At 53.0% G+C, this 56,579-nt stretch carries 56 protein-coding genes and 3 tRNA genes (1 of these 59 running past the window's edge); 32 read left to right on the forward strand and 27 right to left on the reverse strand.

What is annotated here, in order from left to right; translation table 11 throughout:
- The 7 genes from FIU95_RS03320 to rsxA all read right to left on the reverse strand — a co-directional run.
- Positions 1-405 carry the 5' portion of a TetR/AcrR family transcriptional regulator gene (locus FIU95_RS03320; protein WP_152451468.1) on the reverse strand. The gene continues 306 nt to the left of window position 1, outside the view, so only the first 405 of its 711 coding nucleotides appear in the window; its start codon is at positions 403-405; its stop codon lies beyond the left edge, outside the window.
- A gap of 353 nt (positions 406-758) precedes the next feature.
- Positions 759-1,472, reverse strand: a complete 714-nt coding sequence (locus FIU95_RS03325) for an electron transport complex subunit E (protein ID WP_152451470.1) — start codon at positions 1,470-1,472, stop codon at positions 759-761.
- Entirely contained in the window at positions 1,472-2,176 is a 705-nt protein-coding gene (rsxG, locus tag FIU95_RS03330; RefSeq protein ID WP_152451472.1) for an electron transport complex subunit RsxG, read from the reverse strand. The genes FIU95_RS03325 and rsxG overlap by 1 nt, the downstream gene beginning before the upstream one ends.
- Entirely contained in the window at positions 2,176-3,228 is a 1,053-nt protein-coding gene (rsxD, locus tag FIU95_RS03335; RefSeq protein WP_152451474.1) for an electron transport complex subunit RsxD, read from the reverse strand. The genes rsxG and rsxD overlap by 1 nt, the downstream gene beginning before the upstream one ends.
- Entirely contained in the window at positions 3,228-5,375 is a 2,148-nt protein-coding gene (gene rsxC / locus FIU95_RS03340; protein WP_152451476.1) for an electron transport complex subunit RsxC, read from the reverse strand. Before rsxC ends, rsxD begins: the two co-directional genes overlap by 1 nt.
- Entirely contained in the window at positions 5,372-5,986 is a 615-nt protein-coding gene (rsxB, locus tag FIU95_RS03345; RefSeq protein WP_152456087.1) for an electron transport complex subunit RsxB, read from the reverse strand. The genes rsxC and rsxB overlap by 4 nt, the downstream gene beginning before the upstream one ends.
- Before the next feature lie 9 nt (positions 5,987-5,995).
- Positions 5,996-6,571: an electron transport complex subunit RsxA gene (gene rsxA / locus FIU95_RS03350; protein WP_020411915.1), complete on the reverse strand. Its 576-nt coding sequence runs from the start codon at positions 6,569-6,571 to the stop codon at positions 5,996-5,998.
- 352 nt (positions 6,572-6,923) lie between these two features.
- Here rsxA and yghU point away from each other — a divergent pair, with 352 nt between their 5' ends.
- Entirely contained in the window at positions 6,924-7,799 is an 876-nt protein-coding gene (gene yghU / locus FIU95_RS03355; protein ID WP_152451478.1) for a glutathione-dependent disulfide-bond oxidoreductase, read from the forward strand.
- A gap of 117 nt (positions 7,800-7,916) precedes the next feature.
- Here yghU and FIU95_RS03360 read toward each other — a convergent pair whose 3' ends face one another.
- From FIU95_RS03360 to FIU95_RS03375, 4 genes are all read right to left on the reverse strand, one after another.
- Positions 7,917-8,159, reverse strand: a complete 243-nt coding sequence (locus tag FIU95_RS03360) for a hypothetical protein (RefSeq protein WP_152451480.1) — start codon at positions 8,157-8,159, stop codon at positions 7,917-7,919.
- Positions 8,137-8,622, reverse strand: a complete 486-nt coding sequence (locus FIU95_RS03365) for a hypothetical protein (protein ID WP_152451482.1) — start codon at positions 8,620-8,622, stop codon at positions 8,137-8,139. The genes FIU95_RS03360 and FIU95_RS03365 overlap by 23 nt, the downstream gene beginning before the upstream one ends.
- A 35-nt stretch (positions 8,623-8,657) precedes the next feature.
- Complete coding sequence (locus FIU95_RS03370; RefSeq protein WP_152451484.1) at positions 8,658-8,906, reverse strand: hypothetical protein; 249 nt, start codon at positions 8,904-8,906, stop codon at positions 8,658-8,660.
- Positions 8,907-9,077: 171 nt separating this feature from the next.
- The gene (locus tag FIU95_RS03375; RefSeq protein ID WP_152451486.1) at positions 9,078-10,019 is read right to left on the reverse strand and encodes a D-2-hydroxyacid dehydrogenase; all 942 of its coding nucleotides are present in this window, start codon (positions 10,017-10,019) and stop codon (positions 9,078-9,080) included.
- Positions 10,020-10,166: 147 nt separating this feature from the next.
- On the opposite strand from FIU95_RS03375, the gene FIU95_RS03380 reads away from it, so the two are divergent.
- Positions 10,167-11,069, forward strand: a complete 903-nt coding sequence (locus FIU95_RS03380; RefSeq protein WP_152451488.1) for an EamA family transporter — start codon at positions 10,167-10,169, stop codon at positions 11,067-11,069.
- Positions 11,070-11,093: 24 nt separating this feature from the next.
- Here the strand turns inward: FIU95_RS03380 and metG are convergent, their stop codons facing one another.
- On the reverse strand, positions 11,094-13,121 hold the full coding sequence (gene metG, locus FIU95_RS03385; protein ID WP_152451490.1) for a methionine--tRNA ligase: 2,028 nt from the start codon (positions 13,119-13,121) through the stop codon (positions 11,094-11,096).
- 212 nt (positions 13,122-13,333) lie between these two features.
- On the opposite strand from metG, the gene apbC reads away from it, so the two are divergent.
- On the forward strand, positions 13,334-14,485 hold the full coding sequence (gene apbC, locus FIU95_RS03390; protein WP_152451492.1) for an iron-sulfur cluster carrier protein ApbC: 1,152 nt from the start codon (positions 13,334-13,336) through the stop codon (positions 14,483-14,485).
- A gap of 739 nt (positions 14,486-15,224) precedes the next feature.
- Entirely contained in the window at positions 15,225-15,617 is a 393-nt protein-coding gene (locus tag FIU95_RS03395) for a hypothetical protein (RefSeq protein WP_152451494.1), read from the forward strand.
- A 9-nt stretch (positions 15,618-15,626) separates the two neighbouring features.
- Here FIU95_RS03395 and FIU95_RS03400 read toward each other — a convergent pair whose 3' ends face one another.
- The gene (locus FIU95_RS03400; RefSeq protein ID WP_152451496.1) at positions 15,627-16,622 is read right to left on the reverse strand and encodes a rhodanese-related sulfurtransferase; all 996 of its coding nucleotides are present in this window, start codon (positions 16,620-16,622) and stop codon (positions 15,627-15,629) included.
- A gap of 199 nt (positions 16,623-16,821) precedes the next feature.
- On the opposite strand from FIU95_RS03400, the gene FIU95_RS03405 reads away from it, so the two are divergent.
- Entirely contained in the window at positions 16,822-17,082 is a 261-nt protein-coding gene (locus FIU95_RS03405) for a hypothetical protein (protein WP_152451498.1), read from the forward strand.
- A gap of 268 nt (positions 17,083-17,350) precedes the next feature.
- A complete protein-coding gene (locus FIU95_RS03410) occupies positions 17,351-17,890 on the forward strand; it encodes a hypothetical protein (protein WP_152451500.1) in 540 nt (179 codons plus the stop codon).
- A gap of 332 nt (positions 17,891-18,222) precedes the next feature.
- Here FIU95_RS03410 and FIU95_RS03415 read toward each other — a convergent pair whose 3' ends face one another.
- From FIU95_RS03415 to FIU95_RS03425, 3 genes are all read right to left on the reverse strand, one after another.
- The gene (locus FIU95_RS03415; protein WP_152451502.1) at positions 18,223-18,624 is read right to left on the reverse strand and encodes a 3D domain-containing protein; all 402 of its coding nucleotides are present in this window, start codon (positions 18,622-18,624) and stop codon (positions 18,223-18,225) included.
- Between the two features lie 517 nt (positions 18,625-19,141).
- Positions 19,142-19,894 (reverse strand): tetratricopeptide repeat protein, encoded by a 753-nt coding sequence (locus FIU95_RS03420; protein WP_152451504.1) that lies wholly within the window; start codon positions 19,892-19,894, stop codon positions 19,142-19,144.
- Between the two features lie 69 nt (positions 19,895-19,963).
- The gene (locus FIU95_RS03425) at positions 19,964-23,002 is read right to left on the reverse strand and encodes an FAD-binding and (Fe-S)-binding domain-containing protein (protein ID WP_152451506.1); all 3,039 of its coding nucleotides are present in this window, start codon (positions 23,000-23,002) and stop codon (positions 19,964-19,966) included.
- Between the two features lie 242 nt (positions 23,003-23,244).
- Here FIU95_RS03425 and FIU95_RS03430 point away from each other — a divergent pair, with 242 nt between their 5' ends.
- Genes FIU95_RS03430 through FIU95_RS03440 form a run of 3 tightly spaced genes read left to right on the forward strand, consistent with a single transcriptional unit; the run spans position 23,245 to position 26,626 of the window.
- A complete protein-coding gene (locus FIU95_RS03430; protein WP_152451508.1) occupies positions 23,245-24,207 on the forward strand; it encodes a DUF523 and DUF1722 domain-containing protein in 963 nt (320 codons plus the stop codon).
- Positions 24,208-24,215: 8 nt separating this feature from the next.
- Positions 24,216-25,151 carry a MerR family transcriptional regulator gene (locus tag FIU95_RS03435; RefSeq protein WP_152451510.1) on the forward strand — a complete coding sequence of 312 codons (936 nt, stop codon included), beginning with the start codon at positions 24,216-24,218 and terminating at the stop codon, positions 25,149-25,151.
- Positions 25,148-26,626 (forward strand): deoxyribodipyrimidine photo-lyase, encoded by a 1,479-nt coding sequence (locus FIU95_RS03440; RefSeq protein WP_152451512.1) that lies wholly within the window; start codon positions 25,148-25,150, stop codon positions 26,624-26,626. Before FIU95_RS03435 ends, FIU95_RS03440 begins: the two co-directional genes overlap by 4 nt.
- A gap of 137 nt (positions 26,627-26,763) precedes the next feature.
- Here the strand turns inward: FIU95_RS03440 and FIU95_RS21600 are convergent, their stop codons facing one another.
- The 3 genes from FIU95_RS21600 to FIU95_RS03455 all read right to left on the reverse strand — a co-directional run bounded on the left by FIU95_RS21600 (position 26,764) and on the right by FIU95_RS03455 (position 29,805).
- Positions 26,764-26,961, reverse strand: coding sequence for a CPXCG motif-containing cysteine-rich protein (locus FIU95_RS21600; RefSeq protein WP_152451514.1), 198 nt, complete (start codon positions 26,959-26,961; stop codon positions 26,764-26,766).
- Positions 26,962-27,024: 63 nt separating this feature from the next.
- Positions 27,025-27,978, reverse strand: a complete 954-nt coding sequence (locus FIU95_RS03450; protein WP_152451516.1) for a mechanosensitive ion channel family protein — start codon at positions 27,976-27,978, stop codon at positions 27,025-27,027.
- A gap of 207 nt (positions 27,979-28,185) precedes the next feature.
- Positions 28,186-29,805, reverse strand: coding sequence for a mechanosensitive ion channel family protein (locus FIU95_RS03455; RefSeq protein WP_152451518.1), 1,620 nt, complete (start codon positions 29,803-29,805; stop codon positions 28,186-28,188).
- A gap of 466 nt (positions 29,806-30,271) precedes the next feature.
- Between FIU95_RS03455 and FIU95_RS03460 the strand changes: the two genes are divergently transcribed.
- Positions 30,272-30,712, forward strand: coding sequence for a YqaA family protein (locus FIU95_RS03460; RefSeq protein WP_152451521.1), 441 nt, complete (start codon positions 30,272-30,274; stop codon positions 30,710-30,712).
- 191 nt (positions 30,713-30,903) lie between these two features.
- On the opposite strand, the gene FIU95_RS03465 is transcribed toward FIU95_RS03460, so the two are convergent.
- The 3 genes from FIU95_RS03465 to FIU95_RS03475 form a co-directional block, all read right to left on the reverse strand.
- On the reverse strand, positions 30,904-31,836 hold the full coding sequence (locus tag FIU95_RS03465) for a DUF4124 domain-containing protein (RefSeq protein ID WP_152451523.1): 933 nt from the start codon (positions 31,834-31,836) through the stop codon (positions 30,904-30,906).
- A 59-nt stretch (positions 31,837-31,895) separates the two neighbouring features.
- Positions 31,896-32,606, reverse strand: coding sequence for an aspartate/glutamate racemase family protein (locus FIU95_RS03470; RefSeq protein ID WP_216646299.1), 711 nt, complete (start codon positions 32,604-32,606; stop codon positions 31,896-31,898).
- A gap of 73 nt (positions 32,607-32,679) precedes the next feature.
- Positions 32,680-33,687, reverse strand: a complete 1,008-nt coding sequence (locus FIU95_RS03475) for a S41 family peptidase (protein WP_152451525.1) — start codon at positions 33,685-33,687, stop codon at positions 32,680-32,682.
- A 621-nt stretch (positions 33,688-34,308) separates the two neighbouring features.
- Between FIU95_RS03475 and FIU95_RS03480 the strand changes: the two genes are divergently transcribed.
- From FIU95_RS03480 to FIU95_RS03495, 4 genes are all read left to right on the forward strand, one after another.
- Positions 34,309-35,508 carry a pyridoxal phosphate-dependent aminotransferase gene (locus FIU95_RS03480; protein WP_152451527.1) on the forward strand — a complete coding sequence of 400 codons (1,200 nt, stop codon included), beginning with the start codon at positions 34,309-34,311 and terminating at the stop codon, positions 35,506-35,508.
- Between the two features lie 134 nt (positions 35,509-35,642).
- Complete coding sequence (locus FIU95_RS03485; RefSeq protein WP_152451529.1) at positions 35,643-36,119, forward strand: Lrp/AsnC family transcriptional regulator; 477 nt, start codon at positions 35,643-35,645, stop codon at positions 36,117-36,119.
- A 579-nt stretch (positions 36,120-36,698) separates the two neighbouring features.
- Positions 36,699-37,163: a DUF4345 family protein gene (locus tag FIU95_RS03490; RefSeq protein ID WP_152451531.1), complete on the forward strand. Its 465-nt coding sequence runs from the start codon at positions 36,699-36,701 to the stop codon at positions 37,161-37,163.
- A 162-nt stretch (positions 37,164-37,325) separates the two neighbouring features.
- Positions 37,326-38,279 (forward strand): AEC family transporter, encoded by a 954-nt coding sequence (locus tag FIU95_RS03495; RefSeq protein WP_152451533.1) that lies wholly within the window; start codon positions 37,326-37,328, stop codon positions 38,277-38,279.
- Positions 38,280-38,297: 18 nt separating this feature from the next.
- On the opposite strand, the gene FIU95_RS03500 is transcribed toward FIU95_RS03495, so the two are convergent.
- From FIU95_RS03500 to FIU95_RS03520, 5 genes are all read right to left on the reverse strand, one after another.
- Positions 38,298-39,140, reverse strand: coding sequence for a sterol desaturase family protein (locus tag FIU95_RS03500; protein ID WP_172975309.1), 843 nt, complete (start codon positions 39,138-39,140; stop codon positions 38,298-38,300).
- Positions 39,141-39,323: 183 nt separating this feature from the next.
- On the reverse strand, positions 39,324-40,391 hold the full coding sequence (locus FIU95_RS03505; RefSeq protein ID WP_152451537.1) for a helix-turn-helix transcriptional regulator: 1,068 nt from the start codon (positions 40,389-40,391) through the stop codon (positions 39,324-39,326).
- 3 nt (positions 40,392-40,394) lie between these two features.
- A complete protein-coding gene (locus FIU95_RS03510) occupies positions 40,395-40,961 on the reverse strand; it encodes a lytic transglycosylase domain-containing protein (RefSeq protein ID WP_152451539.1) in 567 nt (188 codons plus the stop codon).
- Positions 40,962-41,148: 187 nt separating this feature from the next.
- Positions 41,149-42,879, reverse strand: a complete 1,731-nt coding sequence (locus FIU95_RS03515) for a proline--tRNA ligase (protein ID WP_152451541.1) — start codon at positions 42,877-42,879, stop codon at positions 41,149-41,151.
- A gap of 256 nt (positions 42,880-43,135) precedes the next feature.
- Positions 43,136-43,543 carry an HU family DNA-binding protein gene (locus tag FIU95_RS03520; RefSeq protein ID WP_152451543.1) on the reverse strand — a complete coding sequence of 136 codons (408 nt, stop codon included), beginning with the start codon at positions 43,541-43,543 and terminating at the stop codon, positions 43,136-43,138.
- Positions 43,544-43,831: 288 nt separating this feature from the next.
- Here FIU95_RS03520 and FIU95_RS03525 point away from each other — a divergent pair, with 288 nt between their 5' ends.
- The 18 genes from FIU95_RS03525 (at position 43,832) to FIU95_RS03610 (ending at position 56,460) form a co-directional block, all read left to right on the forward strand.
- A complete protein-coding gene (locus FIU95_RS03525) occupies positions 43,832-44,098 on the forward strand; it encodes an FmdB family zinc ribbon protein (RefSeq protein ID WP_152451545.1) in 267 nt (88 codons plus the stop codon).
- Between the two features lie 77 nt (positions 44,099-44,175).
- Positions 44,176-45,954, forward strand: coding sequence for an aspartate--tRNA ligase (aspS, locus tag FIU95_RS03530; protein ID WP_152451547.1), 1,779 nt, complete (start codon positions 44,176-44,178; stop codon positions 45,952-45,954).
- Between the two features lie 104 nt (positions 45,955-46,058).
- Positions 46,059-46,802, forward strand: a complete 744-nt coding sequence (locus FIU95_RS03535; protein WP_152451549.1) for a YebC/PmpR family DNA-binding transcriptional regulator — start codon at positions 46,059-46,061, stop codon at positions 46,800-46,802.
- 178 nt (positions 46,803-46,980) lie between these two features.
- Positions 46,981-47,508 (forward strand): crossover junction endodeoxyribonuclease RuvC, encoded by a 528-nt coding sequence (ruvC, locus tag FIU95_RS03540; protein ID WP_152451551.1) that lies wholly within the window; start codon positions 46,981-46,983, stop codon positions 47,506-47,508.
- Between the two features lie 69 nt (positions 47,509-47,577).
- A complete protein-coding gene (gene ruvA, locus FIU95_RS03545; RefSeq protein ID WP_152451553.1) occupies positions 47,578-48,189 on the forward strand; it encodes a Holliday junction branch migration protein RuvA in 612 nt (203 codons plus the stop codon).
- 24 nt (positions 48,190-48,213) lie between these two features.
- A complete protein-coding gene (gene ruvB, locus FIU95_RS03550) occupies positions 48,214-49,236 on the forward strand; it encodes a Holliday junction branch migration DNA helicase RuvB (RefSeq protein ID WP_152451555.1) in 1,023 nt (340 codons plus the stop codon).
- Positions 49,237-49,291: 55 nt separating this feature from the next.
- Complete coding sequence (ybgC, locus tag FIU95_RS03555) at positions 49,292-49,696, forward strand: tol-pal system-associated acyl-CoA thioesterase (protein WP_152451557.1); 405 nt, start codon at positions 49,292-49,294, stop codon at positions 49,694-49,696.
- Between the two features lie 4 nt (positions 49,697-49,700).
- A complete protein-coding gene (gene tolQ, locus FIU95_RS03560) occupies positions 49,701-50,390 on the forward strand; it encodes a protein TolQ (RefSeq protein WP_152451559.1) in 690 nt (229 codons plus the stop codon).
- Positions 50,391-50,410: 20 nt separating this feature from the next.
- The gene (gene tolR / locus FIU95_RS03565; protein ID WP_152451561.1) at positions 50,411-50,842 is read left to right on the forward strand and encodes a protein TolR; all 432 of its coding nucleotides are present in this window, start codon (positions 50,411-50,413) and stop codon (positions 50,840-50,842) included.
- Between the two features lie 7 nt (positions 50,843-50,849).
- Entirely contained in the window at positions 50,850-51,644 is a 795-nt protein-coding gene (gene tolA, locus FIU95_RS03570; RefSeq protein WP_152451563.1) for a cell envelope integrity protein TolA, read from the forward strand.
- The gene (gene tolB / locus FIU95_RS03575) at positions 51,641-52,936 is read left to right on the forward strand and encodes a Tol-Pal system beta propeller repeat protein TolB (protein WP_152451565.1); all 1,296 of its coding nucleotides are present in this window, start codon (positions 51,641-51,643) and stop codon (positions 52,934-52,936) included. Before tolA ends, tolB begins: the two co-directional genes overlap by 4 nt.
- A 96-nt stretch (positions 52,937-53,032) precedes the next feature.
- Positions 53,033-53,518, forward strand: a complete 486-nt coding sequence (locus FIU95_RS03580) for an OmpA family protein (protein WP_152451567.1) — start codon at positions 53,033-53,035, stop codon at positions 53,516-53,518.
- 18 nt (positions 53,519-53,536) lie between these two features.
- Positions 53,537-54,391, forward strand: coding sequence for a YbgF trimerization domain-containing protein (locus tag FIU95_RS03585; protein ID WP_152451569.1), 855 nt, complete (start codon positions 53,537-53,539; stop codon positions 54,389-54,391).
- Between the two features lie 129 nt (positions 54,392-54,520).
- Positions 54,521-55,180, forward strand: coding sequence for a 7-carboxy-7-deazaguanine synthase QueE (gene queE / locus FIU95_RS03590; RefSeq protein ID WP_152451571.1), 660 nt, complete (start codon positions 54,521-54,523; stop codon positions 55,178-55,180).
- 38 nt (positions 55,181-55,218) lie between these two features.
- Positions 55,219-55,896, forward strand: coding sequence for a 7-cyano-7-deazaguanine synthase QueC (gene queC, locus FIU95_RS03595; protein ID WP_152456091.1), 678 nt, complete (start codon positions 55,219-55,221; stop codon positions 55,894-55,896).
- Positions 55,897-56,027: 131 nt separating this feature from the next.
- Positions 56,028-56,103, forward strand: a tRNA-Lys gene (locus FIU95_RS03600).
- A 103-nt stretch (positions 56,104-56,206) separates the two neighbouring features.
- Positions 56,207-56,282 (forward strand) — tRNA-Lys (locus FIU95_RS03605).
- Between the two features lie 102 nt (positions 56,283-56,384).
- Positions 56,385-56,460: transfer RNA gene (locus tag FIU95_RS03610), tRNA-Lys, on the forward strand.
- The last annotated feature ends 119 nt before the right edge of the window (positions 56,461-56,579 follow it).

The raw sequence follows: 56,579 nt of genomic DNA on the forward strand, positions 1-56,579 counted from the left end.
GTCGCGATCTTCTGCTTGGTTGCGAACATGGGTGAGAATAAAGCGGGTTAGCTGTTGGACTAACAGTTTGTGACTACTACTCGAAGCGCGCTCTTGTGAGGAGAGGTTGCGGGCCGCGCTGAAACTCTCTTCTTGAAGTTGGCGTGTGCTCTCCAGCCCCTGCTCAACGAAGTAAGTGAATGAATCACTGATCAGGTCGTTGAGGTCTTTAAAGTAGTAGGTAGTCGCTGCCAGCGGCACATTGGCTTCGCGGGCTACGGCGCGGTGACGAATACCGCGAATCCCTTCTTTAACGATCAGTCGCAGGGTGGCCTCCAGGATGGCCTTGCGGCGCAGGCGGCTGTCGGCGCGCTGTGCGCGGCGGCCGTGATAGACCAGATCAGACTTTCCGTTGTCTACAGTCATAGCAGTATCCCTGTTCTTTTTGTGTTGGCTCCGATGGCTCTAGCAAGCTGTTCGGTCGTGCCATTCTAGCCAAACGAATTCAAAAAGAGGCAATAAAGCTATTACATTTGATTACACGAAGATTGCACCAGTCAGAGGCTTTATGCGTAGTTCCTCTGCGTGAATATCCTCATATTGGTGCAATAATTTACCGAGGCTATTTTGTGCATAAGATAATAAAGATTTATATGCCAATTACAGGCCTTTAGATCACCGGAAAATGGGAATTGCCTGGTATATGGACCGGCGACAATCGAATAGCTTTCGCTACACTTATTGATTGTCGCGGAGAATGAAGCCTGAGCCGGGTGGCTTTAAGAGATTTTTCCAGTAACACGCACTCGTTTGGAGCCAGGCACAATTTTGATTTGCTGGCTACGACGGCGCTCAATCCCTGCATCGATGGCATTTTTGGCTGCGATCAGCAGACCGGCCACCAAAAATGCACCGGGCGGCAACACAGCCACCAGTACGCCGGGATAATCATTTCCCAGCAGCTGTAGACTCCAGTCTTTGGCCATGGGGCCCAGCAGTAGGTCCATATCCGAAAATAAGGTACCCTGGCCGAGTATTTCCCGCACGGCGCCGATGGCAATCAAAACCGCCGTAAAACCAACACCCATCATAAAACCATCCACCAGTGACGGCAGCACCGGGTTTTTACTGGCGAAGGCATCGGCGCGTCCGAGAATGGCGCAGTTGGTAACAATCAATGGAATAAATATCCCCAGCACCAGGTAGAGCTCATAGGTGAAAGCTTTCATCAAGAGTTCGACACAGGTGACGAAGGTGGCAATGATCATTACCGAGGCTGGCAGCCGCACTGTGTCGGGCATCTGTCGCCGCACCATGGAGACCGCCAGGTTGGAACAGGTGAGCACGCCGGTGGTGGCGAGCCCCAGGCCAATAGCGTTGACTACGGAGCCGGTAACCGCCAACAAGGGGCAGAGTCCCAACAGTTGCACCAGGGCGGCGTTATTTTTCCAGAGCCCATTGTGGGTAATTTCTGCGTAACCGGGAGTCGCCATCAATTCTGCTCCGTTTTGGGCTGAGCCTCGTCAGTATTTTCCGCTTCGGGGTTCTCCACCTCCACGGCTCGCTTGGACACCGGCGCGTTAAAAATCTGTTGGTGGTTTTTGGCGACAAATTCCAGTACCTGGTGCACTTCTGCAACCACGGCGCGTGGAGTAATGGTGGCGCCGGTAAACTGGTCGAAGACGCCGCCATCTTTTTGCACCTTCCATTCATTAGAGGGTGGGTTTTTCAGTGAGAGGCCATCGAACTGAAGTATCCAATTGCTTTTCTTCAGCTCTACTTTATCGCCGAGGCCCGGAGTTTCACTGTGACTGGTCACCCGTACACCGGCGATGGTGCCGTCGCGGTTGACACCCACTAGCATCTTGATGGGGCCTGAGTAACCATCCGGGGCAACAGCCGGCACAATGACCGCTGAAATTTTACCGTCTTGCCCACGCGCCAAGTTGATGTCGCCACCCTGGGTAAGTCCCATCTGTTTCCAGTAGGTCTTGGGAATCGGATAAGTATCCACAAGCAGGTCATTGCTGTGACGGTCCAGGGGGATAATTTCTAACAGGGCCTTGGCCGAGGCCGCGCGTATCGCCCGCTCAATGGGCTCCCGGGTAGTGATCTGGGTGACTGCCAGAGTACCAGCGGTGACCAGGGCGAACAGGGTCAGCACGACGGCATTGGAGGCCATAGACTGCTTAAGCATCAGTGCTCCTCCAGGTCAGTGGCGCGACGTGCCCGCTTGTGACCATAGGTGCGCGGCAGAGTGTAATTATCGATGGTGGGCGCGGCAAAGTTCATCAACAGTACCGCGAAGGCCACCGCATCCGGGTAGCTGCCCCAAGCGCGGATAATATAAGTGAAGAGCCCAACACCGGCGCCAAAGATCAGGCGCCCTTTATTGCTGGTACAGCCACTGACTGGGTCGGTGATAATGAAAAAGGCCCCGAACATAGTGGCGCCGGAGAACAGGTGCAGCAGTGGTGAGCCTTCGGAAAGGGAGCTGCCGCTGTCGTAGAAAAACAGGGATAGCAGTGTGAGGGTAGCGAGCATGGCTACCGGCGCGTGCCAGGTGATAATGCCGCGAAACAATAGAAACAGCCCGCCCAGCAGGAATCCGACACTGATGGTTTCCCAGCCGGCCCCGGCAAAAGTGCCCTGACTAAAAACCGGTTCCATCTCGTAGAGTTGTGACAGCAGCACCGACTCGTTGAGGCGCACGATTTCCAACGGCGTGGCGCGGGTGAAACCATCCACATTGTAACTGCCGAAGACCAGGGAGATCGCCTCGCCGATATCCGGTGCGCCACCGATCACATCCGCTGCGCCAACCCAGCGAGTCATATCCACCGGGAAACTGATCAGCAAAACCACATAGCCCACCATGGCCGGGTTGAAAGGGTTGTACCCCATGCCGCCATACAGCTGTTTGGCCAGTACTATGGCCACGGCACTGCCGACGACTGGCAGCCACCAGGCGCAGTATGGGGGTAGGGCGATACCCAGTAACAGTGCCGTGACCAGGGCGCTGTAGTCTCGCAGGTAAAAGGCGACGGGCCTGTCCCGCAGCTTCATGATTGCGGCTTCGCACAGCAGTGCGGTAATTACGGATAGGGTGATATTGATCAGCACGCCGATGCCGAAATAAATCACCATGGCCAGAACACCGGGTGCGGTGGCGGCCGCTACCTGTAACATGACTTTGGCGGTGTTATCGCCTGAGCGGGCGTGGGGGGAGGTGGCTCGCATCAGGGACATTACTGGTGACCATCCTGTGCGGCTTGTTGCTCTCGCATCTTGTCTTCCAACTTTTTCTGCAGCTTTTCCAAGGCGGTTTCAAAGGCCGCCAGGTTGGCATCATTTTCACTTTTGGCTTTTTGCAGCCTTGCCTCGGCTTTGCCGAGACGCTTCTGCAGTGCCTCGATATCTGCGGCGAGTCTCTCGGCATCGCTCATTTGAGAGCGGGCTTCTGCGGAGGCGCGGGCTTTGGTGATGGCGCGCACCGCAGCGCTGGTCTCTTCCTGACTGGGTTCCCTGGCGGGATCGCGATCGGCACGGCGCTTGGCCAGGGTGAGTTTGTGCTCGGCTTCTTGAAGCTTTAACTCTGCGGCCTTGAGTTGGGCCGCCAGCTGATCGCGCTGGCCATCTTCTGCGGCCTCCAGTTTACTGCGCAGGCGTTCGACACGGCTTTCGGCGCTGGAGAAGGTGCGCTGGGCACGGGCGAGCAGCTGCTGGGGGTCCTCCTGGCGGGATTTAACTCGAGCCAGGGCCGCGGCGACGATATCTGCCTGTTGTTTACTCTCTTTGGCTTCCTCGGACTCGGGGCTCTGCTCGCGCTGTTGCCGCGCCAGTTCGGCGGCTTTGCGGCGTGCCTCGCGCTTGGCCTCTTTTTCTTTCTCGGCCTTTTCCAGACGAAGCTTGCGGAACTCAAAGCGATCACGGGCGCGATCGGATTTTTCTTTCTCCTCTTCCGCCAGGCGTATTGCCCCTTTGGCGGCGCGGTAATACTGTACCAGCGGAATGGTACTGGGACAGACATAGGAGCAGGCGCCGCATTCGATACAGTCGAACAGGTTATAAGCTTGCAACTTTTCGCGCTCATCGGCGCGTGCATACCAGTACAGCTGCTGCGGTAGCAGTGAAGCGGGGCAGGCCTCGGCGCAGTAACCACAGCGAATACAGGCCTTGGCTACCGGTGCTGGTGGCAGTTCCTTGTTGGTGGGCACCAAAAGGCAGTTGGTGGTTTTGACAACAGGGGCGCGCTCATCGTCGATGGTGTAACCCATCATGGGGCCGCCAATAATCACCTTTTGCATCTTGCCGCGGTGGATACCGTGGTGCTTGAGAATATGGTCAATAGGAGTGCCGATGGGCACTTCGATATTGCGCTGGTGCTCCAGGGCTTGCCCAACAACCGTGGTTACCCGGCTGATTAGAGGTTCACCAAAGTGAACGGCGCGATAAATGGCTCTGGCGGTACCCACATTCTGGCAGACGATGCCGACATTGGCCGGCAGGCCCTGGTTGGGCACCTCGCGGCCGGTGAGAATCTGGATGAGTTGCTTTTCACCACCAGAGGGGTACTTGGTGGGAAATACCACGATATCAAAACGGCTACCCTTGGCGGCCTCGCGCATGGCGGCAATAGCCTGCGGCTTATTGTCTTCAATCCCGATCAATACGCGCTCGGGCTCATCGAGGATATAAGAGATGATGCCAACCCCGGCGATAATCTCTTCGGCGCGCTCGCGCATCAGCATATCGTCGGCGGTAATGTAGGGTTCGCACTCGGTGCCGTTAATGATCAGTGTGTCTATTTCCGCCCCGCCGTGGGGGTCGAGCTTCACCGCGGTGGGGAAACCCGCACCGCCCATACCGGCGATGCCACAGTCGCGAATTTTCTCCAGCAGTTCAACCGGAGAAAGCTGGGTGTAATCCTCACAGGGTTGCAGTTCACACCAGCGATCCTCGCCATCGGTGCGGATCACGATACTGTCCTCGGCGAGCCCCGAGGGGTGGGGGACGGCACAGGGCTCAATGGCGACGACCTTGCCGGAACTGGGGGCGTGCACAGGGCAGCTGATCAGGCCATCTGCCTCGGCAATTTTTTGGCCCTTCAATACGTCATCACCGAGCTTGACCAGGGGCAGTGCAGTGGCGCCACCGTGTTGCAACAGAGGCACGATGAGGTCCTCGGCCAGGGGAACACTGCCAATGGGTTCGCCGGTACTCTGCTTCTTGTTTTCTGGTGGATGCACGCCGCCGTGGAAATCGTTGGGTCGCAACTCCCGCGCCTTTTCACTGGCAATCAGTTGCGCCTCGCGAGCGGCTCGACGCTCTTCTACCGCTTCGCGCCGTTGGTCTTTTTCCTGCAGCGCTACCTGGTTTTCATTTTCGGGGTTCAAACTGCACCTCCCCGTTGATCTGTTGGCTGGGTGCGACGGTCGGTGGCAATCAGCTGGATACCGTCCTCGGGCTTTTGTGGGTGCCAGTCTTGCAGCGGCGTTTCCAGAGGTACCATATCGATACAGTCCACCGGGCAGGGCTCCACGCAAAGATCACAGCCGGTGCACTCGTCGGAAATTACGGTGTGCATATATTTGGCTGCGCCGGCGATGGCATCCACCGGGCAGGCCTGGATGCACTTGGTGCAGCCAATGCATTCGGCCTCGCGAATAAAGGCCACTCTTTTTACGTCTTCGACTCCATGCTCCGCATCCAGGGGCATGGGCTCCATATCCAGCAGGTTGGCCAGCTCGTTGATGGTGGCCTGGCCACCTGGAGGGCACTTGTTGATGGCGTCGCCGTGCACAATCGCTTCGGCATAGGGGCGGCAGCCGGGATAGCCACACTGTCCGCACTGGGTTTGCGGCAACAGGGCATCCACCTGTTCCACCAGGGGGTCCCCCTCCACCTTAAAACGAATGGCGGCAAAACCCAGCAGGGCGCCAAACACCAGTGCCATACCGCCGAGTACCAGCAGGGGGTAGGAAATTTCAGAAATCCAGTCCAGCATCATGCAACCCTATACCAGACCGCTAAAGCCCATAAATGCCAGGGACATCAGCCCCGCGGTAACCATGCCAATAGCGGCGCCGCGAAATGGCAGCGGCACATCTGCAGCAAACAGCCGCTCGCGCATGGAGGAAAAAAGAATTAATACCAGGGAGAAGCCCACGGCGGCGCCAAAGCCATACAGGGTGGACTGCATAAATGTATGGGCCTTCATGGTGTTTTGCAGCGCAACGCCCAGTACCGCACAGTTAGTGGTAATCAGCGGCAGAAAAACACCCAGAACCTTGTACATCAGCGGGCTAGTTTTTTCGATAAACATCCGGGCGAACTGCACCACTACCGCGATCACCAGAATAAAGGAGATGGTGCGGAGGTACTCGATGCCAAAGGGTTCGAGCAAATAGGTATTCACCAGGTAGGAGCAGATCGAGGCCAGCGTGAGCACAAAAGTCGTGGCGCCGGCCATGCCCACGGCGGTCTCCAGTTTATTGGAGACGCCCATAAAGGGGCACAGCCCGAGAAACTGCACCAACACGTAGTTGTTGACCAGGATGGTGCTGAGCAGGATGACTGCAAATTCGGTCATAACAGGTCCGGTTGAAGCCCAGGGACAAAGTAGTGCGAGTGCCTTAGCGGAGTCGAGGCGCCCCGGTGAGTGGCTCCAGCCTTGGGCTCCGTCGAATGTCGCGCAGGGCCGGTATTATGGGTGAGACGCGGGGGGCCTTCAACTCGATGGCGGATCTTCTGGCAGCGGAGACGCCCGTCGCCCGATCGCTCAGGCTATGGCTTTGAGAATAGTTGGCGCTTGCGGGTTGGGATTAGATGCTTTCGTGAAGCCGTTGGAGGTTTCTGTTGATTTATTGGCGGCCCCCTTTACTCCGAAGGAATATGGCCTTATCTCTGTTGGATAAACCCATAACACCAGATGGAGCTTTGTAATGCCGGATCAACCCTATACGCCGCCCAAGGTTTGGAAGTGGGATGCGGAAAGTGGCGGGCAGTTTGCCAAGATCAACCGCCCCATAGCGGGGGCTACCCACGATAAAGAACTGCCCCAGGGTAAACACCCGATGCAGTTGTATTCCCTGGCAACACCCAATGGCGCCAAGGCCACGATCATGCTGGAAGAGTTGCTGGCACTGGGGTTTGAAGGGGCGGAATACGATGCCCATCTGATTCGTATCACCGAGGGCGAGCAGTTTGGCAGCGGTTTTGTGGATATCAATCCGAACTCAAAAATCCCGGCGTTGGTAGATCACAGCACGACCCCACCAATACGGGTTTTTGAGAGCGGCTCCATTCTTCTGTATTTGGGAGAGAAGTTTGGTGCTTTCCTGCCACACACCCCGGAACAGCGTACCGAGACCCTCAACTGGCTATTTTGGCAGATGGGCGCTGCGCCCTATCTCGGCGGAGGTTTTGGTCACTTCTATGCCTATGCGCCAGAGAAGCTCGAATACCCCATCAATCGCTTCGCCATGGAAGTAAAACGGCAGATGGATGTACTGGACCGGCAACTGGCTAAGCACCAGTTTATCGCTGGGCGCGAATACACCATTGCAGATATAGCCATCTGGCCCTGGTACGGTGCACTGATCCGTAATGAGGCCTACGATGCCAGCGAATTTCTGCAGGCCGAGAGTTACAAACACCTTGTGCGCTGGTCTGATGAAATTGCACAGCGACCGGCGGTACAGCGTGGCCGTATGGTGAACCGCACCTGGGGCGACCCGAGTGAGCAATTGCATGAGCGCCACGATGCCAGTGATTTTAACGAGAAGACCCAGGACAAAATCACGCAAGAGGATAATTAATAAGAAGGTAGCAGTGTTCTCTTTGCTGCCTAGTTCAGTTGGCTAGCTAGGTGGCTGGCCAAATCGCCCATAAATCAATTAGTGCATTCATTTAGTGCATTCGTTTAGTGTATTCGTTTAAAAGGCGCGCAAAGAAAGTGCCAGGTGAATCATTTGCGATGTGCGCGGCAGTTGCCAGAGTTTCTCGGCTATAAACCCGGCGGCAAAAGCGAGGCCCATAATTGCCGGTAAAGGGATTTTTCCCAGCTGCTGATTAACCTCCCGTTGCTGTTGATCGAATAGCCGCAACGCACTGCGACGCTGTTTTTCAGCGTCCACGCAGCAGAGTGAAATTTGTCTATTTAATTGTCTCAGCGACATCGTGAAGGGCCTCCCTTACCTGCCGTTTGGTTTCTTCAAACCCCAGCAGTGGGCGCAGCTTTTTCTGGTAAAGCAGTACACCGAGGAAAAGGCTGATTTGTATCAGCACAAACACAGTAAATCCAATATATATCGACTGGCTAAAATAGTAGGCAATTAAACCTAAGCCACCACAGAGGCTGACGAGTAGTGCCGTTCCCAAGGGTACCAGCATCAGCTGCAGGAAAATGAGCCGCTTTCCCACGGTCAGGGTTCTTTCCAGCTCTAGCTGAAACAATCGCTGAATGTTACCCAGCCAAGCGGTCAATAAGGTCAAGGTGGCTTCGGCACGGGCTAGAGCCTCCTCTAGACCTCCGCCTGAGTCACTGTCCTCATCGGTTTCAGCGCAACCGTCCCGTCCGCGCTGTTGCGCGGCCGGGTCGGGATTCTGATCGGCTCCCTGGCGCTTCTTTCCATTGCCCATCGGCGGTTTCCTTACCAGTTAAAACGGGAAACGCTTTATTTGAAAAGCTTGGCGATCGCCCAGCCGACCACAAAAGCACAGCCGACCGCAAGGATCGGTCTTTCCCGCAGGGAAGACTCTGCTTTTTCCATAACTTCAGTAGCGCGTTTTCTCTGTTCCTGAACAGAAGATCTCGCTCTCTGTCTCAAGTTTTCAGCAGCATCGGAGGCGGCCTCTCCTGCGAGATTATAGGCCTTTTGCAGCTTGTCCCTGCTGGAGTTATGTGGAGATCTTGCAGTTGCCATCGGGTTGCTCCTTTTCAGGGGATGATTGCCGCAGAATTCTATAGTCGCAGCGATCAATTCACAGGAACATCGCCCCCTTTTTTAGGGCAATTAAAAATAACCTTTGGGCGCTCTTACTGGCTTTAGTTATATCACTGTTGATAGGGGCTTCATGGTAATGAATCTTTGCATTTATAGGCTGAGTTCCCGCTTCCAGGTCTCGATATTTTTTACAACGCCATCTAACAGGCGCTGGCGGCTCTCGCGACTGATCCAGGCATTGTGTGGGGTGATAATCAGGTTGGGAATATCATTGGCCAGTAATGGATGACTCGCCGGTGGGGGCTCCTCGCTCAGTACATCCAGTGCGACACCGCCGAGTTTTTCGCTGCGCAGGGCATCGGCCACGGCTTCCTCATCCACGAGGCCACCCCGCGCGGTGTTTACCAAAAGAGCGCCGGCCTTCATAGTGGCGATAAAAGCGCGATCGATTAACTTTTCGGTTTGTGCCGTGAGAGGGCAGTGCAGGCTGATAACATCGGATTCCTTTTTCAATTGTGTCAATGGCACCCGGCCTGGATGTTTTTCCCCGCTGAAAGACTCCGCGATTAAAACGCGCATATCCAGGGCTTCCCCCAGTTTGGCAACTCTTTGCCCCAACTCACCGTAACCAATAATTCCCAGGGTTTTACCGGCCAATTCCACCACTGGATGATCCAGTAGACAGAAAATTTCCGACTGACTCCAACGGCCAGCCATTACGTCCTGGTGATAGTGATGCCAACGGGAGGCGAGAGCGAGAATTAATGCCAGGGTGTGCTGTGGTACAGAGGCGCCGGCGTATCCCTGCACATTGCGCACAGAAATATTTAAATCCCGTGCAGCTTCCAGGTCAATGTTATTGGTGCCGGTGGCGCAGACACAGATCAGTTTGAGTGAGTTGGCCTGCTCCAAGAGCGCGCGGTCCAAAATCACTTTATTGGTAATGACGACTTCCGCATCGGCGATGCGTTCGGCGGTCTGTTTTGCACAGGTGGTTTCGTAGAAATCCCAGTGGTCTAGACTGTTTATTAAGGTCTGTGTGTCCAATTCTCCAAGTTTCATGGTCATTGCGTCCAGAAATACGCCGCGCATGGAGTTTCCTCGCTTTCCTGTGTGAGATAGCGGCATGCTACGATAGCGGTCGCCGAATGCAATGGCTTTCAGGCGTTGGCGGCAGACCTCGCATAGTTGGCTACGGTTAGTTTTCGGGCCTTTCTGTCGCAAACGAAGAGGGCCTATATGGGAATATCGTTAACTGCAGCATCTCTGGTTTTAATCTCGGCATTTCTTCACGCGGGCTGGAATTTACTGGGAAAATCCCGCACACCTTCCCCGGCTTTTTTTTGTATCGCCACACTCAGCGTGGGCCTACTGCTCCTCCCCCTCTGCTTTTGGGTGCTCTCACAGGCGGATGCGTTGCCGCGCGCTTTTTGGCTGCTCTTACTGGTCAGCGGTTTTTTTCAGATGATTTATATGGGCGGTCTGGCGTTAGCTTATCAGCGCGCCGATATCGGCCTGGTTTATCCTATCGCGCGCGCCCTGCCGGTACTCCTTGTGGCGCTGGCAACAGCGCTGTTGGGACAGGCACTGCCCTGGCTCGCTTGGCTGGGCATGTTATTGGTGACGATCGGCTGCCTATTAGTGCCACTGGTTTATTTCCGTCAGTGGCATTGGAGTGTGTACTGGAGAGCGGACTGTGCCTGGGCTTTGGTGGCGGCACTTGGCACGGTGGGATATTCGCTGGCGGATAAGGGCGCGCTGCTTTTTTTAGAGGAAGCCTTAGATGGGGCGGTAACACCTCCGATGATGGCTTATGGCTACTTGGGCCTGCAGTTTTTTGTCTCTGGGTTGTGGCTACTGTGTGGATGTTTAAGTCGAGCGGGGCGCGGGCAATTGTTAACGTCTCTTGGAGATTTGAAGTTGGGGGTTTTGACCGGTCTGATGATGGGCGCGACTTATGGACTGGTGCTGTTGGCGATGGCGATGACGGAAAACGTGAGTTACGTGGTGGCTCTGCGCCAGCTCAGTATTCCACTGGGAGTAGGGTTTGCTATCTGGCTGCTGGGAGAGCCGGCACACAGGCCCCAGCTGTTAGGGGTGGGATTGGTGTGCGCCGGCTTGATTGCGGTGTCGTTTCGCTAGGGTGGGCTGCGCCCACCATTATTCTCACATCACACGCATACCGGGTTTGGCGCCCTGGTGGGGCTCCAGAATCCACAGGTCTTTACCGCCGGGGCCGGCGGCCAGCACCATGCCTTCACTCACGCCAAAACGCATTTTGCGCGGTGCCAGGTTAGCGACCATCACGGTGTGCTTACCCACCAGGTCTTCCGGGGCATAAGCGCTCTTGATACCGGCAAATACCTGGCGGGTCTCGCCACCCAGGTCCAAAGTCAAACGCAGCAGTTTGCCGGCGCCTTCGACGTGTTCCGCCTCGGCGATTAGCGCGATGCGCAGATCTACTTTGGCGAAATCGTCGAACTGGATCTGCTCGGCGATAGGGTCTTCTGCCAGTGGGCCACTGGCCGCTTTGGTCTCGGCCTGCAGCTGTGCCAGAGACTCCTGTGCGGCTTCCATCACGGCATCTACCTGGGTTTTTTCCACCCGTTGCAGCAGTGGCTTGAACTTGTTGATCTCGTGGCCAGCCAAGGGAGTGATGGCCTGGGTCCAATCCAATTCGACGTTGAGGAATTCCGCTGCTTTTTGCGCGGTGTTGGGCAGTACCGGCGCCAGCCAAGTGATCAGCGCGCGGAACATATTCACACCTTGGGAGCAGATCGCCAGAACCTCGGCTTCTGTGCCCTCCTGCTTGGCCAGAGACCAGGGCGCCTTATCGGCGATCCAGGCGTTGGCGGCATCGGCCAGGGCCATAATGTCGCGCATCGCACGCGCGTATTCGCGTTGCTCGTAGTAATCGGCAATACGCGGTGCGGCCTCGATAAACTGGTTCCACAGCTGTTCATCGGCCAGTTCGGTGGCGAGCTTGCCGCCGGCCTTACTGACAAACTTGGCGGTGCGCGAAGCGATATTGACGACCTTGCCCACCAGGTCGGAATTTACCTTGGCGATAAAGTCATCGAGATTGAGATCGAGGTCATCCACGCCGGCGGTCAGTTTGGCGGCGAAGTAATAGCGCAGATACTCCGGGCTCAGGTGATCCAGGTAGTTGCGGGCATTGATAAAGGTGCCACGGGATTTGGACATTTTCTTACCGTTAACGGTGAGGAAGCCGTGTACGCACACCTTGTTGGGGGTGCGGAAATCGGCGGAGTCCAGCATGGCAGGCCAGAACAGGGCGTGGAAATTGACAATGTCCTTGCCGATAAAGTGGTACACCTCAGCGTCGCTGTCTTTTTTCCAGTAATCCAGCCAGTCGCTGCCATTTTTGTCACAGTAGTTTTTCAGACTGGCCATATAGCCGATGGGTGCATCTAGCCATACGTAGAAGTATTTGCCCGGCGCGTCTGGGATTTCAAAACCGAAATAGGGGGCATCGCGGGAAATATCCCACTCCTGCAGACCCTCTTCGAGCCATTCGGCCAGCTTGTTGGCCACCTCATCCTGCAGGGTGCCGGAGCGGGTCCAGTTGCGCAGGAACTCGGTAAAGGCCGGCAGAGTGAAGAAGAAGTGCTCGGACTCTTTTTCCACCGGGGTGGCACCGGAGATGGCGGATACCGGATCGATCAGCTCCGTGGGGCTGTAAGTTGCGCCACAGGCTTCGCAGTTGTCACCGTACTGATCGGGAGTGCTGCAGCGCGGGCAGGTGCCTTTGATATAGCGGTCCGCCAGGAACAGTTGCTTCTCCGGGTCGAAGGCCTGGGTGATGGTGCGCGAAGCGATATGGCCGTTGTCGCTGAGACGGCGGTAGATCATCGAGGACAACTCGCGGTTCTCCTCCGAATGGGTGGAGTGGTAGTTGTCCACGCCAATCAGGAAATCGGCGAAATCCCGCTCGTGCTCCGCCTGCATATTGGCGATATGTTGCTCCGGTGTCAGGCCCAGCTGTTCGGCCTTGAGCATGATTGCGGTGCCGTGCGCATCATCGGCGCAGATGTACAGGCAGTCGTTACCGCGGGAGCGCTGAAAACGCGCCCAGATATCGGTCTGGATATATTCGAGTATGTGGCCCAGGTGCAGGGAACCATTGGCGTAGGGGAGTGCGCTGGTGACTAGGATTTTGCGCGTATCGGGCATCGGTTTTTCCATCGCTGTGGGTTGCGGCCGGAGGCTCCGCTGGAGTGGCCGGAGATCGTCAAAAGACGGCGAAATATAGCAGATTTGTGCTATGCCGGGGAGGCATGGGATACGCCGAGCGCGAAAGTGGCTGGATTGATCCAGTCGCTGGCGCTGGGCCGCTTCATCCGACACAATGCGTTTCTGACAAGAAGCACCAAAAGGGAGATACCGTGAGCGATCATCACCACGATCATGAAGAGTTATCAGAGGAAGTGCAGGCCGAGCTTGAACGCCTGGCGGAGTGCCTTGGTCAGTTGCAGGACCCGGCCAGCGGACTGCCTCTGGATGAGCTGGATGCGGATATTGAAGTGGGCTACGAGAGCGATACCGTGTTGATCGGTATTACCCTCGGTTACCCCTGTGCGAGTCAGGAAGCGCTGTGGCGCAAGTGGGTCACAGACGCTTGCGAACCTCTGATGAAGAGCGGTCCCCTGGCAGGTAGTACGCTGCAATTTGAGCTGTTTAGCGATATCCCCGCGACCTCTTCGGCCAATGCCCCGGAGTCGTTGCGTGGCGTGAAAAATATTGTTGCCGTGGCCTCCGGTAAGGGCGGCGTAGGCAAGTCCACTACCGCGGTGAACCTGGCTCTGGCACTGGCGGCAGAGGGCGCGCGAGTCGGGCTGCTCGATGCAGATATCTACGGTCCCAGCCTGCCTACCATGCTTGGCACCGAAGGAGTTCGCCCCCATGTAAAGGAACAGAAATTCTTCGTGCCCGTGGATGCGCTGGGTATCGAGACGATGTCGCTGGGATATCTGATGACAGAAGATACCCCGGCTGTTTGGCGCGGCCCTATGGCCAGTGGTGCACTCAATCAGATCCTTACACAAACGCTCTGGTGTGATGCCAAGGAAGAACTGGATTATCTGATTGTGGATATGCCCCCCGGCACCGGAGATATCCAGCTGACCCTGGCACAAAAAACCACTCTGGCCGGGGCGGTGATTGTCACTACGCCTCAGGATCTGGCCTTGAAGGATGCGATCAAGGGAGTGGAAATGTTCCGCAAGGTATCGGTACCTGTACTGGGTATCGTTGAGAACATGGCGCTTCACACCTGCTCCAAGTGCGGCCACAGCGAACCAATTTTTGGTTCTGGCGGCGGCGAGCGTATCGCAGAGGAATATGATACCCACCTGCTGGGAGAGTTACCCCTGGCACAAAAAATCCGCGCGGATATCGATAGTGGCCACCCCAGTGTGACCGCAGACCCAGGTGGCGAAATTGCCGGTTTCTACCGTGAAATTGCTCGTAAAGCTGCGGCTCAGGTTTGGTTGAATGCCAGCAGTGACGAGGAATTGCCGGAAATCGAAATTAGTTGAGCCCAACCGCGATATCCATCACAAAGCACTAAATTTTTATTTCTTTGTGGTTTTTTGTTGGGTTAGAAATCCTTATATTGAACCCCTGCGAGCGCCCCTGTGAAATTTCTTATTTTATTGGGCGCTCAATATTGATAAGCCGGAGCCAAACACTGGCTTATCTCTTCTTTATCAAGACTCATAACAAGACTTATTAATAATGTTTTTTAATAAAGGCTAGAAATACTGTCTTGCAGTAAAGAGTCTCGACTTACTTTATTTATTGCAATTTTGTGCTTGCAGGGGCTTTGTTCTGGGCTGCTAGCCCGTACAGGAATTTTGGATGAGTTAATCGTTAGGGTATTAGTATTTATTTAACCGACCCTGTATATGCTGAAGATATCAGTGACGGTTTTTCTTGTAACTGCTTAAACTCAGCCATTGCCACAAAAAAAAGAAAGTATTTATGCTGTATTTTCCTAGGTGATCGTCAAGGTAATTATGTGGTTTTCATTTTTGGGCAGAGGAACCCCATCGGCCTGAATGCCAATGGTAATTTATGGGGTTTAGTGTGGCGGGCCACCCGTGGTCAACGCTCGGCAACTTGGTACAAACCGCCAGTGTCGAGAATAAATCTTTTCGGGAGTGTGCAACCTGTGATGGCAGCCTTGTATCTGGCCGCAGGCAGGGCATCTATCGGGCATTGCAGTAGCTGTAGTCGATAAAAATAACAAAGACAAAAGCGCGAGTGCTTTCATCCATGAATTTTAATATTAGCTATCGACCGATAGGGGGCATAGCACGGGTATTATTTTATGGCCCCGTAGGATTTGCAGAAAAAATGGAGGCCGCTGCCCGGCTGGTAGAAAAATACCGCCACCGCGTACCACTGCGGGTGCTGTTGGATATGCGCTATGCCCGCGCCAGTGTCACGCTGGAGGAGCAGCGGCAGTTCACCAGTTTTATTGCAGAGCATCCGGTATTGCGGCGTGCATATATTGCGGTTTTACACCCTCGCAATCGCTGTACTTCACCTCTGGCGTCTGATGGAACCTGCTTGTGTCGGCACAGTTCGCGGGAATTTGTTGCCGAGGCCGAAGCAGAGGCCTGGCTCACCCAAACCAAGGGTTCCCCCAGACCTCTGCTGCGCTGAGTATTAAACCTACTGGGCTTTAGCCTGTTCGGCCTCTGCCTGGCGGCGGCGCTCTTCTTTCTTCTGAAGACGCTTGGCGACAGTCGTCTCGCGGGCATCCTGGCCCATATGTTTTTCTCCGCGCTTTTTGGCTAGCTGGATCTGCTTTTCCCGTTCGCGGAAACGGTGGCGGTCCGCGTCGCTTACTTTGTCGTAACAGTGAGGACAGCTGACCCCCTGTTCGAACTGCTCGGACTGCTGGTCTACCACGGTGATTGGCATGCGACAGGCGTTGCATTGGTCGTACTGGCCGCGCTCCAGGTCGTGGTTGACGGTGACACGCTCGTCGAAAACGAAGCACTCGCCCTCCCACAGAGATTCCTCTTTGGGGACTTCTTCCAGGTACTTGAGAATACCGCCGTGCAGGTGGTAAACCTCTTCGAAGCCCTGCTCCTTCATATAAGCGGTGGACTTCTCGCAACGGATTCCACCAGTGCAGAACATGGCAACTTTTTTATGTTTAGCCGGATCCAGGTTCTCTTTAACGTACTGGGGGAACTCGCGGAAGGTTTCGGTATTTGGGTTGATGGAGTCTTTAAAGGTACCGACCTGGAATTCGTAGTCGTTGCGGGTGTCCACAACAGTGACTTCAGGGTCGCTGATCAGGGCGTTCCAGTCCTTGGGCTTGACGTAGGTGCCAACCACACGGCGGGGGTCAATACCTTCCACACCCATGGTGACAATTTCCCGCTTCAGCTTGACCTTGCTGCGCAAGAAAGGCATCTCACCGGTGTAGGATTCTTTGTAATCCAGTTCGGCGAGTCGTTCATCTGATTTCAGGTAGGCGAGCAGGGTATCGATGCCTTCCCGGGAGCCCGCAACGGTACCGTTAATGCCTTCTTTGGCCAGGAGCAGGGTGCCGCGTACCTGGTTTTTCAGCATGACTTCAAGCAGGGGGGCGCGCAGAGACTCGAAGTCCTCCAAAGTGACGAACTTGTAGAGTGCGCAGACAACATATTGATTCATGGAACTTCCTTAAATGCAGTCCGGAGCGTAAATCCGGGGCAGAAAAAATCGCCGCGCATTTTATCGCAAAAAAAACAGCTTGTCGTACATTTAGCAAGCACTCCAGCCGTTGCCCCGGCACAACGATATTTGTTGACCGGGAAGCCGCAACTTGTCAAAGTTCTGGCCGAAATTTAAGGGTCATAGCGAGGTGAACCCCATGGGCGAAGAATTTGCACCGAAAGAGTCGGAGTTGAGCCAGATCTACCGCGAGGGCGATGTATCTGTGCAGATCGATATATACGAAGATGGCGAGGGTGGCTGGCTACTCGAAATTGTCGACGAGAACAATAATTCCACCGTGTGGGAGGATGCCTTCGAGACGGAGCAGGAAGCCTTAGAGGAAGCCCTGGACGCCCTGCGGGAAGAGGGGATTTCCACCTTTGTAGGCCCTGTGCAGGAAGTGGATGGCAGCTGGTAAGATAGCGGGCCCCAGAAGAGCGCCTACTATGTGCGGGCGATTGGGGCTCTACCTTCTCTACCTTTCTGTGCCCAATCTCTCCATGTCCTAAGGCGCTAGTGGCTATTGCTGGTTATTGATTGCTGCTTCCAATCTGCCAGTAACTGCTATGGTTATGGTGAAGGGAATCGCGACTGTGTGACAGCACACCCCAATCACAGCGCCGTCGCGAGGCAACTGTGGAGCTTTTGTCTCCGGCGGTGCTACCCAAGCAGCGGTTGCCTCACCCATGATAGTACGCGGCTTTTTAACCGTGATCTGCCTGCAGATCCTGCCTTTTTCCCTCTGCGCCGATCCCCTGGTGATATCCAGCCAGCAGCAAATTCAAACGGATCTCAAGGAAGTCCGCTTAATCGCAAAACTACACGGTTACGCCATTATGGCGGGGCGTCACTGTATTGATTGCGATGAAAATCTCGCAATTTATATACGGCGTATAGCCAGGCACGGTGAAGTAGAGGGTACTGACCAGACAGGTGCTGAGGACGACCGTTATACCTATCCGGGTAAGTACCTGGACTATATGACGAAAAAATTGGTGGAAAAAACCCGCATGTTCTATGGCCACTGCTATGAAGGGCAGCCCTCCCTTTTATGGCTCACCGAGTATCGCTCGGGAGATACTTGGGTCCAATCTGAATATCTGATTCTGCTCGGCGATGAGGGACTGGAGCATCGTTACGTAGAGGGGCAGCAGCCCAGTGTTTTCCAACTGGAGAGTGCGGACTGCAAGGAATTGCCAGGGACTTTAATGGAAATGGAGCCTTAGCGGTAAATAATTTCCAGTAATGGTTGGAGGTACTAACCTGCCTAAGACTGAATATTTGGATTCAGAGCCCTAAAAGAAAGAAATACGAGAAGGTAAAAATAAGAAGGCAGAAATACCGGTTGCGAGTCTATAAAAGGTTGTATGCGCAAAGTGATGTGGATTTTATTGTATTCTTGATTTCTCTCCGAGAGTAGCTGTTGACTCAAAGCAAAAGGGTGGTCAACTGTCTTGAGATTTTTAAAATGATTCAAAGAATAAAATAAAAAAACCCCGCTGGAGGGCGGGGCCAAAAGGGTCGTTGAAATCAAAGGGTTGTTAAAAACAGTTCTGCTTTACTTTACCGGTTCGAAAACGATTTTCAGCTTTTTCTTACCCCAGGCGCGGGCCTTACGGATATCTTTTTCCATCCACACATCAATACGGTTAGTGAAACGTTTGTTCATGCGGTCACGCACAGTGTAAGTACCGGGCAGACCTTCAATCTTTACTTTGGCACCGTTGGTTAGACCGTGCTTTTCCAAGTCACGTGAAACGGCGATGATTTTGTCTCCGGGACGCAGACGGTTGTTCCAGGCTGCTACCCAGGGGTCGCTATCTGTCTGGCCGGGTACCGAGTTATAAGCGGTCGCGTCTACGACCATGGTTTTCTTAAGAGCTGCCGATGCATTGACACTCACACCAATAGCAAGCAGGGCGGCGATGAAAAAAGCAGTGTTACGCAGAGTCTGTTTCATGATGTCCCATTACCTCCAGGAATCAAATGGTCACAAGCCAAAAGGTGCTTGCGAAATTTCCAAGTGTTTTTGGAAATAGCTGATCAATATTTAATCAACGCTGGCTATATTACTGGCGATTTAGGCGGAGGCAACTTTTTCTTATTTCGCGACAAATGGCCCTGAAAAACAGCAGGTTATTGCTTGAGGAGAAAACTGATAAACCCAGAATGATTCAAAAGTAAGGTTTTTATTTTTTATTAATTCTTATTTAAAGGTTAAAAATTTATTTTAATTTCTATAGCTGGAAAGTCATTTTTAGAGGGGAAATTGTACTGACAGCGATGTCATCCTACGGCTACCAGATATACACTCGGACCGGTTTTCTAATCAGTACTCAAAAAGTAAAAAATTTCCCTGAAACTTTTTGTGACCATTCCGCCAAAATGGTCTGATTCGCTGAAAATGAGGGTGTTCAGGCGATAAAACTGCATCGTCATTTATCTTTAGGTGAAAAAAATAGAGAAAAACTGAGCCCTTAAAGGGTGGTTTCCCGGTTTTGCTGCACCGGTTCTACCTGATGGCGGAGTGCGGCCAAATAGTCACTATCCTCCTCCAAATCGGGTAACTTGTACTGCAAATCCAGTTGCACCGCTTTCTCCAGCCAGTGAATGGCCTCTTCAAGGTTGCCCTGCCACTCGCAAACCTGCCCGAGGTTGAAATAAGTAATAGAGAGGTTGTGCCACTCCTCCTGATTGAGGAGGCCTTCCAGGGCACTTTTATACAGAAGGTATGCGGTACTAAGCAGGTATTCGCGCTGTGTGGTCAACTCTTCGCTGGCTGCCTGACGGTGATAGGTGTGTGCCAGTGCCGAGCGCACCCTGGCGCTGGAGTGGGGCAATTGCGCTCCGGAATCCAGGTAGCGCAAAACTGATTGAAACTGTGCTCGCGCCAGTGGATAGAGGTCTGGCCTCGATTTAGCCCCCAGTGCATTTAGCACTATGCCGTAGCGATAGCGCAGAGTGTGCTGTTGGGAAGGGTAGTCACCAAGGGCGGAAATCGCTTTTTCATAGAGAGGCAGTGCGTCGCCAAAATTACCTTGGCGAGCTAGCGATTCGGCCTCATTGACCCAGCCAATCGCGCCCAGAGTGTCTCCACCGTGAGATTTGGTGCTGTGGGGTTGGGCGTTGTTGGGGAGTACGTCTGAAATGATAGATATAGCCGCGAGAAGTGCGGTCAGGCAGAAGAGTGCGTAAAACAGGATGTATAAATGGGGCAGTGGTTTATGCATAGGGATTTTCGCGCTTGGCCCGGTGACGGTTGGGGGCCACAGTTGTGGTCCCCATACGTCAGTAAATCCCTAGATGTCGAGTTGTGCCAGCAACCCTTGAAGAGGATGGCGCAAAGTAACACCTGCAAAGCGGCTGGCCTGGCAACGACAGGAGTAACCGGTGGCGAGCTGGTTGTGTTTTCCGCCATTGAGCTTGGGTGCCCAGGATTGCTGGAAAATCACCCGTGAGGTCTCCTTGTGCGCAGCCTCGTGGCCATAGGTCCCGGCCATACCACAGCAGCCAAGGTTCTCACCCTCTAGTTCCAGGCCCAGAGCCGAGAACACGGTTTGCCAGTCTTTCAGCGAAGCGGTGGCATTGGTTTGCTCGGTGCAGTGCGGCAACAGCTGGAAGCTTCCGGGCTTTATCCGCGCACGTTGCTGTTGTAGGTGCTCCTTCTGCTGGGCCAGCCATTCCTGTAACAACTGCACTTTTGGGGCGCGCTCCCCTAGGAGTTTTTTGTACTCGGAACGGTAAGTGAGGGTCATAGAGGGATCGATTCCCACGAGGGGGATACCACTCTCCGCCAGGTTGTTGAGCATCTCGCTATTGCCTTCGGCAACCCGCTCGAACTGACGCAGGAATCCATGGACATGCAGGGGTTTGCCGTTGGCTCGATAGGGAGCGAGAATCGGCACAAAGTCCAATTGCTTGAGCAGGCGCAGGATGTCCGCCACCACCTCGGCATCAAAATAGCTGGTGAAGGCATCCTGCACGATGATGACCGCACGGCTGCGCTGAGAAGGCCCCAGAGTCTCCAGGCAGGCTTTCGTGGCGGTGGGGACTCCCAGTTCTTTCATACTGGCCTGCAGGCTTCTCTGCGAGAGCTGTGGGCTGTCCACCATGCCGAAAACACGCTTCATCAAAAAAGACACAGGTTTTAGCCTTAGCGGCCAGTTGTACAGCTGCGGCATTTTTGCCAGGTGCGGCATCATGAATTCCAGCCCGCCCACGGCGTAATCCTTAAGCGGACGCAAATAGCGGCTGTAATAAAGCTCCAGAAACTTGCTGCGAAATTCCGGCACATCCACGCGAATGGGGCACTGCCCTACACAGGATTTACAGGCGAGGCAGCCCTGCATGGCTTCGTTAACTTCGTGATTGAAATCGTACTCCCCGCGGGTTTTTGCCAGGGTGTTTATAAAGCGCTTGGGCAGGCCGACAAAAAAGGAGCGCTCGCGGTATTTACGAGCGCTGGTCACCGCGTCTACATCGTGTTTGCTCAAAAGGCGCAGCCACTCCCGCATCAGCGAAGCGCGCCCCTTGGGGGAATGAATCCGGTTACGCGTGGCTTTATAGGAGGGGCACATGGCATCGTCTGGATTCCAGTTAAAACAGGCACCGTTGCCGTTGCAGTGCACGCCCTCGTCGTATCCCTCCCATACTTGCGCGGGAATCTGCCGGTCGTGCTCACCGCGTGTGCGCACGGCATCAATTTTCAGCAGGCTGGCACTGTCGTTGGGTGTGGCAATTTTGCCGGGGTTTAGTTGGTTGCGCGGATCGAAAGCGGATTTAATGTTTTGCAGTTCGGGGTACAGCTCGCCAAAAAATTCCGGGGCATATTCTGAGCGAACGCCTTTGCCGTGTTCTCCCCACAGCAGTCCTTTATATTTTTGCGTCAGTGCCACTACGCGATCGGTGATGGGGCGAATTTGTGCGGCCTGCTGGGGATCTTTCATATCGATTGCTGGGCGCACATGTAATACACCGGCATCCACATGTCCGAACATACCGTAGTCGAGGCCGGCTTCATCCAGCACTGCGCGGAATTCGGCAATAAAGTCCGCCAGGTTTTCTGGAGGCACAGCGGTATCTTCGACAAAGGGTATCGGGCGCTTTTCCCCCTGGGCGTTACCCAATAAACCCACCGCGCGTTTACGCATGGCCCAGATGCGATTCACCTCGGCATGGCCGCGAGCGATGGAATAGCCGAAGCTCTTGCCTGGCTGGCCGATGGCAGCCTCGACATGTGCAATAAATTGCTTCAGAGCTTTTTCCAGTTCCTCCTCGGTATCTGCAGCGTACTCCACCAGGTTGATACCCTTGACCGGGCGATCCTCAGCGGGGAAAAACTCGCTGACGCTGTGCCAGACGATATCTTCCATAGCCAGCTGCAGCACCTTGCTGTCCACCGTTTCGATCGACATGGGGCCTGCGCCCATCAGATCCTTGGCATCGCGCAGCGCTTCCTGGAAGTGGTCGTATTTTAAATTGACCAATGCCACGCACTTGGGGATGGGAAGCAGGTTGAGCTTGGCTTCAGCAATAAATCCGAGAGTGCCTTCGGAACCGCACAGTACACTGTTGAGATTAAAGCGATCACCTTCACGGATATGGGCCAGGTCGTAGCCAGTGAGACAGCGATTGAGCTTGGGAAATTTCTGTTCGATGAGTTCGGCTTTTTCCCGGGCAATCTTGTCACAGGTTTTATGCACTTTTGCGGCGCGGCTATCTTTTCCACAGATTTCCTGTAGCTGGATTTCCCCTATGGCGGAGGAGTGCCAAAGCTCCCCACCCATCAGCACCGTGTGCAGTTCCAAGACATGATCGCGGGTCTTGCCGTATACGCAGGAGCCCTGACCGGAGGCATCCGTATTGATCATGCCACCGATGGTGGCGCGGTTGCTGGTAGAGAGTTCCGGCGCAAAAAATAGGCCGTGGGGTTTCAGTGCGGCATTAAGCTGGTCTTTGACAACGCCGGCCTGTACGCGCACCCAGCGCTCTTCCACATTGATCTCGAGGATCTGGTTCATATGGCGGGAGATGTCCACCACCAGGCCATCGGTAAGTGATTGCCCGTTGGTGCCGGTACCGCCACCTCTCGGTGAGAGCACCACAGAGTGAAACTCCTCCCGTTCAGCCAGTTCCGCCAATAGTTGTAGATCGCGGGTATTGCGCGGATACACCACTGCCTGGGGCAAAACCTGGTAAATAGAGTTGTCGGTCGCCAAAACGGTGCGGCTGGCGTAACTGGGTGTGGTGTCGCCGCGGAAACCCGCGTCAGTCAGCTCTTGCAAAAACTGCAAATAGAGCGCCTGAACCTCGTCGACTTCGCGCAATGCTGGAATCATGAGCTAATCCGTACTTTCGGGGAGGAAAAGGCCGCAAATTGCCGGGGTAGCTGGTGAGATAAAGAATCGCAGCCCTGCCGCGCGGTAAAAATGCGGCCCTGCATTGTAGCCGTGGTGTGTATGTGCGCAAGCAGCCAATGGGACTTGATTGTAATCCAAAAGTTGTACAAGCAGCCCTCTTGTATAACTAATCGGGAGAGGCTATAAAAAAGGAATACAAACTGACACTGTGCAGCGCAACTATGCATATCCAGCTTTTACCTCAGAAAATCCCAGTTGGTATCAGCCGCTGTGCTGTGGGCGATCCCGTGCGTTACAACGGCAGCCACAAGCACAGTAAAGTCTGCACACAACTGCTGGGCAATTGTTTCGAGTTACAGGCTTACTGCCCGGAGGTTGCCATTGGCATGGGAGTGCCGAGACCGCCTATTCACCTGATTGTGAGTGATCGCCTGCGTGCGGTTGGCCGGGAAGACCCCAGCCTGGATGTTACTCAGGCCCTGGAAGACTATGCGGACCAGCTTGTGCCCGAGGTGGAAAATCTGCGTGGCTTTATTCTGATGCAGAAATCCCCCAGCTGCGGTGTTCGCACGACACCGCATTACAAGGAGGATGGCACTGGGGTGTTGGCTCATGAGTCCGGCTTATTCGCTGCGCGCCTGCGTCGGCATTTTCCACATTTGCCTATGGAAGAGGTGGGGCGACTGAATGCCAGTGATTTACGCGAGAATTTTCTTACCCGTGTTTTTGCCTACGATGCCTGGTATCGCTATGTAGCCACCGACCTGCGGCCAGCCAGGGTGATTGAGTTTTACACCGCGTATAAGTATTTGCTGTTGGCCCACAGCCAGCCACTGACTCGAGCCTTGGGTCAGTTTGTCTCTAATTCGCGGGCGATGCCGGTGGAAGCATTTGCTTATGAAGTGCGGGGCAAGATTATGGAAATTCTCGGCCATCTGGCCAGCCGTAAAGACCGCACCAATGCCCTGATGCACAGCCAGGGTCACTTGAAAGGTTACTTGAACAAGGAAGAGCGTAATGAGTTGGCTCTTCTGATCGACGATTATCGCCGGGGCAACAAGCCGTTATCGGCGGTACTCACGATGTTGCGCCATTATTTGCCGCGCAGTCCCCACCAGTTTATCCACAGTCAGGTACTGCTCGCTGCCGAGCCTGCGGAGTTGGGGTTGTGTGATTTTCGCTGAGCCTAGCCATGGTTGAAATTGAATCCCCCACTAAAGCCCACCTGCCGATTCGCGAGGTGGCGCGTCGCACCGGCGTTCATCCCGTCACCCTGCGGGCTTGGGAGCGTCGTTACGGCCTGTTAACGCCAGCCAGAACCGGTAAGGGACACCGACTCTACAGTGAAGAGGAAATAAGGCGTATCGAAGAGGTGCTCGCCTGCCTAGCCCGCGGTGTGGCTATCGGACGGGTACGGGAGCTGTTGGAGCGTGGACCGGCTTCTCTTGTGGCCACAGAGCAAGCAGAAAATACGGCTGGCAGCTGGCGCGAAATAATTGATGAGGCTTATGATTTGTCGCAGGACTTTGCCGACTTAAAGCTGCGCCAGCGCCTGGATCAGTGGATTGCTGCCTTCCCACCAGCGCTGCTACTCGATCACTGGCTAAAGCCCCTGCATGCCAAACTGGCCAGGCAGCGACAATCAGAGCCTGCTCAACATTTTTTCTGGCAGCTTTTCTATGAGCAGCTGTTATTAGCTAATGGTATAGCGCGTAAAAATCTTGGCAAAGACCGGGTAACTTGTGAGAAGCGAGTATTGTTGCTGGATTTTCCCGGCAATGATCAGCGGGCCTTTATACAATTATTTTGCGCGACACTTTTGGCTGCTGGTTGTGATGTGGTAGTTCTGGATTATCGCGCTGCCCTGCTGGAGTTGGAGAGTACTGTGAAAAAGCTCAATGTGGATGCAGTGCTCTGCTATAGCCATCGGGCACTTTCGAAAGCTTTTCTTCACAAAGAATTACCTAGTTCAATACAAATTCTTCAAACACCTCTTTGGTTGCTGGGGGATTTTGTCGAAATGCAGTCTGCTGAGTTGGGTAGGCTAAAGAAGCTTCCGATTATCTCGATGTTATCTGGTGATACAGACGGTGTGATGCGGCAATTGCGGGAGCAGCTGAAACGATGAGTGGAAAAAAGTCTCTGCAGCGAGGCCTGGTTTGGTTGCGCAACGATTTGCGCATTCATGATAATTCGGCGTTGTACCACGCTAGTACCCGATGTGACCAATTGGCCGCGGTTTTTATTGCCTGTCCGGATACCTGGAAAAGCCATGATGAAGGGGATGCACTGGTCTCATTTCGGATGGCTTGCCTACAAGAATTACAAGAACAGTTGCGACTTCGCAATATCCCTTTGTACTACCTCGAAGTCTCTAAATTTTCCCAGGTACCTCATGCGCTACAGCAAATTACCGAGCGCCTGAAAGCGGAGGCTCTGTTTGCCAATGCTGAGTATCCATTGAATGAACAACGCCGGGACAAAGCAGTACGGGGAAAACTGCAGGAAAGCGGCGTTCAAGTGGAATACTACAGTGATCGAACGCTGTTGCCACCGGGGGCGGTTAGAACAGCCAGTGGTGACCCCTACAAAGTGTTTACGCCCTTTAAGCGTGCGCTGATCCAGCTGTGTGCCGAGAGCGAAGTTAAACCCCTACCTATGCCCAAGAAAATGCCTTCTACGGATAAGGGAGAACACTGGCCTAAATGGTTGGGGTTGGAAGTGGAGGGAAACGGCAAGCTTACGCAGAAAATCCCCTCCCAATTACCGCAGTATTCGTTGGATATTGATGGATCGGGTAGAGTGAAGGGTTGGGAGAGTGGGGAGAAGGCAGCGCAGAAACATTTGAAAGCTTTTGCTGAAATTATCGATAAATACCAGGCAGAGAGAGACTTCCCTGCGAAGGATAGTACTTCTCACCTTTCTCCCTATTTAAACTGCGGGGCTATTTCCATTCGCCAATGTGTTCATATGGCCCTCAACCTAAATAAAGGGCTTTGGCAGGGAGGGAATGAAGGAATTGCCTGCTGGATTAGTGAACTCGTCTGGCGGGAGTTTTATACGCATTTGCTTGCGGATTTTCCTCGCCTAAGTATGGGCAAACCATTCAAAGAGGAAACAGAACAGGTTCCATGGTGCTACGACAAGGATTTGTTTTCCCGCTGGACTCGTGGTGAAACCGGGGTACCTATCGTCGATGCTGCTATGCGCCAGCTAAATGAAACCGCATGGATGCATAACCGGTTACGTATGATTGTCGCCTCGTTTTTGAGCAAAAATATGCTGATTGATTGGCGTTGGGGTGAGCGCTATTTTATGCAAAATTTAATTGATGGTGACTTTGCCTCTAACAATGGCGGTTGGCAGTGGACTGCCTCCACCGGCACTGATGCGGCGCCCTATTTCCGTGTATTCAACCCCTATAGTCAATCGCAAAAATTCGATCCTAATGGAGATTTCATTCGTCGATATGTGCCGGAGCTTGCCTCATTGAGTAATAAGGAAATTCATGAGCCACCCAAGGTTGAGGGATATCCCCAGGTGATTTGTGATGTGGGGGCCGGGCGTAAGCGGGCGATAGAGGTTTTCGCCAATCTCAAGTAGATCCGCGTTTATCCGAGTCTATAAAATTAGGGGTGTCTGCTTTCGGAATAAAGTGAGTCCTATTTAAGGAGTGCTTAGTAGTAGAGATACTCACTTATCGACCCTTAAAAGAAGAATGCGGCTGAAGTCCGGCGGCTTCAAAAAGTCTCATCCTCTCTGTAAACATTGACAGAGATGTTGGCGTTTAAGTCAGAATTAACCTGAAAAATGATGGGCCTACAGCACACCTGACAATCTTCGGTGTACTCCTGGGGAAGCATAGTGGTATCGACCAGTGTACTGAAATATTCACCGCAATAGGGACACTGTATGGTTTCTTCAATGATTGGGTTCACTCTGACCTTAACTGCTCTATTTATTTAATATTGTAAGCTCTGGGAAAAATTTCGCTTTAAAGGCTATTCGAGCTTTAGAGGTTCCTTAAATGTAAGCGTTCGATAGGGAAAGGGAATTTCAATCCCGGCTTTATCGAGGGCCATTTTCACCGCCGTAACTACCTCTGCACGGGACTGACGAATTTGTAGAGGGGTTGAACCTGTCCACCAGCAGACTTCAATATCAATACTGCTTTCTCCAAAGGCTTTTGGAAATATCTCAATTGGGTCTTCACTGCGCACTGTTTGGCAGGAGGCCACCGCTGACTCAATAACGGCAACAGCATTTGGTATTTTTTCCTGGTAGGCCACGCCCACCATAATCGTTGCTCTGCGTTTCACCCGGTTAGTGATGACTTCACAGGGATTTTTAAACAAAAAGAGGTTGGGCACTACTACCAACTCACCGGTAACTTTGCGGATATTGGTATTGCGTACCTCAACCACCTCTACTCGCCCGCATATATCTTGACATTCAATAAAATCTCCTTCTTCAATGGGGAAGCGCCAGAGTATTAATATCCCTGCGAAGAAGTTTTCGAAAATATCTTTAAATGCCAATCCAATGGCGACAGAGAGTAGACCCACCGCCCCCAGTGCTTTTGTAGGGGTAAGACCAGGGAAAAGCACCATAGCGGCAAGAAGCAGACCCACCAGCCAGGTAGCGCTGGTAAGCAGGCGGACAAATAGGTTTTTTAAGGATATTCTAGAGGTAGTATGGCGAAATAGCCGCCCGCCGAAGTGTCGAACAATACGTGCTACGCCCCAAGTGAGCAGCAGCATGATTATGCTGGCGATAATGTAGGGAGTATGCCCTATAAAATTTCCGCCGATACGATCAATAGAGGAAATCACAGTCTCTGTGGCCACAGAGAAAGACTCTGGAATAACCCTATCAATAAATGATTCCTGTGTCTCTTGTTGCTGCGTACTGAGTGACTTAAGGAGCAAAGCTAGATGGCTGAAAAGAGCGTTCATTCTTATCCGGTGTTAATTTCCCTCAACCACACACTTGCGGGCTGTAGATAGATTGGAAAATACTTTTGTTCCATTGTAGAAGGATAATTTGTCTTTATCCTAGGTACTAAGTTCTAAGTAAATTCCATTGCCTGAACAGTATGGATAAGCACTCTTAGCGGAGAGGTCTATAAGTCACTTTTAATCTATTTATGAACAAGATTATTTTTAATTACATGACACCTCCTTTTTAGACTGTTTGTCTTCTGTTTTTTCCTCATGGTTATCCTCATGTACCTCAATGCGTGCTGCTGGCGCCTTACCCTTTTTATCTTCACCAAAGTACAGTGTCTGATGTGGGAAAGGTATTTCAACGCCTTTTTTATCAAATAATAATTTGATACGTCGGTTGAACTCCCTACCTACATACCATTTTTCATGGGCCTTGGTTTTTGTTCTTGCCTTAATTACAACGGAACTGTCCGCAAAAGCATCAACCCCTAAAACCTCCAGTGGTTCCAGAATTAGAGGCCCATATTCATCGCTTTCGCGCATTTCTTTGTCTACCTCATGAAGGTATTGAATGACATCGTCGGTATTCTCCCGGTAGGCAACCCCAATTTCCAGCATGTAATAGCTGAAGTGCTTGGTTAGGTTATCTACTACTGATATATCACTGAATGGTACTGTATATACGGTGCCATTTAATGCGCGGAGTTCTACCTTGCGTAAGGTGATATTGGTTACCTCACCGGTTCGCCCGCCAACTTTTACAATATCGCCAATTTGTAGCAGGTCTTCCAACAACACGGTGAAGCCAGTTAGGAAATCTTTCACCAGGGCTTGGGCGCCAAACCCTACGGCAATACCAAAAACGCCAGCCCCGGCTAAGAGAGGGACTACATTGATATCTAACTCAGAGAGCAGTACGAGTACCCCCATGATTGAAAGTAGAAACAGTAAGATATTTTTTGCAAGGGGTATCAGTGTGCGCATACGGGCATTGCCGGAAGTGCGATGAGTATTAAAGTAGTGTTCCGTCGCAGCGTTGATCATTTCCCAGATGCATACAAAAATGGCCAATACCGAAAATAAAGCTAAAGCAATTTCGGCAAATTCGATGAGTGTATCTTTTGAAACGAATATGCCCACAGTAGCAGGGAATAATTCTGAAGCCGTATAAATCACCAGAAGGGCAGCAAGAAAATATCCAAGCCATCGCTGTAGTCTAAACAGTGGGGCAAAACGATTACTATTCAAACTTAGTTTTCTCCTGATAGGAGATAGTTTCTTGTGCATGAAATTAGCGAGTAGATTGTTAGATAAAACAACGGCTAGCAGTAGTACAATTGAAATCCCCAGAAGTAAAAAAGTGCCCGCTTGATTTGCTGTTAATCCAAACACACTCAGAAATTTTGTGTAGTCTTTGACAACCTCGGTAGCTATCTCATCTACTACCAGAACATCACTTATCTTCAGGAGATCAGGGTTTTCTTTGTCCGTTGTCGTATCCCGTAATTCTTTCAGGTTGTCGATAAGCGCTGCTCTACGTTCGGGATGCTGCAAAAGTTGGATGAGCTGATCTATCTCCTGAACCTGGGCATCTTCTCCATTTTGTGCGCTATTGCTCCGAGTAGGTGCGGTTTGAGACTCACCTGATGGTTGAACAGTCGTATTTTTCTCTTTATGTGACTCTGTTATCTTTAAATTGATAGCTTCCTGAGGCGCTTGGGCATTGGATAGTGCTGATGACAAGCCAATCAGGATAGAAAAAAGGGTAGCTGAGATAAGCCTGAGGAGATCATTTATGCTCCAGTGATTGTATTGATATTTGCCTTTGCCCATCATTTTAAGTACCCAATTTTCGATATCCTAAAGATTGCTCGCAATAAATATGCCAATAACAATAGGGGTTAATAGGCGCACAGTTTTCCAAAAGCTTCATATTTGTGACAAAACTGACATAACGTTTTAAGATAGAATGTAATTTTTTCTAAAGCTAAGTAAAAATTTCATTCAATTCGGTGAATTCTGCAGTTATGCAATGCTTTTTATTCTGATAGGACTTTGATATTGAATCTTCTTACGGGAATGTAAGGTGCTTGGCTCAATCGTCTATATAGTGTTCACCTTATGGAAGTGGGTGCCAACTTTGTGGTGGCACTTCCGCATTAACTGCCTGAGACCTGAGGGTCAGAGCTGGCTGTTCTGAGAAGGTGAAGAGCCAGCGATCTCCATAATCTAATAGTAAAAATTTGTATCAATTTCGAAAGAGAAAATATATAAGCCTTATTTGAGATAGATTTGGTGTTAAATGGGAAAGTTGATTGAACTAGGGGTTGTCGGTCTTTTTATTTCTGCATTTCTGGCCGCAACAATACTTCCGGTAAGCTCAGAGATTATATTAACGACGTTGCTGCTCAATGGCCTATCACCCGTTACGTTAGTACTTGTGGCAACTGTTGGTAATGTCGCGGGATCATTGGTTAATTACGCTCTAGGCTATTGGGCAAGCTTGGGTGTGATAAAGAAATGGCTGAGGATGTCTGAAAGCGAGTTTGTAAGGGCTGAACAGCGGTTTACTAAATATGGAATGATCTCCTTATGCTTTGCATGGGTGCCAATTATTGGAGATCCATTAACCGTTATGGCGGGAGTATTGAGAATCTCCTTGTTGTGGTTTTTGATCTTGGTGACAGCCGGGAAATTATTGCGCTACATCGTTGTAAGCTATATGGTGTTGAATATTTCTTAAATAAGGAGAGTTTTAGTCTGTTTCCCTACGAGAACCCTTACCCTTGGCTATGGCGAAATCACACCTAAAAATATACCAATAAAAGTGGTGATTATCGACAAAATTGCGAACACCTGCCGGCGATTTTAATTAGTTTATTGTTTTCTCTGCAAAACTAGATTCTAGTATGCAGGCCTCATAGGATGTCGATCCTAAAAGGTGATATGTTTATCAATTTTCCCTCTTAACCAGTTTCTCCAATCGATTTCTAGTCCTTTTATCCCACCAATGTAGTCTTTATCGACCAGGTAATAGGAGTGTGTACGATTTCCGCGCTCAAGCTTATGCATGAGTCTGATTACAAAGCTCTTACCCGTTGGTTTTGATAATAGAAAGTAAATAAATTGCCCCGCCTGTGCCTGTAATGGGGCTGACCCATTTCTTTGTTCATGACGCCACTTTGTATTGGGTAGCCTAATAAATGTACCTATCTCCATTAGTTTCTCATGGCGCAAAGGTGGGTTTACCCATTTATAGTTTTCCCAGTGGCTGGTAATTCGTAGCTGCCCCTCGACTTTTGACAGGGTTTCCATTTGCTCGGCCAAACCTTCATTCAGCCAGGATTGGGCGTAGGGTGTGACGGTATCTGTTATTGCGTGGCTGACTTCGTGTTTAATGGTACGAAAAGTTCTGGCCCTATCTTTCTGAATATAAACGACTATCTGGTTTCCTTTGTATAAGTATTTCCCATACGAACGACTAGGTTCTCTACCAGTTTGTTTTCTTAGATAATCGTAATAGGCTTTTTCATCCTTAAGTATCAATATCTTTACGGGGACTGTTTTATAAAAATCGAAAAATAGAACCCTATCGTAAAACTCATAAACAAGATTTACGTCTGCAACAATCTTATTTAATTCCTGTTTGCTCAGATTGGTATCAATGGTTTTAACAGAAATATCATATCGGGACCAACTTGAGGTGTGGTTTCTAGGCTTGATAACCTCTTGTTCAACACTCTCTATTTTCTTATCACTAAAGTGAACTTGGCCATTTTCGTCTGTCCATTTATAGATTTTAGCTGTTACGCTTATGGGAGCTAGAGACAAAAGAGTGGTTAATAAGGCTGGAAGGTAAGAGGTCACTGCTTCAAACTTATATCTAATTAAATCTGGTACTATAGTTCTTGTGGCTGCTGGCAGAATTAAGAGGCGGCTATGGCTTTATGGATAGCCGCTTGAGCCAGCAATCGGTTGGAGTTTAGCGTTGGGAGTACTGAATTGCCATCGTTGATAATTAGCGGTATTTCAGTACAGCCCAGAATCACTGCGTCACATCCAGCCTGTTTGAGATAACTGATACTATCTTGAAAGTATTTGACCGTTTCATCTCGAACTATTCCATTGACCAGCTCGCTCATTATCAGATATCCAATTCGTTCGATGACCTCCTGGGGTGGCCGCAACCAATCTATGCCTGTGCCCTCTAGCCTGGATGGATAAACATCACTCTCAACCAACCACTGGGTACCGAGTATGCCCAGCTTCCTATAGCCCCCGATTTGTGCCGCGGCAATAACACTGTCGGCAATATGCAACCAGGGTAGAGGAGAACCTTCCTCTACATAGTCAAAGGCTTGGTGAATGGTGTTATCTGGGCAAATAAGAAAGTCGGCTCCCTGGGATTTGAGCTTATCTGCGGATGAGAGCATTAAGTCGCTAATGCCTTGAAGATCATTGGAATCCAAATATTCCACATAGCGTGCGAGTGAATGAGTGTGCATAGATACCTCGGGATGGGCATGTTCACCGAGATACTTGCCGCTTTCTATACAAATTGTTTTGTAGCAAAGGGCTGCTCCCTCAGCGGAGCAGCCAATGATACCGATATGTTTTATATTTTTGCAGTCCTTCACTTATTCACTCCATTATTTATGTGAAAAAATAATATTCTATTTTTTATTAAATTAACTTTTATCGTTATGAAACTTAGTGAGTTTCTACCAGTTTTAATTGCTCTTTAACTTCCTTGAGCTGTTCGGGATGGATTGTAGACGATTGTATGTGTTGAAGTGATAGACGGTAACCAATATTAAACGCGTCCTCCTTGAGACTTTTTATATCGGGTTCTACTCCTGTGCCTTCCCAGTTACTTTTGGTTATTGGATTTACTGCCTTGGCAATTGGAATTACCACTCCGAATCCGTCGTCTAGTTGGAAAAATTGCCAGGGATTCGCGCCTCCTTTGGTTGTTTCGCCAATAATGGTGGCTCGCTTGAGGTGCTTTAGGTAATAGGCAAAAGATTCTGCGGCGGAGAAGGTATCTTTACTGGTCAAAATAAATACTGGAGTATCGATCATTCTTTTGCCCTTGATGATTTCGAAAGTCCAGAATTCAGTAGTGCTATCCGTAGCTTTCCAGTAAATACTGTTTAAATGGGTCGGCTCGTCAAAGAGGTAGCTACTAATCAGACGACCCATATTGCCATCACCGCCTCCATTATTTCTCAGATCGAATATGATGGCATCAGTGTTTTCAACTAAAGTCATAGCGGCTTCAACACGCTTTCGTGATGCGTCATTGACTTGATCGAAACCCCAAAAATCAATATAGCCAACATTACCTTCAAGGACCTCTATGCGGTTAAATCCGGAATTTTTTCGGGCCAGTTTGGTGAACCAGTTTTCGTGTTTTGGTTGGCTTTGGGAGGTATTTTGATCATACCACCGCACACCAAAATGCTTATCATGTTTCTCCAGTACTTTTGAAAGTACTTCGGCAACCCGTTTGGGGGTTCCCGCCTGTTTCATTGCCTCGGATTCTGAGGCTTTTTGTAGGCTTTCACGTATTGCGGGAATATTTTCCTGGAGTACATACTGTCTTGAAATCTCATGCGCAACCTTATTAATTAGAGTATTTTTTTCCTCTGTTGAAAAAGTTGTAGAGAAGCCGAGGCTTGGTAAAAGTAGTGGCAAAATGGCTGAGTATTTTTTCATTTTTATTAACTCGTTTTTATTAGTCCTTTTATGCCCGGGCTCAAGCCGTAGGTGGTTGTGTAGGTGGTTGTTATGAGTTGTCTGGGCTGTAACACTGGCGCTGTTCCGACAGTTTTATATGAACTGTTACCTTATAGAAAATTTTATCGGGAAATTTTTTTGTACTTTGGTATCAGTTATTCTGGGAAAACAGCTTGCCAGCATTGTTAAGCTTTGGCTGGTAATGCTAGCTAAGTGGCAGCTTAAACTTAGGCTAGGTTATCCAGAGGAGGCGCTACCCTAGCGAAAATCTTAATGGCCCCTTGGATGATAGGGGGGGCTCAGAAATGACTGACCAATTAGTCATATTTGTTGGCCAGAGGAACTGTAAGCCATTCATTTCCCCCGAAATCCCCTCGAAACCTCTATGAGGTTCTTCCAAGCATCTTATTTGGCCTTCTATAGGCAGGTTCACTGAAGGCAAATAGGGAGGTTCACTGAAGGCAAATGTCCACAGAATTTTCTGCGGTTATGGCTATGGAAACTCCTGAGTAATGCGAAATACATACCGATATATCGCCATAGATTACTTTGATGGTTGCTACCTTAGCGGGCATAAATGGCAGATAAATAGTGAAACACGTGACAGATTTTACCCCCCAATTCAGCTTGCAAAGTGAAGCTCTGAACTGTGAGGATTCCAACGTCTGGGCCGTTAGCGACCGGGCCCATGAGCTTGCCGATAAGGGGGAGGACGTTATTTTCCTCTGTGTGGGGGACCCCAATTTCGATACACCGGAGCCAATTCTGGATTTTGCTCGTGCTCGCTTAGGTGTAGGGCGCACGCATTACTCCCCCGCGGCCGGTGAGCCGGTGTTGCGCCGAGCCATTGCGGATATCGAGAGTAAGGTATCACCCCACCCCTGTAATCCCGATGATGTTGTGGTATTTCCCGGCGGTACCAATGCTATCTACGCGGTACTTTCCTGCCTGTTGAATCCAGGTGAGGAGATTGTGATCCCGGAACCGATGTATATCGGATATGTCCCCATCTGCGACAGTCTCAGGTTGTCAGTGAAGCGTGTGACCTGCCCGGCAGAGCAGAATTTTGCTTTTGATGTAGAAGCTATTAAGGCGGCGGTCAGTGAAGAGACCCGCGTGGTGATGATCAACACTCCGGTCAATCCTACCGGTGCTATGGCAACCCCAGAGCAGCTGCGCGAACTTGCTGCTTTTTGCCGCGAGCGCGATATCTGGTTAGTGTGTGATGAAATGTACTCCATGATCACTTTCGCGCGCCGTCACACCTCCCTGCGTACCGCTGCCGAGTCTCTGGACAATATTGTGGTGATTGATGGCCTGTCCAAGTCTCATGCTATGAGTGGCTGGCGCCTGGGATGGGCGGTAGCCCGTGGACCTCTAGTAGATCGCCTGGCGGCATTCGCTGGGGCCACTATCTTCGGCTGCCCTCAGTTTATCCAGGAGGCAGCGGCATTCGCTTTGGAGTTCGATTCCTATTTCGTGAAACAGATGCGTGATGCCTATGAACGTCGCCGTAATCTAATTGTTGAACGAATTGGCAAGATTCCGGGGCTTGGCTGTTACAGCCCGGATGCGGGTATGTTTGTGATGGTCAATGTTTCTGAGGTAGCCAGCTCCGGTCAGGAATTCGCTGAGGCTCTTCTGGAGGCTGAGCGGGTATCGGTTTTGCCAGGGGCGCCTTTTGGCGAGAGTGCGGTAAATCATGTGCGCTTGACGCTCGCAGCCGATGAGGCTGAGTTGTCACGCGCTCTGGATAGAATCGAACGATTCGTCACCTGCGCTAACCGCCAGGCTAGTTAACCCCGGTAGCGGTAGTCAGTTCCCGGGCAGTGTAAAAGGGGAGCTGGCTTTTTCATCTTCGGGGCTATAGTGTTTCAGCCTCCGGCGAATACCGCTATCCTTGCCTCCTTTCAGATTCAAAAGAAATCAGTTCCGTGAAAATTGACCGGCATAATTTGCGTATTTTGCAGGCTCTGCAAACCAACGCCCGTATTAGCAACCTGAATTTGAGTGAACAAATTGGCTTGTCGGAGAGCGCTTGCCTGGCTCGGGTGAAGCGCCTGACCAGTGAGCGCTATATCCGTGAGTTCCTCGCCGAGATCAACCTGGACAAGGTGCGCCACGCTGAGTTTTATGTGAATGTGGCCCTGAAGCGCCAGGATGCGCGCACCAGTGAAAATTTCCGGCGGATTATCAGTGATATCCCCCAGATCATTTCCTGTGTGAAGATGTCCGGCGAGTTCGACTATATGCTGCGTTTTATTTGCCCTGATGCGGCGGACTTCAACCGGGTCTCTGAACAGCTGTTGGCAAATGAGGAGGCGGCCATCTCGCGCATGACTTCGCATTTGGTGATCGAGAAAACCAAGCCTTTTACCGGCTATCCCCTGGAGCTGCTCTTTCAGGACTAGCACCTGAATTGGCAGTGGAGAATGAAGTAAACCACTGCCGATTCCCCTGCCATGCAAAGGTGACTTCCACAGTAGCAATTACTGATGTGGAGCTCTAAAGAAGTAGTATTAGCTCTTTGTGGAGGCCTACTTCCACCAAGTCTTTTTCACCCTATAACCCCTTTCTCACAGTCTCTGCTTTTCCCTATGGCCTGGCTGCAATCATTGTTGGTTAATCGAGTGTGAGTGACCCCCATGCTGAGTAAAGATTGCGGAGAGTTACTCAATTAGCACCTTGAATATGACAATTTTATTGCGGTCAGTCTCGCGTTCTTGTACAAGCGTGTTAGTTGTGGCGTTTTCTGTTAGCAAGGAAGACTCAGTACAGGCTATCTGATGGATTTCCCTAGTGTTTTAGTCATTCACTGTGGAGCGCTCTTTCAAATAGACCCGGCTGCCAATGGGCTGAAAGCATGCAATGGAGAGGAATATAGTGGACTTACCTCCCTTTTCTGCCCATTTTGTGAAGTTGGTGGCTCAATTGGAAGAGTGGCGGCTGCAACCTCATATATACTTTAGACAGGCTTCTATGCAGCGACTGTGGTTGGAAAGGCTGCTATTCAGGGGCTGGTAATCATCGCCGGTGCAGGGGAGTGGCAGTTGAAATATTTAGGGCGGGTCTACCTGACTCTCAATCTGTTAATTTTTGCGTCTATAGGTCTCGGGGCCCTGTTTAACCCGGAGCCTTTTGCTGCGGCCGTCGGTTTTACCTTTTCCTCCCCTGCAGCGGTACCTGAATTTCTCGCAACTTATGCCGGCTTTATGTTGGCCATAGCCGTACTCCTGCTCGTAGCCCTGGCCATGCGCCCCCATCGTCGGGCGGCTTATGCTTCTCTTGCGATCTCCTATATTGGATTTGCGGCTGGCCGCCTCTTTGGCATGTTTGCTAGCAGTAGCTTTGATGAGCGCAATTTGCTGTTCTTTGCCCTGGAAGTGGTTATGGTGCTTTGGGGGCTCTACTGCTATCGGGAATCCCGTTGGCTCCCCCTGCAACACGGACATTAATCCAAACCTGCCAAATACTGAGTTGCCCCTTATTTCTGTTAACTGGTGACTTTCGTCGGTGAGCGGTTCTTACTTTTCGCGTTAATACTGAGAGAAGTCCGGTCTGTGCTCTAAGGCACTGGCCTGGTGTTTGCCGCATCATGTCACTGATGGATATGGGTAATGTCTCAATTCCAAAGTTTGGTGGAAGCTCTGGTTATCCTGGTTTCGCTCTGTGCCTGCGCGATCTGGCTGCGCAGCCGCGGGGTGATTCTTGTGGCGGAGCAGGGGGTTTTTGGACGCCTGGCAACGGACTTTGCACTGCCTGCGGTGATTTTACACAGCCTGATTAAAGTCCCTTTTTCCTCTCAGGCTCTTCTTCCAGCTCTCGCCCTATTTATTGTCAGTATCGCAATCATGGTACCTGCCTGGATTGTGGGCAAATTGATGGGGCTGGGGCGCAAGACCCTTGGCTCCATTGTTCTGGTTGCAGGTTTTGGCGGCTCTTCGACCTTAGGGCTCTCGCTCATTCGCCGGGTTTTTCATGATGACCCTCTGGTAATGCGGGATAGTGTCCTCATTGGTGAATATGGTGCACTCCTGTCGGTATTCACTATCGGTGTTGCAGTGGCTATTTATTTCGGGCGGGATGAAGGTGAGCAGGCCAATGTCTGGCAGGCTTGTAAACCTTTTTTCGTGTCGCCTATTTTTATCACGATGGTTTTAGGCACGGTTATTTCCCTATTTGGCCTGCCTCAGGGGAATGTTACCGTGCAGCTACTGGAGGATATATTACGGATTTCCGGACAATCCTTGATAGTGCTAGTGGCATTTAGTATCGGTCTGGCCCTGCGCCCTATCGCCGTGCGTCAACTGGCGGGCCTGATCCTGGTGGTCGTCCTGTTAAAGTTAGTGGCAGAGCCTATGGTGGCATGGGCTCTGGCAATGCCAATTAAGCTGCCACATATCGAGAGAGAGCTATTGGTTTTGCAGGCGGCAATGCCCTCTGGGGCCATTGCCGCCGTACTGGCGAAGCGCTATGGATGTGATGGAGGAGTTGCTTCGGCTATGGTGGTAGCCACCTCCTTTATTAGCCTGATAACACTACCGTTGACACTCTACTTTGAAAGCCAGTGATTTAAGTAAACCAACTGATCAAGCGGTAATTTTCCCGGAGCTGCTATCGCTGGGGCGCAGCTCCACTTTATCAGTTTCCATTGGTTGCTTGCCGTGTAGTTTGCCGTCTACAGCTTGACGAAATACTTCTTTGTAATCCTTAAATTCCGTGCCCATTAATCGGTCCCACCAGGTGAAGTAAAAGCCGTAATTGCCCTGGAAGCGCTGGTGGTGCAGATCGTGATGGGTGGTGGTGGTCATGTTATCCAGAACACCGTCTACCCAGCCACGCGGGTGGAACTCCCGTCCTGTATGCAGCATGGCATTGCGGAAAATCATAATGAAAAGGAAGCTAAGCCAGATACTTGGGTGCAATGGGATTGTTAGAGCAATTAGCGGTGAGAAGAGCCCGTTGATAAAAATTTCACCCACGGAAAAGCTATAGGCTGTCCAGGGGGTAGGGGTTCGCGACATATGGTGTAGCTTGTGGAAGTGCTTAAACAACTTCGGGTGATGCATTGCCCGGTGGGTCCAGTAGAAGTAAGCGTCATGCAGCAAAATAACTACGGGCAGGCTCAGGATACCCCACCACAGTGGGTAATCACTCCAATTCCAGTACAGCTTGGCGATTCCCATATCCTGGAGCAAATTTATGCTGATACCGAAGAGGGTAAAAATGCAGACGGTCAGCATGGAGTAGCTCACTTCCCGGCGAATGTCCCCCCAGCTCGCTCGGCGCTTCTGGATGCGGCGCCGGTTCATCCAGGCGCGAAACAGCCAGCTCGCGCAGATACTCATTACAGATGCGGCCAATACATAGCGAAATAAGGTCAATTTAAAGTGGGTGGTTCCGTAATGAGCCACATCCGCGAGGAATTCCATATTTTTCACCATCCATTTCGTTGGCGCAGTCAGGAGGAGGCACTGGGTATCCAGAGTCTATTGGGATTCTAGGTGCTACTCGCATGGCTAGCTGGTGCACTAGTGTTCCCAGTCTGGAGAGATTTACTGATGGTGGCTTGCGGAAAGCGAAATAATGCTGACGAATTCCGAACCGCTGCCCATTCAGGCGGGTAGTTTTTCGCGGCGGTATTCAGTCGGGGTCTGGTTATGGCGGCGCTTAAAGGCGGCATTGAAAGGGCTGAGTGATCGGTAGCCGATATCCAGGGCGATGGTCAGCACTGGCAGATGCGCCTGTTCCGGGTCGGCCAGGCGGGCGCTGGCCTCATCGATGCGAAATTGATTGAGATATTCGTTGAAGTTGCGATAGCCCAAATGGCGGTTGATCAGGGTACGCAACAGGTGCTCACGGGTATGTAGCTGTTCCGCTAGTTCGCGAATAGTTAGTCCCGTGTGCCGATAGCCGCCACCTTGCATATGCGCTTGCAATTTAACCAGTTGCATCTGCTGCTGCTCATCCAGGGTTGGCACAGGTGTCGGAGGGGGGATTTCCTCTGCAGGGATATCCGTTGGTGGTCTTGGTAGAGAGTCGCCTAGGGCGCTGGGTGACAGTGCCAGTAGCCATAAACAGGCTGCCAGAGATAGTAAGCTGGCGAGTAGAGCATGCAGGGTTGGCACGCCATTGGGGACGGGGCGATAGGCAAACAGGGATTCGGCGCTAATGACGATCAGCATATAGGTACCTACAGCGATCAACAGTATGGCCCGTAGGCGGCGGCGTTCTTCCACCAAATCCGATTGAAACTGCCCCAGTAGGGTGAGCATGCCGAGGCCGATCAGGCCCAGGCGGGTGAATTGGGACAAGTTAAAAAAGACTTCCTCGGCACTGGCGCTTAGTGGGATTGGCGCGTGATTGGCGGCAATACTAAAGGTGATGGAGAGGCCGATAGGAACCCAACCCCAATGCGGAAAGGGCTCTTCCTCGCGACAGAGCAGGTGGGTAAACAACCAGAAGGCGGCGGGCACCAGGATCACCGGTAGGTGAATCAGCAGCGCCATTAACCCGGTAAGAGGGGGGAGCGTTGGCAGTAGCAAATAGCAGATTACACCGATCAAAACCAATATCAGCCAACGCCCTGCAGCGAGTCGCCGGTGATTGACGGAAACCTTGGTTGCAGCCAGTAACAGTAGTGCGCAGGCACCACCAGAAAAAAATAAATAGCCGGAGGTCACGGTCTATCTCCAGCGGCTGGCCCAGGCATCCAGGACCTTGCTGCTATAGGTGTGGCGGCCATAGCTGCCGTTGTAATAGGCGAGGGCGTTGGCCAGATTGCCTTTGGCCTTTTTGATGTAGTGTTTGAGAATGGTGCAGCCGTAGCGCAGATTGGTATCCATATCGATTAGGTTGTCATCGGGTCGGCCGATTTCTTTTTTCCAAAATGGCATTACCTGCATCATGCCCTGAGCCCCTACTCGAGAGACCGCGTAGGGGTTAAAGGCACTTTCGATCTGGATTACCGCCAGAACAATTTCCGGGCGCAAACCCGCTCGGGTCGCCTCGCGATGCACTGCCTTTAGGACATGCATACGTCTTTTCGGGTCTTTGATATAGCGTGCCAGGGGCTGGGATTTTGACATCAGCCACACCTCCGCATCAAAGCGATCGGCAAAGCTGTCCGCCTGAGTGATGGCCTCGCGCAGGGCGAGCCGCAGCTCTGGATCAACATGCTTGGTGTTGGCCTGGGATATCGCACTGCAACAGATCAGGCTGAGCCCCAGTGCAGTTATAGCTTTTCTTATCATGCAGGGAATTTTACGAGATCCAAGGAGATTGGGTAGCGCCTTTTATGGACCTTTTGCTCAAATCTGTGCAGGGAGGTGTGTCTGGATCGAATGGGGCTGTGAAATACCAACGAACTTAGCCTGCTGCGTTGGTATTTCACCGAGAGGGTTTTGAGATAGAGTAAAAATTACCTATCTCATTGCCAGATCAGCGCTTGCCAAACTTTTCCAGCAGCACTTCTTCCAATTGCGATACCGCAAACTCCTGGCTCTCCGCATCGGTGCGGCCCTTGTATTCCACAATGCCTTTCTCCAGGCCGCGGTCGCCGATGACGATGCGGTGGGGGATACCGATCAGCTCGACATCTGCGAGCATGCCGCCCAGGCGAGCCTTGGGTTCATCCATTAGCAGAACATCAACGCCTTTGCTGCGCAGGGATTCGTACAGGTGTTCACATTTTTCCCGCACCACATCGCTCTTGTGCATATTGATGGGCACAATTGCCAGCTGGAAGGGCGCTATGGCATCAGGCCAAATAATGCCGGAGTCGTCGTGGTTTTGCTCGATAGCAGCGGCGACAATACGGGATACACCGATGCCGTAACAGCCCATGGGCATAACCTGCTCCTTGCCGTTCTCATCGAGTACGGTGGCGTTCATGGCGCGGCTGTACTTGTCACCCAGTTGGAAAATATGGCCGACCTCGATACCGCGCTTGATTTCCAGGGTGCCCTGGCCATCTGGACTGGCGTCGCCGGCAACGACATTGCGCAGGTCTTCCACACGGCCGAGTTCCACGTCGCGGTCCCAGTTCACACCGGTGAAGTGGTAATCGTCGCGGTTGGCGCCACAGATAAAGTCCGCCAGGTGCGCCGCGGCTCTGTCCACAATGGTTTCGACCTTCATGCCGACGGGGCCTAAAGAACCGATATTGCAGCCCAGTTCTTCGGCGATGCGCTGCTCTGGGGCGAATTGCAGTGGGCTGGCGATGCCGGCCAGTTTTTCTGCTTTCAGCTCGTTCAGGTCGTGGTCGCCGCGCAATACCAGCGCAACCAGCGGTGCGGTTTCACCCTCTTCGCATTCACCCAGCACGATCAGGGTTTTTACCGAGTGGGCCGGATCACTGTTTAGGAATTCGCTGACATCGGCAATGGTTTTTTGTCCGGGCGTGTGTACTTCCTGCATCTCCTGGCTGGGCGCTGCGCGCTCACCGGCGGGGGCCACGGCTTCGGCCAGCTCGACATTGGCGGCGTAACGGGACCCGGTGGAAAAGGCGATATCGTCTTCACCGCTTTGTGCCAGGACGTGGAATTCATGGGAGCTGGAACCACCGATAGAGCCGGTATCCGCCAGCACGGGGCGGTAATCCAGACCAATACGGTCGAAGATGCGACAGTAGGCGCCGTGCATGATGTCGTAGGTTTCCTGCAGGGAATCCGCATCCACGTGGAAGGAGTAGGCATCCTTCATGGTGAACTCACGCGCGCGCATCACACCGAAGCGCGGACGAATTTCGTCGCGGAATTTAGTCTGTACCTGGTAGAAATTGGCCGGCAGCTGTTTATAGCTCTTGATCTCGTTGCGGATCAAATCGGTGATCACTTCCTCGTGGGTTGGGCCCAGGCAGAAATCGTTGTTGTGGCGGTCCTGGATGCGAAGCAGTTCAGGGCCGTATTGCTGCCAGCGGCCGGATTCCTCCCAGAGTTCCGCCGGCTGTACCACCGGCATCAGCACTTCCAGGGAGCCGGCATTGTTCATTTCCTCGCGCACAATACGCTCTACTTTGCGCAGTACGCGCAGGCCGGTGGGCAGCCAGGTGTAGAGGCCGGAGGAAAGGCGTCGGATCATGCCCGCACGCAGCATCAGCTGATGGCTGATTACTACCGCGTCGTTGGGCGTTTCTTTTTGGGTTGCGATGAGGTAACGGGATGCGCGCATAGGAATAAACTGGGTTCAATTATCGGTAAGCTGGTTATTTTACGCTATTCACCCGCTAATAAATATTGCCGGATAGCTTCCCGCCTGGGCTCTGTTATTTGTGTGGAAGTGACACCCTGCTGAAACAGAGAATAAGGAGATGAAAAGACTTTGTAGCGGGTACATAAAGGCGGGCCTAAGGCCACCAGAAAATAGTGTTTTCGGCCTATAAAAAAACCCCGCAGTTGCGGGGTTTTGTGCCTGGGGCAGGGGAGTCTTAGGACTCAGCCATTTCCTTCAGCTTCTTCAGCGGGCGAATTTTTACCTGGATGCTGGCGGGCTTCGCCTTGAACACAGTTTCTTCACCGGTGAAGGGGTTGATGCCTTTGCGGGCTTTTTTAGCCGGCTTCTTCACAGTGGTGATTTTCATCAGGCCCGGCAGGGAGAACTCGCCTACAGCGCGCTTCTTGATATGGCCTTCGATGATATCGCTCAGCTCGTCCAGAACAGACTGAACTTGCTTGCGGGACAGCTCAGTATTTTCCGCGATCTGGTTCAGCATCTGGGTTTTGGTGAACTTATCTTTGATCGCTTTTACTTTCTTGGCTGGAGCGGCAGCGGCTTTTTTTGCTGGAGCCTTCTTGGCGGCAGCGGTTTTGCTGGCAGCTTTCTTGGCGATTGCCATGGCTTACTTCCTTCTTTGTTGTTCGGTGTATATCCGGTAAAAATGTGTTCGGTCTCCCGCTGCGCTGCATCCACAAAACGGCGTCTCAGCGGGTGATGGGGGGAAGTATATATAGTTTTTGTTTGGCCGCACGGGAAAATACTAGAAAAATAGTGCTTTTTCCTTACTTCTTACCCAATTTGAGACCCCAAACCCCTTCTACAAAGGCTAAAAGGGTGTGTCTGCTTCTTCCCTTTGGGGGGCTCATGTATACTCTGTCCCCCTTTTTCCAGCATCGGGTACTAAGTCATGCCGATCTATGAATACCAGTGCAATGCCTGTGGCCACGAGATGGAGGCCCTGCAACGCATGAGCGATGATCCGCTCAGAGACTGTCCAGCCTGCGATAAGGCCGAGCTGCAAAAGAAGATTTCAGCAGCGGGATTCCGCCTCAAGGGCGGCGGCTGGTACGAGACGGACTTTAAGACCGGCAGCAAGAAAAATCTTGCCGGTGATGCCGCCAATGGCTCCAAGGCCAAAAATAGCCAGCCTGCAAAGGCGGCGAAGACGGCTTAAACCCGCTGTGCGGAGCCGCCAGTGCGGTGTACTCTCTATTTAACCTTTTTACCTATCGATAACGGGAATTTTCATCCATGCGCAGCGACTACTGTGGCGTCCTTCGTTCCGCGGACATAGACCGTGTAGTAACCCTCTGTGGCTGGGTCGACCGCCGCCGCGATCACGGCGGTGTAATCTTTATCGACCTACGCGACCGCGAGGGTATTGTTCAGGTGGTATTCGATCCGGATGCGGCCGAGCACTTCGAAATGGCCGATCGCGTGCGCAGCGAATATGTCCTCAAGGTGACCGGCCGTGTGCGCGCCCGCGCCCCCGAAGCCCTCAACCCGAATATGGTGACCGGTGAAGTCGAGGTTTACGGCACCGAGCTGGAAATTCTCAATACTGCCGAGACGGTGCCTTTCCAGCTGGATGAACACACCGCAGTGGGTGAGGACGTACGCCTCAAATACCGCTACCTGGATTTGCGCCGCAATGAAATGCAGAACAACCTGTATTTCCGTTCCAAGCTCACTACGGCGATTCGTAATTATCTGGACGAGCACGGTTTTCTCGATATCGAGACCCCGATCCTGACCCGCGCCACTCCAGAAGGTGCGCGCGATTATTTGGTACCGAGCCGCACCCACGAGGGCAAATTCTTCGCCCTGCCACAGTCTCCGCAGCTGTTTAAGCAGTTGTTGATGGTGTCCGGTTTCGATCGCTACTACCAGATCGCCAAATGTTTCCGCGATGAAGACCTGCGCGCCGACCGCCAGCCGGAATTCACCCAGGTCGATATCGAGACCTCTTTCCTCGACGAGGAGGAGATCATGGCGATCACCGAGGGCATGGTGCGCAAGCTGTTTAAGGAATTGAAGGGGATTGAGCTGGGCGAGTTCCCGCGCATGACCCACTACCAGGCCATGCTGCGTTACGGTTCCGACAAGCCGGATCTGCGTATTCCGCTGGAAATGGTAGAGATCAAGGACCTGATGACCGAAGTGGACTTCAAGGTATTCTCCGGTCCCGCCAACGACCCCAAGGGGCGGGTGGCAGCAATCAAGGTGCCGGGCGGCTGTAAGAAATTGACACGCAAGCAGCTGGATGATTACGGCAAGTTTGTTGGCATCTATGGCGCTAAAGGCCTGGCCTATATCAAGGTCAACGATCGCTCCGATCTGCAGAATGGCCTCCAATCTCCCATCGTAAAATTCCTGCCGCTGGAAACTCGCGCAGCGATTCTCGATCGCCTGCAGGCGGAAAATGACGACGTCATCTTCTTTGGCTCCGATACCGCCAAGATTGTTTCCGAAGCGCTGGGTGCACTGCGCTGCAAGCTGGGTGAGGACCTCAATCTCTACACCAGCGAGTGGGCGCCCCTATGGGTAGTGGCCTTCCCAATGTTTGAGGAAAACGACGACGGCAGCCTCACCGCACTGCACCACCCATTCACCGCGCCTTCCTGCAGTCCCGAAGAGCTGGAGCAGAACCCGCTGGGCGCATTGTCGCGAGCTTACGATATGGTGCTAAATGGCACCGAGCTGGGCGGCGGTTCTGTGCGTATCCACGACCAGGTGATGCAGCAGGCGGTATTCCGTATTCTCGGTATCGATGAAGAAGAGCAGCGCGAGAAGTTTGGCTTCCTGCTGGATGCCTTGAAGTACGGTGCTCCGCCCCATGGTGGCCTGGCCTTTGGCCTGGATCGCTTGGTGATGCTGATGACCGGCAGCGATTCCATTCGCAATGTGATCGCCTTCCCCAAAACCCAGAGTGCCGCCTGTGTCATGACCGATGCTCCGGGCGCTGTGGATGCCAAGCAGCTGCGCGAATTGAGTATTCGCCTGCGCCAGAAAGAAGAAAAAATTAGCTAATTTTCCCCGGTGGGCCGAGCGAAGCGAGCCCATCAAATCGTGGTGATGGGCATATCGCTTCGCTTATTGGCCCATTCCACGCACTGACTGAAGAGAGACGGAACATGGCCGGACATAGTAAATGGGCCAATATCAAGCACCGCAAAGCGGCTCAGGATGCCAAGCGGGGCAAGATTTTTACCAAGATTATTCGCGAACTGACCGTGGCTGCAAAGGCGGGCCCAAACCCGGACGATAATCCGACGTTGCGCGCAACTATCGATAAGGCTCTGGGCGCGAACATGAAGCGCGACACCATCGATAAAGCCATCGCCCGCGGTGCCGGTAATGCCGATGGTGATAACTATGAGGCCGTGGTTTACGAAGGTTACGGTGTCGGCGGTGTAGCGGTACTGGTGGAGTGCCTGACTGACAACCGCAATCGCACCGTGGCTGAAGTGCGCCACGCCTTCTCCAAGCGTGGGGGCAACCTGGGCACCGACGGTTCCGTAAGCTACCTATTTACCCGTAAAGGCCAGATGTTCTACGACGTTGGCGTGGATGAAGAGTCCCTGATGGAGGCGGCCCTGGAAGCGGGTGCTGAGGATATCGAGACCAACGATGATGGCAGTGTGGAAGTGACCACCGAATTCCAGGATTACCTTACGGTGAAAGACGCTCTTGTAGCAGCGGGCTTCACCCCGGACAGCGCCGAAATCGCCATGATCCCGTCCACCACAATCCCGCTCGATAAAGAGGGCGCGGAGAAAGTGTTGGCTCTGATCGAGATGCTGGAAGATCTCGATGATGTACAAAATGTCTACACCAACGCGGATATTCCCGAAGAGGTGATGGAAGAGTTGGGCTAAGACCCAGCCGCGGCCGGGGTGGGCGCTGCTTGCCCCAGGCTTACCTTAACCCCCTTTCCAAAAAACCTTTCCAAATACCCGCTTTTTCGACTCAGCCTGCGATCTCCCTTGACGCTTTGCCTCCACCTTGGGACACTCCCACCACTATATAAACATACAGATATTTGGGGAACGCCTCTTGACCCGAATCCTGGGTATTGACCCCGGCTCGCGCAAAACGGGCTATGGAATTATTGATGTAGAGCGGAGTGTTGCCCGCTATGTGGCCAGTGGGGTGATTCGTATTCCCGAGGGCCCTTTACCCGAACGCTTAAAACTTATTTTCGATGCGGTTACTCAGATCGCCCAGCAATACCAGCCGGCGCAGATGGCCATTGAAAACGTGTTTATGTCGAAGAGCGCGGGCTCAGCCCTGAAATTGGGGCAGGCACGCGGTGCCGCCATAGTGGCGGGGGCTAATAGCGGCCTCGCCGTGGCCGAGTATGAGGCGCGCAAGGTCAAGCAGGCGGTGGTGGGCAGTGGTGCGGCCGACAAGCTGCAGGTACAGCACATGGTCAAAACCCTGCTGTCTTTGCCGGGGACTCCCCAGGAGGATGCTGCCGATGCGCTCGCCGTGGCCCTGTGCCATATGCACACGGAGCAGACCCTGCTATTTACCGCCGGTGGAGCGCGCAGTCGTTTTCGCCGCGGCCGCCTCAGCGTTTAGCGAACTCTACAAAATCCCGCTCCTCACGTCCTCACTGTGGGCAGCGATAGATAAACCTGGAATAACACCATGATTGGAAGATTGAGTGGCACCCTGGCCGCGGTTCAGCCCCCTCTGTTGCTGATAGATGTGCAGGGTGTGGGCTACGAAGTACTCGCGCCCATGACCACAATTTTTGAATTGCCTCCGCTTGGGCAGCCGGTCCAGGTGCATACGCACCTGGCAGTTTCAGAAACGGCCCAGCAGCTCTATGGCTTTATTCGCGATGCCGATCGCAAGCTGTTCCGCACTCTGATCAAAGTCAGTGGTGTGGGGCCCAAGATGGCCCTGGCGATTTTATCCGGCCTCGATGGTGCGGCCCTGGCGCGCTGTGTGGCGGAGGATAATGTCGCGGCCCTGGTTAAGGTGCCAGGTGTTGGCAAGAAGACGGCCGAGCGTTTGATTGTTGAGTTGCGCGATAAGTTGACCCCGGATTTCGGCGATGCCAACGATATCCCGTTGATGGCTGCGGCTGCCGCACCGAAAGTAGACCACGCAGGCGAAGCGGAGAGCGCCCTGGTGGCTTTGGGTTACAAACCCACCGAAGCCAGCAAAATGGTAGCTCGCGCGGGTAAGGAACAGCCCGAAGCCGATAGTGCCGCCTTGATACGTCTGGCCTTAAAAGGCATGGCGCCCGCCTAAACCGAGTGGCTTGGAGTTGTTGCGATGATTGAAGCCGATCGTTTGGTCGCCCCCGAACCTGCGGGGCCCACGGGGCAGGAAGAGCAGTATGACCGCGCCGTGCGCCCCAAAGCCTTGGCCGATTATGTGGGCCAGCCGGTGGTGCGCGAGCAGATGGAGATTTTTATTCAGGCGGCCAAACTGCGCAAAGAGGCCCTGGATCACACTTTGGTATTTGGCCCCCCGGGCTTGGGCAAAACCACCCTGGCCAACATTATTGCCGCAGAGATGGGAGTGGCGATCAAGACCACTTCGGGGCCGGTACTGGAGAAGGCCGGTGATCTGGCTGCGTTGATGACCAACCTGGAGCCGGGGGATGTGCTGTTTATCGATGAAATCCATCGCCTTAGCCCCCATGTGGAAGAGGTCCTGTATCCGGCCATGGAGGATTACCAGCTGGATATTATGATCGGCGAGGGACCGGCGGCGCGCTCCATCAAGCTGGATCTGCCACCTTTTACTCTGGTGGGGGCCACCACCAGAGCGGGCCTGCTCACCTCGCCCCTGCGCGATCGCTTCGGCATAGTGCAGCGGCTGGAATTCTACAACGTGCAAGATCTCACCAGTATCGTGCGCCGCTCCGCCAGGCTGATGGGGGTGGAAATGGATGAAGGCGGCGCCTTACAAGTGGCGCGCCGCGCCCGCGGCACGCCGAGGATTGCCAACCGGTTGTTGCGCCGTGTGCGCGACTATGCCGAAGTAAAGGGCGATGGGGCAGTGGACTCAAATATTGCCGATGCCGCTTTGAATATGCTCAATGTGGATGCAAAAGGCTTTGATTCCCTCGACCGGCGCATGCTGCTGGCGATGATCGAGAAGTTTGATGGCGGTCCAGTGGGGGTGGATAGCCTCGCCGCTGCCGTGAGCGAAGAGCGGGATACCCTGGAGGATGTGTTGGAGCCCTACCTGATTCAGCAGGGCTATATTGCCCGGACGCCCCGTGGGCGAGTGGTTACCGGGCTAGCTTACGAACACTTTGGTCTGCCCAAGCCGGATAAAATCAGCTGATGACCCAGCTCTCTATGCTGCTGAGCTGGGTGACCGTGGAAGTGAGGGAAATTCAATGAAGGAAGAGTTCGGTATTCCGGTAAGGGTTTATATCGAAGATACCGATGCGGCCGGCATCGTGTATTACGTGAATTATTTAAAGTATATGGAGCGCGCGCGCACAGAACTGCTGCGCTCCCTCGGGTATGATAAGCCGGCGATGCCGCAGGAAGGGCTGTTGCTGGTGGTACATTCCGCCGAGGTCCAATACCGTCGCTCGGCTTGTCTCGACGATGCATTGCGCGCTACTGCGGCGATTGGCAAACTGGGCCGTGCCGCCGTGACCTTTGAACAAAAAATTTGGCGCGGCGATGAGCTAATTTGCGAAGGTGTGGTCAAAGTGGCCTGTGTCGCTGACGACAACCGCAGGCCCTGTGCCCTGCCGGAACCCATTTATTCAGCATTAAAGGCAGTTATTTAAGAAGATGAACGCCGGTGAACAACTTTCTCTTTGGGGGCTAATCCAGAACGCCAGCTTATTAGTACAGCTCGTTATGCTGCTGCTGTTACTGGCTTCTGTGGTGTCCTGGGTCATGATTATCCAGCGCGGGCTCTACTTGTCCCAGGCCAAGCGCGCACTCAATAACTTTGAGCGCCGCTTCTGGTCCGGCGCGGACCTAAACAAACTGTTCCGCGAAGGCAATGAGCGCGCCGAGAAAGGCAAGACCGACGGGGTTGAGTCCCTGTTTCGCGCAGGTTTTACTGAGTTTACCCGCCTGCGCCAGCAGGGCAGCAGTGGCCCGGAAGCGGTTATGGAAGGCACCGAGCGCGCCATGCGCGTAGCGATGTCCCGGGAGCAGGAAAAGGTGGAGATGAACCTGCCGTTCCTGGCGACAGTTGGCTCTGTTAGCCCCTATATCGGTCTGTTCGGTACCGTCTGGGGGATTATGAATTCCTTCCGCGGCCTCGCCACTATGCATCAGGCCACCATTGCCACGGTTGCCCCCGGTATCAGTGAGGCACTGGTGGCTACGGCGATGGGTTTGTTCGCGGCGATTCCCGCGGTGATGGCCTACAACCGCTACTCGGCCAAGGCGGAGTGGCTGTTGTCCAGCTACGAAACTTTCGCCGAGGAGTTTTCCTCTATTCTGCACCGCAAAGTGCACTCCGGCTGAGTAGTGAGTAGGCGAACCCTATGAGTGTGTTTCGCAAGGGAACCAAGAAAAAGCTGGTCTCCGAGATCAATGTGGTGCCATACATCGATGTGATGCTGGTGCTGCTAATTGTCTTCATGGTCACGGCACCATTGTTGATGCAGGGAGTCAAAGTGGACCTGCCAAACGCGCCCTCGGCGCCGATGGAGGACACCGACGAGGAGCCTCTGATTATTTCGGTACGTGCCGATGGCACCTATTACCTAAATCTGGGTAGCGATGAGCAGGAGGCCAAGCCTCTCACTGAGATCAAGGAGACGGTGGCTAAGGTATTGCGGCAGAAGCCGAAAACTCCTGTGCTGGTATGGGGCGATACTGAGGCCCGCTACGGTCTGATCGTCAATGCCATGACCGAGCTACAGCAGGCCGGTGCGCCCAGTGTCGGTCTGGTGACAGAGCCACCGCAGGGGTAGGGTGCCGGTGAATAAAGGCTTTTACGTACTGGCGATAGTGATCAGCCTCCTGTTACACGGAGCGCTGATCACAGCTATGACCTTTGGTTGGGAAGCCAGCAGTATGCCTGAGCGCAAGCCGATGCCGAAGTTTGTGCAGGCCAAGCTGGTAACTATCGAGGCGGCGACACCAAAGAAGAAACTGCCCAAGAAAGTAGACAAAATTCAGCAGCGCGCCCAGCGCGAGGCTGAGCAGAAACGCAAGGCCGAGGTGGAGCGCAAACGCCGCGCGGCCCTGGAGCAAAAGAAAAAGCAGGAAGCGGAGAAAAAACGCAAGGCCAAAGCCGAGGCCGATCGCAAGGCTAAGGAAGCAAAGGCTCGTCGCGAGAAGGAGCGCAAAGAGAAAGAGCGCAAGGAAAAAGAACTCGAGGAACAGCTGGCCAAAGAGCGGGAGAGTTCTTTTAATGAAGCGCTAGAGGATGAGCAAGAGCTGCTTGATGCCAATGAGGGACAGCAGGCGGTGATGTCTGTGGCCCAGGCCATCCAGCAGCAAATTGAAGCGGTGTGGAGCCGCCCGCCGAGCGCCCGCAACGGTATGTTGACCAAGGTAAAAATAAATTTTGTCCCCACTGGCCGGGTGGTGGCAACTAATATCGTCGAGGGCAGCGGTAATGCGGCCCTGGATCGATCGGTACTCACTGCTATCCGCCGGGTGGAAGTTTTCCCGGAAGTGGCCAAGTTGGCCCGGGAAGAGCCGGTGATATTCGAGCGGGAAGTCCGCACCACAATTTTGAACTTTAAAGTCGAAGATCTGCGCCAATGATCAAGAGTTTACTGAAGACAGTCGCCATTATTGCAATCGCCTCGGTCAGCCTGGGGGCTCGCGCCCAGCTGGTGGTGGATATCACCAGCGGAATCGATGACCCCACGCCGATCGCGATATCTCCATTTAGCTGGTCGGGCGGTGGTGTCCTTAGAGAAGATGTCTCCGGGATTATTTCCGCCGACCTGCGCCGCAGTGGTCTTTTTTCTCCGGTACCCAAGGAGGACATGCTGTCCTTTCCGAAAACCCCGGAAGATGTGGTGTTCCGCGATTGGCGTATTCTCGGCACCGAATACATTGTTACTGGCCGTATAGAGCCCCAGGCCTCCGGCTATCTGCTGACTTTTGACCTGGTTAACGTATTCGGCCAGCACAAGATGTTCACCAAGCAGGTGCGCGGTGGCCAGACCCAGCTGCGCGATATCGCCCACCGCGCCGCAGATGAAATCTTCGAGGCCATTACCGGAATACGTGGCGCCTTCTCCACCGAAATGGTGTACGTGCAGGAGGAGAGTCGCGGGGGTAAGCCCAGCTATGTGCTGATGCGTTCCGATATTGATGGAGCGCGTGCCAAGCAGATCCGCCGCTTCAGCGCGCCGGTGATGTCGCCAATGTGGTCGCCTAACGGCCAGGAGCTGGCTTACGTTTCCTTCGAGACCGGCCGCCCGGCGATTTTCCGCGAAAATCTGCGCAGCGGCGAGCGCAAACAGCTGACCAACTTCAAGGGCATCAATAGTTCACCGACCTGGTCTCCCGATGGAACCAAGTTGGCTATGGTGCTCTCCAAGGACGGCAACCCGGAGATCTATGTTCTGGATTTGGCGAGCGGCAAGTTCACTCGCATGACCAGACACTTCTCCATTGATACCGAGCCAAACTGGATGCCGGATGGTAAATCGCTGGTTTTCACCTCAGATAGGGGAGGGAAGCCACAAATTTATCAATTGACTCTTGCCACTGGCCAAGTCGACCGCTTAACCTTCGATGGCGACTACAATGCGCGGCCGCGAGTTTCTCCTGATGGGAAGACGTTGGTCATGGTACATCGCAACCGGGGAACCTTTACCATCGCCACGATGGATATTAACTCGGGCAGGATGCGTGTCCTTACGGAGACCACCCTGGACGAATCCCCCAGCATCGCCCCGAATGGAGCCATGCTGATGTACGCAACCAAGCGCGGAGACAAGGGCATTCTGGCTGCGGTATCGCTGGATGCCGGGGTGAAGTACAACTTACCCTCACAGAGAGGCGATGTCCGGGAACCGGCATGGTCGCCATACTTTGATTGAGGAGGGGGCCCAGCGCTCTGGGGCGTAGGGTATTTATAAGACCAACTTAAAAAAAATCTTTCAGGATTTTCGATAACACTAAAAGCGGAGTAGCTTATGTTGAAATCAGTAAAAACGGGACTGGGATTGGCCTGTGTTTTGGCTGTAATGGCCGGTTGTAGCAATACTAACAGCGATAAAAGCAGCGGCGAGGAGTACACCCAGCCCGAGGTTGATACCCAGGTTGAAACCACTGTTGTCGATGAGAGTGAAACCATGGCTCCTCTGGAGAATGTAGTTTACTTCGACTTCGACCAATCCCTGCTGAAGCCGGAAACCCGTGAACTGCTGATCCGTCACGCCGACCGTATGCGCGGCAATACCTCTGCTGTTCGCCTCGAAGGCCATGCTGATGAGCTGGGCACCCGCGAGTACAACCTGGCTCTGGGTGAGCGTCGCGCCAATGCCGTACGCGACTTTTTGGTACTGCAGGGCGTAGATGCAGCTAACCTGGAAGTGATCAGCTACGGTGAAGAGCGTCCGGCTCAAATGGGCTCTAACGAAGCTGCCCGTGCGATGAACCGTCGCGTTGTTATTAACTAATCGTCAAAATGGATGCCAATGGCTTTTACGATTAGAAAACTGGCGATCGCCGCAGCCGTAATGGCTGCGGCATCGCCCGTCTTCTCCCAGGCCCCGATTGTCGACCTGTCTACAAGTAGCCAGGAACAATCCCCCCTTTCTAGTGGCACAGGTGCCGAGGACATGTACCTCGCCCGCGCTACCACCTCCAGCCAGAAAGCAAAGACCAACCCCCAGGCCGAGGCCTACTACCAGATGCAGGTACTGCAGCAGGAAGTGCGTGAATTGCGCGGAACGGTTGAGGAGTTGCGCCACGAGATCAAGCGTCTCAAGCAGCAGCGCACCGAGGATTACATGGATCTGGATCGGCGCATTGCGCGCCTGAGCGGCACCGAGCCCTCGGCACAGCCATCTGTCCAACCATCGGTACAGCCCTCGGCACAGCCGCCCGTCAAAGGTGGTGGTGGCGCTTCTGTACGGGGAGGCTCTGCCATGCCGCCGAAGCCCCAGGGGCCAAAGGACGGCAAGAGTGAGCGCGACCGCTACCAGGCCAGTTTTGGTCTGGCCCGCAATGGCGATTACGGCGGTGCCAGCGCTGAATTCAAGAGCTTGCTGCAAGACTTTCCCAATGGTCAGTACGCCCCCAATGCCAATTATTGGCTGGGTGAGATAGCGCTGGTACAGGGGAACCTGGAGGAGGCCCGCGAATGGTTCGTGGCGCTGCTGGACGGCTACCCCAACTCCAATAAAGTATGGGACGGCCGCTATAAGCTGGGTACGGTTTACCACCAGCTGGGAGATCAGCAGAAAGCCCGTAACCTGCTGGAGCAGGTGGCGGGGAGTGATGCCCGCGCCTCGAACCTGGCTAAGAAGTATCTCCAGGAGAACTTCTAGCACAGAGCTAGGGCTGTAGCCCTGCTCTTCTGTTCTATAGTGAGCGTCGCTGGTTTTTTGATCAGAAAAAGCCTATGATCCCGCGCCCGGATGGCATGTGCCATCCGGGCGTTTTTGTGTCGGGTGTGTATGACCAATCTGTCTAAAGAATCACTCAGAATTAGTGAAATTTTCTACTCCCTCCAGGGGGAGGCGCGAGAAAGTGGCCTGCCAACGGTGTTTGTTCGCCTGACCGGTTGCCCGCTGCGCTGTACCTATTGCGACTCGGAATACGCTTTTTATGGCGGTGAGCGCATGACCCTGGAGCAGATATTACTGCAGGTGCAGAGCCACCCCGCGCGTCATGTTTGCGTGACAGGAGGCGAGCCCCTGGCGCAACCCAATTGTCTACCTCTACTGGAAGCCCTCTGTGACGCCGGTTATTCGGTATCACTTGAGACCAGTGGCGCCATGCCGGTGGATCAGGTGGACCCTAGAGTTTCACGGGTTGTGGATCTGAAAACCCCGGCCTCTGGGGAGCAACACCGCAATCGCATGGAAAATATGCAGCTGCTCACCCGCGACGATCAGATCAAGTTTGTGATCTGTGATCGGGGGGATTATGAGTGGGCCAGATTTACCCTGGATCAGTATCGCTTACCGGAGCGAGTAGGAGAGGTGCTCTTCTCCCCCAGCTATGAGCAGTTGCCCGCGCGACAACTGGCGGAGTGGATTTTGGCCGATGGCCTGCCGGTGCGCATGCAGATGCAGCTGCACAAATTGCTGTGGGGAGATATCCCGGGTGTTTGATTGGCCCGGAGATTGTGAATAGAAACATTGAGGAAGAGATGACTGCAAAGAAAGCGGTAATTTTGCTGTCCGGTGGCCTCGACTCGGCCACGGTACTCGCCATGGCGCGTGCAGAGGGTTACGAATGTTATGCGCTGGGTTTCGATTATGGTCAGCGCCATGAAGCTGAATTGTTGGCTGCGAAGCGCGTCGCGGCCGATCTCGGTGCGGTAGAACACAAGGTCGTGAAACTCGATCTGCGTTCGATCGGCGGCTCAGCCCTGACCGATGACAGTATTGAGGTTCCAGAAGAGGAAACCAGCGGAATTCCGGTCACCTATGTGCCGGCTCGCAATACAGTATTTCTCTCTATTGCCCTGGGATGGGCCGAGGTTCTTGGAGCCCAGGATATTTTTGTTGGCGTCAACGCGGTGGACTATTCCGGCTATCCAGACTGCCGTCCGGAATATATCGAGGCCTATGAGAAAATGGCCAACCTCGCCACCCGCGCTGGGGTAGAGGGGCACAAGCTCTCTGTAAGAGCGCCGCTGATGCAGATGAGCAAGGCGGATATCGTGCTTGAGGGAACCCGTCTTGGGGTTGATTACAGTTTGACGGTATCCTGTTACCAAGCGCGCCCCGATGGTGCGGCCTGTGGCCGCTGCGATAGCTGTCGGCTGCGTGCGGTGGGATTTGCCGATGCGGGCCTGGCGGACCCCACGGTGTATGCCAGCTGATTGTCAGTTGGTGTCATTTTCAAGGGGAATACCTAACTCCTTAAATTTGTTAGATTTTTTTTCGGGTTAGGTATTGTCTTTTCAGAATAGATCCGTAAGATACGCAGCTCCTCACATCGAGGCACGGAAAAGGGTCGTTAGCTCAGTTGGTAGAGCAGTTGGCTTTTAACCAATTGGTCGCTGGTTCGAATCCAGCACGACCCACCATTTCCGCCGGGAATACTCACAGTAACCCCACAGCTTTTACAGATCTGCGAGAGAAGTAAAAGCATCCTGAGTTGGGACATACCAAGTTCGCCCAACTTCCTAAGGGTCGTTAGCTCAGTTGGTAGAGCAGTTGGCTTTTAACCAATTGGTCGCTGGTTCGAATCCAGCACGACCCACCATTTTCGCCAGAGATATTCACGGAACCCGACAGCTTTTACCGATCTGCGAGAAAAGTATAAGCATCCTCAGTTGGGATATACCAAGTTCGCCCAACTTCCTAGGGGTCGTTAGCTCAGTTGGTAGAGCAGTTGGCTTTTAACCAATTGGTCGCTGGTTCGAATCCAGCACGACCCACCACTCTCCTTTTTACCCGCTATCAATTAACCAGTTTCTCTGTATGACCTTTGTTCTTGCGGGCCAGTTTCAGGCTTTCTATGACGGTGCTTATTTACTGCAATAAACGGCCCCTTTCGCTT

This window comes from Microbulbifer sp. THAF38 (genome assembly GCF_009363535.1).
Classification (GTDB): Bacteria; Pseudomonadota; Gammaproteobacteria; order Pseudomonadales; family Cellvibrionaceae; genus Microbulbifer.

Excerpts from the sequence above, each read along its gene's own strand:
- FIU95_RS03325 (WP_152451470.1), bottom strand. The coding sequence starts at position 1,472 with ATGGCGACTCCCGGTTACGCAGAAATTACCCACAATGGGCTCTGGAAA.
- rsxG (WP_152451472.1), bottom strand. The coding sequence starts at position 2,176 with ATGCTTAAGCAGTCTATGGCCTCCAATGCCGTCGTGCTGACCCTGTTC.
- rsxD (WP_152451474.1), bottom strand. The coding sequence starts at position 3,228 with ATGTCCCTGATGCGAGCCACCTCCCCCCACGCCCGCTCAGGCGATAAC.
- rsxB (WP_152456087.1), bottom strand. The coding sequence starts at position 5,986 with ATGCTGGACTGGATTTCTGAAATTTCCTACCCCCTGCTGGTACTCGGC.
- rsxA (WP_020411915.1), bottom strand. The coding sequence starts at position 6,571 with ATGACCGAATTTGCAGTCATCCTGCTCAGCACCATCCTGGTCAACAAC.
- yghU (WP_152451478.1), top strand. The coding sequence starts at position 6,924 with ATGCCGGATCAACCCTATACGCCGCCCAAGGTTTGGAAGTGGGATGCG.
- FIU95_RS03360 (WP_152451480.1), bottom strand. The coding sequence starts at position 8,159 with ATGTCGCTGAGACAATTAAATAGACAAATTTCACTCTGCTGCGTGGAC.
- FIU95_RS03365 (WP_152451482.1), bottom strand. The coding sequence starts at position 8,622 with ATGGGCAATGGAAAGAAGCGCCAGGGAGCCGATCAGAATCCCGACCCG.
- FIU95_RS03370 (WP_152451484.1), bottom strand. The coding sequence starts at position 8,906 with ATGGCAACTGCAAGATCTCCACATAACTCCAGCAGGGACAAGCTGCAA.
- FIU95_RS03375 (WP_152451486.1), bottom strand. The coding sequence starts at position 10,019 with ATGCGCGGCGTATTTCTGGACGCAATGACCATGAAACTTGGAGAATTG.
- FIU95_RS03380 (WP_152451488.1), top strand. The coding sequence starts at position 10,167 with ATGGGAATATCGTTAACTGCAGCATCTCTGGTTTTAATCTCGGCATTT.
- metG (WP_152451490.1), bottom strand. The coding sequence starts at position 13,121 with ATGCCCGATACGCGCAAAATCCTAGTCACCAGCGCACTCCCCTACGCC.
- FIU95_RS03395 (WP_152451494.1), top strand. The coding sequence starts at position 15,225 with ATGAATTTTAATATTAGCTATCGACCGATAGGGGGCATAGCACGGGTA.
- FIU95_RS03400 (WP_152451496.1), bottom strand. The coding sequence starts at position 16,622 with ATGAATCAATATGTTGTCTGCGCACTCTACAAGTTCGTCACTTTGGAG.
- FIU95_RS03405 (WP_152451498.1), top strand. The coding sequence starts at position 16,822 with ATGGGCGAAGAATTTGCACCGAAAGAGTCGGAGTTGAGCCAGATCTAC.
- FIU95_RS03410 (WP_152451500.1), top strand. The coding sequence starts at position 17,351 with ATGATAGTACGCGGCTTTTTAACCGTGATCTGCCTGCAGATCCTGCCT.
- FIU95_RS03415 (WP_152451502.1), bottom strand. The coding sequence starts at position 18,624 with ATGAAACAGACTCTGCGTAACACTGCTTTTTTCATCGCCGCCCTGCTT.
- FIU95_RS03420 (WP_152451504.1), bottom strand. The coding sequence starts at position 19,894 with ATGCATAAACCACTGCCCCATTTATACATCCTGTTTTACGCACTCTTC.
- FIU95_RS03425 (WP_152451506.1), bottom strand. The coding sequence starts at position 23,002 with ATGATTCCAGCATTGCGCGAAGTCGACGAGGTTCAGGCGCTCTATTTG.
- FIU95_RS03430 (WP_152451508.1), top strand. The coding sequence starts at position 23,245 with ATGCATATCCAGCTTTTACCTCAGAAAATCCCAGTTGGTATCAGCCGC.
- FIU95_RS03435 (WP_152451510.1), top strand. The coding sequence starts at position 24,216 with ATGGTTGAAATTGAATCCCCCACTAAAGCCCACCTGCCGATTCGCGAG.
- FIU95_RS03440 (WP_152451512.1), top strand. The coding sequence starts at position 25,148 with ATGAGTGGAAAAAAGTCTCTGCAGCGAGGCCTGGTTTGGTTGCGCAAC.
- FIU95_RS03450 (WP_152451516.1), bottom strand. The coding sequence starts at position 27,978 with ATGAACGCTCTTTTCAGCCATCTAGCTTTGCTCCTTAAGTCACTCAGT.
- FIU95_RS03455 (WP_152451518.1), bottom strand. The coding sequence starts at position 29,805 with ATGATGGGCAAAGGCAAATATCAATACAATCACTGGAGCATAAATGAT.
- FIU95_RS03460 (WP_152451521.1), top strand. The coding sequence starts at position 30,272 with ATGGGAAAGTTGATTGAACTAGGGGTTGTCGGTCTTTTTATTTCTGCA.
- FIU95_RS03475 (WP_152451525.1), bottom strand. The coding sequence starts at position 33,687 with ATGAAAAAATACTCAGCCATTTTGCCACTACTTTTACCAAGCCTCGGC.
- FIU95_RS03495 (WP_152451533.1), top strand. The coding sequence starts at position 37,326 with ATGTCTCAATTCCAAAGTTTGGTGGAAGCTCTGGTTATCCTGGTTTCG.
- FIU95_RS03500 (WP_172975309.1), bottom strand. The coding sequence starts at position 39,140 with ATGGAATTCCTCGCGGATGTGGCTCATTACGGAACCACCCACTTTAAA.
- FIU95_RS03510 (WP_152451539.1), bottom strand. The coding sequence starts at position 40,961 with ATGATAAGAAAAGCTATAACTGCACTGGGGCTCAGCCTGATCTGTTGC.
- FIU95_RS03515 (WP_152451541.1), bottom strand. The coding sequence starts at position 42,879 with ATGCGCGCATCCCGTTACCTCATCGCAACCCAAAAAGAAACGCCCAAC.
- FIU95_RS03520 (WP_152451543.1), bottom strand. The coding sequence starts at position 43,543 with ATGGCAATCGCCAAGAAAGCTGCCAGCAAAACCGCTGCCGCCAAGAAG.
- FIU95_RS03525 (WP_152451545.1), top strand. The coding sequence starts at position 43,832 with ATGCCGATCTATGAATACCAGTGCAATGCCTGTGGCCACGAGATGGAG.
- aspS (WP_152451547.1), top strand. The coding sequence starts at position 44,176 with ATGCGCAGCGACTACTGTGGCGTCCTTCGTTCCGCGGACATAGACCGT.
- FIU95_RS03535 (WP_152451549.1), top strand. The coding sequence starts at position 46,059 with ATGGCCGGACATAGTAAATGGGCCAATATCAAGCACCGCAAAGCGGCT.
- ruvA (WP_152451553.1), top strand. The coding sequence starts at position 47,578 with ATGATTGGAAGATTGAGTGGCACCCTGGCCGCGGTTCAGCCCCCTCTG.
- ruvB (WP_152451555.1), top strand. The coding sequence starts at position 48,214 with ATGATTGAAGCCGATCGTTTGGTCGCCCCCGAACCTGCGGGGCCCACG.
- ybgC (WP_152451557.1), top strand. The coding sequence starts at position 49,292 with ATGAAGGAAGAGTTCGGTATTCCGGTAAGGGTTTATATCGAAGATACC.
- tolQ (WP_152451559.1), top strand. The coding sequence starts at position 49,701 with ATGAACGCCGGTGAACAACTTTCTCTTTGGGGGCTAATCCAGAACGCC.
- tolR (WP_152451561.1), top strand. The coding sequence starts at position 50,411 with ATGAGTGTGTTTCGCAAGGGAACCAAGAAAAAGCTGGTCTCCGAGATC.
- tolB (WP_152451565.1), top strand. The coding sequence starts at position 51,641 with ATGATCAAGAGTTTACTGAAGACAGTCGCCATTATTGCAATCGCCTCG.
- FIU95_RS03580 (WP_152451567.1), top strand. The coding sequence starts at position 53,033 with ATGTTGAAATCAGTAAAAACGGGACTGGGATTGGCCTGTGTTTTGGCT.
- FIU95_RS03585 (WP_152451569.1), top strand. The coding sequence starts at position 53,537 with ATGGCTTTTACGATTAGAAAACTGGCGATCGCCGCAGCCGTAATGGCT.
- queE (WP_152451571.1), top strand. The coding sequence starts at position 54,521 with ATGACCAATCTGTCTAAAGAATCACTCAGAATTAGTGAAATTTTCTAC.
- queC (WP_152456091.1), top strand. The coding sequence starts at position 55,219 with ATGACTGCAAAGAAAGCGGTAATTTTGCTGTCCGGTGGCCTCGACTCG.